The sequence below is a fragment of the Nonomuraea sp. NPDC048892 genome (assembly GCF_040649735.1).
GTDB classification, from domain to species: Bacteria; Actinomycetota; Actinomycetes; order Streptosporangiales; family Streptosporangiaceae; genus Nonomuraea; species Nonomuraea maheshkhaliensis.
Genome location: NZ_JBEZFZ010000007.1, coordinates 341,127 through 397,455, shown reverse-complemented (window position 1 = coordinate 397,455; position 56,329 = coordinate 341,127). Strand labels below are relative to the sequence as shown.

General features: G+C 72.2%; 54 protein-coding genes, 1 pseudogene and 1 riboswitch (1 of these 56 running past the window's edge). Of the genes and pseudogenes, 19 read left to right on the top strand and 36 right to left on the bottom strand.

From position 1 onward, the window contains the following. The 15 genes from AB0C28_RS25915 to pyrR all read right to left on the bottom strand — a co-directional run. Nucleotides 1-2,175, bottom strand: the 5' portion of a protein-coding gene (locus AB0C28_RS25915) for a primosome assembly protein PriA (RefSeq protein WP_358078127.1). 162 nt of this gene lie to the left of the window's left edge; the window shows 2,175 of its 2,337 coding nt (coding positions 1-2,175); it begins with the start codon at nt 2,173-2,175; its stop codon lies beyond the left edge, outside the window. A 564-nt stretch (nt 2,176-2,739) separates the two neighbouring features. Then, nucleotides 2,740-3,927, bottom strand: coding sequence for a methionine adenosyltransferase (gene metK / locus AB0C28_RS25910; protein ID WP_358077983.1), 1,188 nt, complete (start codon nt 3,925-3,927; stop codon nt 2,740-2,742). A gap of 128 nt (nt 3,928-4,055) precedes the next feature. Next, entirely contained in the window at nt 4,056-4,298 is a 243-nt protein-coding gene (locus AB0C28_RS25905) for a hypothetical protein (RefSeq protein ID WP_357852155.1), read from the bottom strand. A gap of 248 nt (nt 4,299-4,546) precedes the next feature. Further along, entirely contained in the window at nt 4,547-5,914 is a 1,368-nt protein-coding gene (coaBC, locus tag AB0C28_RS25900) for a bifunctional phosphopantothenoylcysteine decarboxylase/phosphopantothenate--cysteine ligase CoaBC (protein ID WP_358077980.1), read from the bottom strand. Between the two features lie 8 nt (nt 5,915-5,922). Then, nucleotides 5,923-6,192: a DNA-directed RNA polymerase subunit omega gene (rpoZ, locus tag AB0C28_RS25895; RefSeq protein ID WP_043638590.1), complete on the bottom strand. Its 270-nt coding sequence runs from the start codon at nt 6,190-6,192 to the stop codon at nt 5,923-5,925. Nucleotides 6,193-6,196: 4 nt separating this feature from the next. After that, nucleotides 6,197-6,784 (bottom strand): guanylate kinase, encoded by a 588-nt coding sequence (gmk, locus tag AB0C28_RS25890; RefSeq protein WP_357852490.1) that lies wholly within the window; start codon nt 6,782-6,784, stop codon nt 6,197-6,199. Nucleotides 6,785-6,905: 121 nt separating this feature from the next. Continuing rightward, nucleotides 6,906-7,229, bottom strand: coding sequence for an integration host factor, actinobacterial type (mihF, locus tag AB0C28_RS25885; protein ID WP_020541698.1), 324 nt, complete (start codon nt 7,227-7,229; stop codon nt 6,906-6,908). A 555-nt stretch (nt 7,230-7,784) separates the two neighbouring features. Beyond that, complete coding sequence (pyrF, locus tag AB0C28_RS25880) at nt 7,785-8,477, bottom strand: orotidine-5'-phosphate decarboxylase (protein WP_358077977.1); 693 nt, start codon at nt 8,475-8,477, stop codon at nt 7,785-7,787. Between the two features lie 66 nt (nt 8,478-8,543). Then, nucleotides 8,544-9,521 carry a dihydroorotate dehydrogenase gene (locus AB0C28_RS25875; RefSeq protein ID WP_106244887.1) on the bottom strand — a complete coding sequence of 326 codons (978 nt, stop codon included), beginning with the start codon at nt 9,519-9,521 and terminating at the stop codon, nt 8,544-8,546. Further along, a complete protein-coding gene (locus AB0C28_RS25870) occupies nt 9,511-10,362 on the bottom strand; it encodes a dihydroorotate dehydrogenase electron transfer subunit (RefSeq protein WP_245956052.1) in 852 nt (283 codons plus the stop codon). Before AB0C28_RS25870 ends, AB0C28_RS25875 begins: the two co-directional genes overlap by 11 nt. Nucleotides 10,363-10,400: 38 nt before the next feature. Beyond that, complete coding sequence (gene carB, locus AB0C28_RS25865; RefSeq protein WP_357852145.1) at nt 10,401-13,688, bottom strand: carbamoyl-phosphate synthase large subunit; 3,288 nt, start codon at nt 13,686-13,688, stop codon at nt 10,401-10,403. Between the two features lie 3 nt (nt 13,689-13,691). Beyond that, on the bottom strand, nt 13,692-14,840 hold the full coding sequence (gene carA, locus AB0C28_RS25860; protein ID WP_358077974.1) for a glutamine-hydrolyzing carbamoyl-phosphate synthase small subunit: 1,149 nt from the start codon (nt 14,838-14,840) through the stop codon (nt 13,692-13,694). Next, complete coding sequence (locus AB0C28_RS25855) at nt 14,837-16,129, bottom strand: dihydroorotase (protein ID WP_357852139.1); 1,293 nt, start codon at nt 16,127-16,129, stop codon at nt 14,837-14,839. The genes carA and AB0C28_RS25855 overlap by 4 nt, the downstream gene beginning before the upstream one ends. Beyond that, the gene (locus AB0C28_RS25850) at nt 16,126-17,043 is read right to left on the bottom strand and encodes an aspartate carbamoyltransferase catalytic subunit (protein ID WP_357852136.1); all 918 of its coding nucleotides are present in this window, start codon (nt 17,041-17,043) and stop codon (nt 16,126-16,128) included. The genes AB0C28_RS25855 and AB0C28_RS25850 overlap by 4 nt, the downstream gene beginning before the upstream one ends. Next, complete coding sequence (gene pyrR / locus AB0C28_RS25845; protein ID WP_357852133.1) at nt 17,040-17,669, bottom strand: bifunctional pyr operon transcriptional regulator/uracil phosphoribosyltransferase PyrR; 630 nt, start codon at nt 17,667-17,669, stop codon at nt 17,040-17,042. Before pyrR ends, AB0C28_RS25850 begins: the two co-directional genes overlap by 4 nt. Before the next feature lie 283 nt (nt 17,670-17,952). Between pyrR and AB0C28_RS25840 the strand changes: the two genes are divergently transcribed. The 6 genes from AB0C28_RS25840 (at nt 17,953) to AB0C28_RS25815 (ending at nt 24,309) form a co-directional block, all read left to right on the top strand. Further along, the gene (locus AB0C28_RS25840; protein ID WP_357852130.1) at nt 17,953-19,197 is read left to right on the top strand and encodes an arginine deiminase; all 1,245 of its coding nucleotides are present in this window, start codon (nt 17,953-17,955) and stop codon (nt 19,195-19,197) included. A 74-nt stretch (nt 19,198-19,271) separates the two neighbouring features. Further along, a complete protein-coding gene (gene argF / locus AB0C28_RS25835; protein ID WP_357852127.1) occupies nt 19,272-20,279 on the top strand; it encodes an ornithine carbamoyltransferase in 1,008 nt (335 codons plus the stop codon). Next, nucleotides 20,280-21,215, top strand: coding sequence for a carbamate kinase (arcC, locus tag AB0C28_RS25830; RefSeq protein ID WP_357852124.1), 936 nt, complete (start codon nt 20,280-20,282; stop codon nt 21,213-21,215). A gap of 9 nt (nt 21,216-21,224) precedes the next feature. Further along, nucleotides 21,225-22,646, top strand: a complete 1,422-nt coding sequence (locus AB0C28_RS25825) for an amino acid permease (RefSeq protein WP_358077971.1) — start codon at nt 21,225-21,227, stop codon at nt 22,644-22,646. Further along, nucleotides 22,647-23,513 (top strand): universal stress protein, encoded by an 867-nt coding sequence (locus AB0C28_RS25820; RefSeq protein WP_357852118.1) that lies wholly within the window; start codon nt 22,647-22,649, stop codon nt 23,511-23,513. A 301-nt stretch (nt 23,514-23,814) separates the two neighbouring features. After that, nucleotides 23,815-24,309, top strand: a complete 495-nt coding sequence (locus AB0C28_RS25815; protein ID WP_026214021.1) for a transcriptional regulator — start codon at nt 23,815-23,817, stop codon at nt 24,307-24,309. A gap of 919 nt (nt 24,310-25,228) precedes the next feature. Here AB0C28_RS25815 and AB0C28_RS25810 read toward each other — a convergent pair. From AB0C28_RS25810 to AB0C28_RS25800, 3 genes are all read right to left on the bottom strand, one after another. After that, nucleotides 25,229-25,675 carry an SAV_6107 family HEPN domain-containing protein gene (locus AB0C28_RS25810; protein ID WP_357852115.1) on the bottom strand — a complete coding sequence of 149 codons (447 nt, stop codon included), beginning with the start codon at nt 25,673-25,675 and terminating at the stop codon, nt 25,229-25,231. Nucleotides 25,676-26,196: 521 nt separating this feature from the next. Then, complete coding sequence (locus AB0C28_RS25805) at nt 26,197-26,388, bottom strand: ferredoxin (RefSeq protein WP_357852112.1); 192 nt, start codon at nt 26,386-26,388, stop codon at nt 26,197-26,199. 6 nt (nt 26,389-26,394) lie between these two features. Further along, nucleotides 26,395-27,588 (bottom strand): cytochrome P450, encoded by a 1,194-nt coding sequence (locus tag AB0C28_RS25800; protein WP_358077968.1) that lies wholly within the window; start codon nt 27,586-27,588, stop codon nt 26,395-26,397. A 96-nt stretch (nt 27,589-27,684) separates the two neighbouring features. On the opposite strand from AB0C28_RS25800, the gene AB0C28_RS25795 reads away from it, so the two are divergent. Beyond that, complete coding sequence (locus tag AB0C28_RS25795) at nt 27,685-28,287, top strand: helix-turn-helix domain-containing protein (RefSeq protein ID WP_357852106.1); 603 nt, start codon at nt 27,685-27,687, stop codon at nt 28,285-28,287. Nucleotides 28,288-28,407: 120 nt separating this feature from the next. After that, entirely contained in the window at nt 28,408-28,941 is a 534-nt protein-coding gene (locus tag AB0C28_RS25790; RefSeq protein WP_358077965.1) for a hypothetical protein, read from the top strand. Here AB0C28_RS25790 and AB0C28_RS25785 read toward each other — a convergent pair. Further along, nucleotides 28,916-29,827, bottom strand: coding sequence for an NmrA family NAD(P)-binding protein (locus tag AB0C28_RS25785; RefSeq protein ID WP_358077962.1), 912 nt, complete (start codon nt 29,825-29,827; stop codon nt 28,916-28,918). The two genes, AB0C28_RS25790 and AB0C28_RS25785, sit on opposite strands and share 26 nt — an antisense overlap. A gap of 82 nt (nt 29,828-29,909) precedes the next feature. Here AB0C28_RS25785 and AB0C28_RS25780 point away from each other — a divergent pair, with 82 nt between their 5' ends. Continuing rightward, nucleotides 29,910-30,311, top strand: a complete 402-nt coding sequence (locus AB0C28_RS25780; RefSeq protein ID WP_357852097.1) for a helix-turn-helix domain-containing protein — start codon at nt 29,910-29,912, stop codon at nt 30,309-30,311. 117 nt (nt 30,312-30,428) lie between these two features. Here AB0C28_RS25780 and AB0C28_RS25775 read toward each other — a convergent pair whose 3' ends face one another. Beyond that, complete coding sequence (locus AB0C28_RS25775; RefSeq protein WP_357852094.1) at nt 30,429-31,283, bottom strand: L,D-transpeptidase family protein; 855 nt, start codon at nt 31,281-31,283, stop codon at nt 30,429-30,431. Nucleotides 31,284-31,356: 73 nt separating this feature from the next. Between AB0C28_RS25775 and AB0C28_RS25770 the strand changes: the two genes are divergently transcribed. From AB0C28_RS25770 to AB0C28_RS25760, 3 genes are all read left to right on the top strand, one after another. Then, the gene (locus tag AB0C28_RS25770) at nt 31,357-31,833 is read left to right on the top strand and encodes a YbaK/EbsC family protein (RefSeq protein ID WP_346107679.1); all 477 of its coding nucleotides are present in this window, start codon (nt 31,357-31,359) and stop codon (nt 31,831-31,833) included. A gap of 10 nt (nt 31,834-31,843) precedes the next feature. After that, on the top strand, nt 31,844-32,416 hold the full coding sequence (locus AB0C28_RS25765) for a GNAT family N-acetyltransferase (RefSeq protein WP_358077960.1): 573 nt from the start codon (nt 31,844-31,846) through the stop codon (nt 32,414-32,416). Between the two features lie 282 nt (nt 32,417-32,698). After that, on the top strand, nt 32,699-34,429 hold the full coding sequence (locus AB0C28_RS25760) for a hypothetical protein (RefSeq protein ID WP_358077958.1): 1,731 nt from the start codon (nt 32,699-32,701) through the stop codon (nt 34,427-34,429). A gap of 57 nt (nt 34,430-34,486) precedes the next feature. Here AB0C28_RS25760 and metF read toward each other — a convergent pair whose 3' ends face one another. Next, nucleotides 34,487-35,353 carry a methylenetetrahydrofolate reductase [NAD(P)H] gene (metF, locus tag AB0C28_RS25755; protein ID WP_357852085.1) on the bottom strand — a complete coding sequence of 289 codons (867 nt, stop codon included), beginning with the start codon at nt 35,351-35,353 and terminating at the stop codon, nt 34,487-34,489. A gap of 148 nt (nt 35,354-35,501) precedes the next feature. Here metF and AB0C28_RS25750 point away from each other — a divergent pair, with 148 nt between their 5' ends. Further along, entirely contained in the window at nt 35,502-36,569 is a 1,068-nt protein-coding gene (locus tag AB0C28_RS25750; RefSeq protein ID WP_357852082.1) for a polyprenyl synthetase family protein, read from the top strand. Between the two features lie 131 nt (nt 36,570-36,700). On the opposite strand, the gene thiE is transcribed toward AB0C28_RS25750, so the two are convergent. Genes thiE through AB0C28_RS25735 form a run of 3 tightly spaced genes read right to left on the bottom strand, consistent with a single transcriptional unit; the run spans nt 36,701 to nt 38,885 of the window. Further along, nucleotides 36,701-37,339: a thiamine phosphate synthase gene (gene thiE, locus AB0C28_RS25745; RefSeq protein WP_357852079.1), complete on the bottom strand. Its 639-nt coding sequence runs from the start codon at nt 37,337-37,339 to the stop codon at nt 36,701-36,703. Further along, complete coding sequence (locus tag AB0C28_RS25740) at nt 37,317-37,691, bottom strand: Rv2175c family DNA-binding protein (RefSeq protein ID WP_346107668.1); 375 nt, start codon at nt 37,689-37,691, stop codon at nt 37,317-37,319. The genes thiE and AB0C28_RS25740 overlap by 23 nt, the downstream gene beginning before the upstream one ends. 30 nt (nt 37,692-37,721) lie before the next feature. Then, on the bottom strand, nt 37,722-38,885 hold the full coding sequence (locus tag AB0C28_RS25735) for an FAD-dependent oxidoreductase (protein WP_357852075.1): 1,164 nt from the start codon (nt 38,883-38,885) through the stop codon (nt 37,722-37,724). Nucleotides 38,886-38,943: 58 nt separating this feature from the next. Further along, nucleotides 38,944-39,062: riboswitch (TPP riboswitch) on the top strand. Between AB0C28_RS25735 and AB0C28_RS25730 the strand changes: the two genes are divergently transcribed. The 4 genes from AB0C28_RS25730 (at nt 39,031) to pknB (ending at nt 43,564) form a co-directional block, all read left to right on the top strand. After that, entirely contained in the window at nt 39,031-40,389 is a 1,359-nt protein-coding gene (locus AB0C28_RS25730; RefSeq protein WP_358077955.1) for an FAD-dependent oxidoreductase, read from the top strand. (Overlaps the previous riboswitch by 32 nt.) After that, nucleotides 40,386-40,586: a sulfur carrier protein ThiS gene (gene thiS, locus AB0C28_RS25725; RefSeq protein ID WP_346107663.1), complete on the top strand. Its 201-nt coding sequence runs from the start codon at nt 40,386-40,388 to the stop codon at nt 40,584-40,586. The genes AB0C28_RS25730 and thiS overlap by 4 nt, the downstream gene beginning before the upstream one ends. Continuing rightward, a complete protein-coding gene (locus AB0C28_RS25720) occupies nt 40,579-41,334 on the top strand; it encodes a thiazole synthase (protein WP_357852069.1) in 756 nt (251 codons plus the stop codon). The genes thiS and AB0C28_RS25720 overlap by 8 nt, the downstream gene beginning before the upstream one ends. Before the next feature lie 298 nt (nt 41,335-41,632). Next, entirely contained in the window at nt 41,633-43,564 is a 1,932-nt protein-coding gene (gene pknB, locus AB0C28_RS25715; protein WP_357852066.1) for a Stk1 family PASTA domain-containing Ser/Thr kinase, read from the top strand. 34 nt (nt 43,565-43,598) lie between these two features. Here pknB and alc read toward each other — a convergent pair whose 3' ends face one another. From alc to AB0C28_RS25700, 3 genes are read right to left on the bottom strand one after another with little or no spacing between them, the layout of a single operon-like run. Beyond that, complete coding sequence (gene alc / locus AB0C28_RS25710) at nt 43,599-44,543, bottom strand: allantoicase (RefSeq protein ID WP_357852064.1); 945 nt, start codon at nt 44,541-44,543, stop codon at nt 43,599-43,601. Continuing rightward, nucleotides 44,540-45,853 (bottom strand): allantoinase AllB, encoded by a 1,314-nt coding sequence (gene allB, locus AB0C28_RS25705; RefSeq protein WP_357852061.1) that lies wholly within the window; start codon nt 45,851-45,853, stop codon nt 44,540-44,542. Before allB ends, alc begins: the two co-directional genes overlap by 4 nt. Nucleotides 45,854-45,856: 3 nt before the next feature. After that, the gene (locus AB0C28_RS25700) at nt 45,857-47,005 is read right to left on the bottom strand and encodes a glycerate kinase (protein ID WP_357852058.1); all 1,149 of its coding nucleotides are present in this window, start codon (nt 47,003-47,005) and stop codon (nt 45,857-45,859) included. Between the two features lie 246 nt (nt 47,006-47,251). Between AB0C28_RS25700 and AB0C28_RS25695 the strand changes: the two genes are divergently transcribed. Further along, entirely contained in the window at nt 47,252-48,406 is a 1,155-nt protein-coding gene (locus tag AB0C28_RS25695) for a winged helix DNA-binding domain-containing protein (protein WP_358077952.1), read from the top strand. A gap of 109 nt (nt 48,407-48,515) precedes the next feature. On the opposite strand, the gene AB0C28_RS25690 is transcribed toward AB0C28_RS25695, so the two are convergent. From AB0C28_RS25690 to uraD, 7 genes are all read right to left on the bottom strand, one after another. Next, nucleotides 48,516-48,728, bottom strand: coding sequence for an EF-hand domain-containing protein (locus AB0C28_RS25690; protein WP_357852052.1), 213 nt, complete (start codon nt 48,726-48,728; stop codon nt 48,516-48,518). 38 nt (nt 48,729-48,766) lie between these two features. Continuing rightward, on the bottom strand, nt 48,767-50,110 hold the full coding sequence (locus tag AB0C28_RS25685) for an 8-oxoguanine deaminase (protein WP_357852486.1): 1,344 nt from the start codon (nt 50,108-50,110) through the stop codon (nt 48,767-48,769). 83 nt (nt 50,111-50,193) lie between these two features. Further along, nucleotides 50,194-50,667, bottom strand: a complete 474-nt coding sequence (locus tag AB0C28_RS25680; protein WP_357852049.1) for a (2Fe-2S)-binding protein — start codon at nt 50,665-50,667, stop codon at nt 50,194-50,196. Continuing rightward, nucleotides 50,667-51,527: an FAD binding domain-containing protein gene (locus AB0C28_RS25675; RefSeq protein ID WP_358077949.1), complete on the bottom strand. Its 861-nt coding sequence runs from the start codon at nt 51,525-51,527 to the stop codon at nt 50,667-50,669. The genes AB0C28_RS25680 and AB0C28_RS25675 overlap by 1 nt, the downstream gene beginning before the upstream one ends. 8 nt (nt 51,528-51,535) lie before the next feature. After that, nucleotides 51,536-52,417, bottom strand: a complete 882-nt coding sequence (gene pucL / locus AB0C28_RS25670; RefSeq protein WP_358077946.1) for a factor-independent urate hydroxylase — start codon at nt 52,415-52,417, stop codon at nt 51,536-51,538. A 1-nt stretch (nt 52,418) separates the two neighbouring features. Beyond that, nucleotides 52,419-52,718 carry a hydroxyisourate hydrolase gene (gene uraH, locus AB0C28_RS25665; protein WP_358077943.1) on the bottom strand — a complete coding sequence of 100 codons (300 nt, stop codon included), beginning with the start codon at nt 52,716-52,718 and terminating at the stop codon, nt 52,419-52,421. Beyond that, complete coding sequence (gene uraD, locus AB0C28_RS25660) at nt 52,715-53,215, bottom strand: 2-oxo-4-hydroxy-4-carboxy-5-ureidoimidazoline decarboxylase (RefSeq protein ID WP_358077940.1); 501 nt, start codon at nt 53,213-53,215, stop codon at nt 52,715-52,717. The genes uraH and uraD overlap by 4 nt, the downstream gene beginning before the upstream one ends. A gap of 147 nt (nt 53,216-53,362) precedes the next feature. On the opposite strand from uraD, the gene AB0C28_RS25655 reads away from it, so the two are divergent. After that, nucleotides 53,363-54,202, top strand: coding sequence for a deoxyribonuclease IV (locus tag AB0C28_RS25655; protein ID WP_357852033.1), 840 nt, complete (start codon nt 53,363-53,365; stop codon nt 54,200-54,202). A gap of 376 nt (nt 54,203-54,578) precedes the next feature. On the opposite strand, the gene AB0C28_RS25650 is transcribed toward AB0C28_RS25655, so the two are convergent. Beyond that, a complete protein-coding gene (locus AB0C28_RS25650; protein WP_358077937.1) occupies nt 54,579-56,054 on the bottom strand; it encodes a cation acetate symporter in 1,476 nt (491 codons plus the stop codon). Continuing rightward, a pseudogene (locus AB0C28_RS25645) lies at nt 56,051-56,329 on the bottom strand (hypothetical protein); the annotation flags it as partial. The gene AB0C28_RS25650 and the pseudogene AB0C28_RS25645, both read right to left, overlap by 4 nt.

Sequence of the window (56,329 nt, the reverse complement as noted above, 5' to 3'; positions counted from 1 at the left end):
GGGGCCGAGCACCTGGGCGTCGGGCGGCAGGCGTACCTCGTCGAGCATCTGCCTGACCGCGCTGGCCACGCCGGTGAGCGTGGCCATCCGCACCGCCGGCGGGAAGCCCAGCTCGGCACGGTCGCCGAGCTCGCGCTCGGCGTGGGTGACCGGATCCCACCGCAGCAGCGCCTGTACGGCGGGCAGCGCGGCGTCGCCGAGCACCACCAGCTCGGCGGCGGGGCGCAGGAGGGCCGCGGCGTTCATCCACCTTCGTACGGTCTCCTCCCCCGCCCGCAGGTCGGCCCGCCCGAGCAGCGCCCACCCGTCGAGCAGCACGGCCGCCGCGTAACCGCCGTCCGCCACCGGCTCGGCGCCGGGGGTGGAGACGACCAGCGCGCGGGTGCCCGGCACGGTGGCCAGCACGCCGTCACGGCCGGACGTGCGCACCGGCACGGACGGGAAGGCCCGGCCGAGCTCCTCCGCCGTGCGCCTGGCCCCCGTGACCACCGCACGCAGCCGCGGGCTGCCGCAGGAGGCGCAGCGCCAGTCCGCGTCCACCCGGCCGCACCAGCGGCAGTACGGCGCCGCGTGGCCGCCCCTGAGCGCGAGCGGGCCGTGGCACAGCGGCCCCGCCTCGGCCAGCGGCACCTCCGCCTGGGGCGCGGCCGTCCTGGTGGGCGGCAGGGCGCAGCGGGCCGGGGTACGGCAGTGCTGGCAGGCCAGGGAGGGCAGATAGCCGCGCCTGGGCACCTGGACGAGCACGGGGCCGCGCTCCAGCCCGTGACGCAGGGCCCGCCAGGCGATGCTCGGCAGCCGGGCCTGCCTGGCCGCCTGGTCCTTGGCCAGCTCGGCGTCCTCGCCGGTCGGGTGCACGCGCGGGGCCAGGCTCCTGATCGTCGTACGGGCGGCCACGATCGGCCTGGCCCAGCCGCCGGCCACGAGCTGGGTGGCCTCGGCGGTACGGGCGTAGCCGCCGATCAGCATCCCCGCACCCGTCCTGTGGGCACGCAGCCCGAGCACCTCGCGGGCGTGCGGGTAGGGGGCCAGGCGCTCGGCGTGCAGGTCGTCTCCGTCGTCCCAGATGGCGACCAGGCCGAGCCCGGCGACGGGGGCGAACATGGCGGCCCTGGTGCCGACGACGGCGCGCACCTGGCCTCTCAGGACCTTCAGCCACCGCCGGTACCGTTCCGCCGGACCCAGGTCGGCCGTCAGCGCCACATGCCTGCCCGGGCCGAGCAGGCGGGCGAACTCGGCGTCGGCCAGCGCCACGTCCTTGCCGTCTGGGACTACGACGACCGCTCCCCTGCCGCCGTCGAGCGTGGCCCGCACGGCCTCGGCCACGGGACCCGCCCAGCCCTTCGCGCCGGGCAGCGCCGACCAGACGGCTCGGGGCGTGCGGCCGTCACGCAGCGCGTCGAGGAACGAGGCCCCGGCCGGGTACGCGTCCCAGGCACTCGGCCCGGCCCCCACCGGCGCGTTCGGGATGGCCGCCGGCTCGGGGATCGACGATTCCGGCGTCGTCGCGGGCTCCGGCTGGCCGGGCGATCCCGGCTCCTCGGAGGCCGTCTTGGGGGGCTGGACCGCCTTGGGAGCCTCTCGGGGGACCTCCATCGCGGGCCGAGCCTCCTTGAGGGCCTCTCTGGCGCCCTCCTTGGCGGGCCGAGCCTCCTCGGGCGCCTTTCCTGCGGCCTCCTCGGCGGCTTTTCCGGCGGCCTCCTCGGTGGGCTGAGCCTCCTTGGGAGCCTCTCCGGCTGCCTCCTCGGCGGGCTGCGTCTCCTTGGGGAGTTCCTTGGGGGCCTCCGCCTCGGCCTTGGCGTGGCGGGGTGGGACGGCCAGGCGGAGGACGTCGGTCAGGGTGCCCGCGTACCGGTCGGCGACCGCCCTGGCCAGCCCTGCGATCTCGGGGGTGAGCACCCGCTCGGGCGACACCACCCGTTCCAGCGGGGTGAGCTTGCCCTCGTGATCGCTCGCCGCCACTCGTTCCAGCAGGAACCCGTCCACGAGCTTGCCCGCGAACCGCACCCGCACGCGCACGCCCGGCTGGGCCGTCTCATGCAGTGAGGCGGGGATCAGGTAGTCGAAGAGCCGGTCGAGGTGCGGCAGCGGGCTGTCCACGGCGACCCGCGCCACGGGGTTGTCCGGAGCCGGGACGGGCGCCCCCTTGGTGTCCTTCGCCGACGTCACGGGCCGCACGGCTTCGAGCGGCAGGAGGGCGTCGTCGGAGGAGTGGGTCACGCATAACGTCTACCAGACCTCCACGCCCCGAATCGCCCACGCCCCATCGGCCACCCGACCGCCCAGCGGCAAGCCAACCCGGCACCACGGGCACGCACCTCGGACGCGCCGACCCAGCACGATGACGACACCCCGGCACCGACCGGCATCGGCCCCGGCGCGGCGTGGCAGGACACATCGACTCCACAGCACGACACCCACACGGGCACGTCCACCACCCACGCGCTGACCCCGCCCCGCGCGACGACCCCGGGCCGCACAACCGCGCCAATCCACCGGAACACACAAGGCCGAGCGGGCATGACGCCCGTCGAGTGCGTCAGTCCCTACGGACGTCACCACGCCGGTCCGCACGGCGGGCCAGGTCATGGGGACGTGCGCCGACGACCGGTGCCACCCCTGAGGGCGGCGCCGGTCGTCGGCGAGAAGCCTGGAGCGCCCGCAGCGCAAGTCAGGCCGGGCTGCGGCGGTCAGCCCGCAGCGCAAGTCAGCCCGCAGCGCAAAGTCACGCCGCGGTGGGTGTCAGAGGCCGGCGGCGGTGCGCAGGGCCTCGGCGCGGTCGGTGGACTCCCAGGAGAAGCCCTCACGGCCGAAGTGGCCGTAGGCGGCGGTCTCCGAGTAGATCGGCCGCAGCAGGTCGAGGTCGCGGATGATCGCGGCCGGACGCAGGTCGAACACCTGCAGCACCGCGGCCTGGATCTTCTCCACTTCGATCTTCTCGGTGCCGAAGCACTCGACGAACAGACCCACCGGCTGCGCCTTGCCGATCGCGTACGCCACCTGCACCTCGCACCGGTCGGCGAGCCCGGCCGCGACGACGTTCTTGGCGACCCAGCGCATGGCGTAGGCGGCCGAGCGGTCGACCTTGGACGGGTCCTTGCCGGAGAAGGCGCCGCCACCGTGGCGGGCCATGCCGCCGTAGGTGTCGATGATGATCTTGCGGCCGGTGAGGCCGGCGTCGCCCATCGGCCCGCCGATCTCGAAGCGCCCGGTCGGGTTGACCAGCAGCCGGTAGCCCTCGGTGTCGATCTCGACGTCCTTGAGCACGGGGTCGACCACGTGCTCCTTGATGTCGGGCGTCAGCATCTCCTTGAGGTCGATCTCGGCGGCGTGCTGCGTGGAGACGACCACGGTGTCGAGGCGGACCGGCGTGTCGCCGTCGTACTCGATGGTGACCTGGGTCTTGCCGTCGGGGCGCAGGTAGGGGACCGTGCCGGACTTGCGCACCGCGGACAGGCGCTGGGCCAGCCGGTGGGCGAGCGTGATCGGCAGCGGCATCAGCTCGGGGGTCTCGCGGCAGGCGTAGCCGAACATGAGGCCCTGGTCGCCGGCGCCCTGGCGGTCGAGCTCGTCGTCGTCGCCGCCCACGCGGTGCTCGTAGGCGTCGTCGACGCCCTGGGCGATGTCGGGCGACTGCGCGCCGATGGACACCGACACACCGCAGGAGGCGCCGTCGAAGCCCTTGTGCGAGGCGTCGTAGCCGATCTCGAGGATCTTCTCCCTGATGACGCCGGGGATGTCGACGTAGGTCTCGGTCGTGACCTCGCCTGCGACGTGGACCTGGCCGGTAGTGATCAGAGTCTCGACGGCGACACGGCTCTTGGGGTCGTCCTTCAGCATGGTGTCGAGAATCGCGTCACTGATCTGGTCAGCGATCTTGTCCGGGTGGCCCTCGGTGACCGACTCGGAGGTGAACAGGCGACGTGACAACTCAGTGGCTCCTCATGCAGCGGCTGCTGACGTATGTAAGGCCCGGGGCGCATGAGCATGCCTGGGCCTCGCCGAAGTCTAGCCCTACCCGGCGCCAGGTCGCGAAACCGTCCACCATCTGACCGCCGTCACAGTTCGGGCAGCGGATCGGGCGGGAGGGTCTCCGGCGCGAACATCTCCGCGTCGGCGGCCGACACCACGGCGGCGTACTCCTCGTCGAACTCGAACACCATCGACCCCAGCTCGATCACGTGGCCGGGCAGGATGGGCCCGAGCCTGGTGTCGCGCGGGAACTCCGCGAACACCGACACGGGCCGATCGGAGCGCAGTGTCCTGGTGGCCAGGACGGATATGGCGGAACTGGTGACCACGATGAGGAAATTCCCCGTTCCCTCCGCGCCTGAGCAGAAGGCAGGGAAGACGTAGTGAATCTCCCCTTGGTCTCCGAGCAGCGTCCTACAACGATCCCTGACAGCGGAACCAACCGGCATTCCATCCCCCTTCGACCTAAGTATCCGCAGGCGTCTGGGGGTGTTGCAACAGGTGATCGAGTAATTGGTTATGAACGCTTTGTACGACAGATGGGCGTCGTGTCCAGTATGCGGGGTTTGGGGGTGTTTCAGGGGAGACGAGCGGCCACGAGGTCCCAGACCACGTCGGCCAGGTCCTCCTTGGGCCCGAACGGCACCTCGACCGCCTCGCCGCCCGCCACCAGCACGGTGGCCGCGTTGCCGGCGGTGCCGAAGGCCAGCCCCTCCCCCACCTGGTTGACGACCAGGAGGTCACATCCCTTGCGGGCGAGCTTGGCCTGCCCGTTGGCGAGCACGTCGTGCGTCTCGGCCGCGAACCCGACGATGACCCGCGGCAGCACCGCGCCCGGGCGCTCGGACCCGTTCCCGGCCGCCGTCGCCACGTCCTGACGCCCACGCGTGCCGCCTCCGACCGGCACCGCGCCCCCGCGTTCCCGCGGCTCCGCACCCACCGCGAGGCCCCCGTCCGCGAGGCCCCCGTCCGCGAGCCCCCCGTCCGCGAGGCCGCCGTCCGCCAGCGCGGCGCGGCGGCGCTCGCCGAGCTCGGCGAGGATGTCGGGGTTCTTGACCAGCCGGATCGCCTCGGGCTCGCCTTCGGTCTTCTTGATCTTGGCGTCGTGGCGCGTCTCGGGACGGAAGTCGGCGACCGCGGCGGCCATGACCACCACGTCGGCATCGGCGGAGGCGGCCAGCACGGCCTCGCGCAGCTGCGCCGTGGACTCGACCCGCACCATCGCGGCCCCCGCGGGGTCGGGGAGCGTGACGTTGGCCGCGACCAGCGTCACCTCGGCACCCCTGGCGGCGGCGGTCCTGGCGAGGGCGTAACCCTGCAGCCCGGTGGAGCGGTTGCCGATGAAGCGGACGGGGTCGATGGCCTCGCGGGTGCCGCCCGCGGAGACGACGACCTTGCGCCCGGCCAGGTCACGGGGCCGGCCGCGGAGCACGCGCAGGCACACCTGGAAGATCTCGGCCGGGTCGGGCAGCCGCCCTGGCCCGGTATCGGCGCCGGTGAGCCGGCCGACCGCCGGGTCGATCACGACGGCCCCGCGCGAGCGGAGCGTCGCGACGTTGGCGCGGGTGGCGGCGTGCTGCCACATCTCGGTGTGCATCGCGGGCGCGAAGACGACCGGGCACGTGGCCGTGAGCAGCGTGTTGGTCAGCAGGTCGCCGGCCAGCCCGTGGGCGGCCCTGGCCAGCACGTCGGCCGTCGCCGGCGCCACCACGACGAGGTCGGCCCCCTTGCCGATCCGCACGTGGGGCACCTCGTGGACGTCGTCCCACACCTCCGCCGACACGGGGTTGCCCGACAGGGCGGCCCAGGTGGGCGCGCCCACGAACTTCAAGGCTTCGCGGGTCGGGACGACCCGCACCTCGTGGCCGGACTCGGTGAACAGGCGTAGCAGCTCACACGCCTTGTACGCGGCGATGCCGCCGCTGACGCCCAGGACGACCTTCATCGAAGGGGTCAGACCGCGCCTTCGATGGGCTCGGCGTTGAGCAGGCCCTCGGAGACCTCGCGCAGCGCGATGGACAGCGGCTTCTCCTGAGCGTGTGTCTCGACCAGCGGCCCGACGTATTCGAGCAGGCCCTCGCCGAGCTGGGAGTAGTAGGCGTTGATCTGGCGGGCGCGCTTGGCACCCATGATCACCAGGGAGTATTTGCTGTCGACGATGTCGAGCAGCGCGTCGATCGGCGGGTTGGTGATGCCCTCCGCGGCCGGGGTGGTGCCTGCCACGATGTCAGACCTCTCGGTTGGTGGTTGTCGTGACCCCCTGAGGGTCAGTCATCAAGGCTATCAGGCGATGACACACGTCTTGGACGCTCGTGTTGACCAAGGTGAGGTCGAACTCGTTCTCGGCGGCCATCTCGACCCGCCCGGCCTCCAGCCGGCGCGCGATGACGTCTTCGGGCTCGGTGCCGCGTCCGCGCAGCCGCTTCTCCAGCTCTTCCCAGCTGGGCGGGGCCAGGAAGACCAGCAGCGCCTCAGGCATGCTGGCCCGCACCTGGCGGGCGCCTTCGAGGTCGATCTCCAGCAGGGTCGGTACGCCGTCGGCGAGTTTCTTCAGCACCGGCTCGCGCGGCGTGCCGTAGCGGTTGCCGGCGAACTCCGCCCACTCCAGCAGTTCGCCGCTCTCGACCAGCCGGTCGAACTCCTCGCCGTCGACGAAGAAGTAGTGGACCCCGTTGACCTCGCCGGGCCGGGGCCTCCTGGTGGTCACCGAGACCGACAGCCACACCTCGGGGTGTGCCCGCCGGAGCTCGGCGACTACCGTGGACTTACCGACGCCCGACGGTCCGGACAGGACCGTCAGGCGCTTGTCTCTCAGGGGTGGGAAGCCGACCTCCGTTCCGGGTCCGACCGCCTCGTGGGCACTGACATCGCCGGACCAGGACCTGTCGGTCACTTCCTACCCCCCGTTGAACCCGCGCTTTCCTGTGGAACAGAGATTAGCTCTCGTTGCCACCGAACTCGCGCTCGAGGGAGGCCCTCTGGTTCGCACCGAGACCCCGCACGCGGCGGGACTCGGCGATGGCAAGCCGCTCCATGAGCTGCTTGGCGCGGACCTTGCCCACGCCGGGGAGCGATTCCAACAAAGCCGACACCTTCATCTTGCCGATGACGTCGTCGGTCTGCCCATCCTTGAGCACCTCAGCCAGAGAAACCGCGCCATGCTTGAGCCGGTTCTTGACCTCGGCACGCTCTTTACGGGCCTTGGCAGCCTTCTCCAGGGCTGCGGCGCGCTGCTCAGGGGTCAGGGGAGGAAGAGCCACGCCGGGTCACCTCGAATTTCTGTCGATGTACTCGGACGGGAAGGGAAACTAGCTGGTCATCGCCCCCTAAGCAACGTCAAGAGCGGTTTCTCTCCCCACAAAATCCACTTCATCACTCTCCGTAAGCGTAAAATCACCTTCTGCTGATCAAATCGCCCTCACATCCGCCTTCACGCGTCGGCTCGCGCCGATGTCGCGAAACGCAACGATGATCGCCTTTCCGACACCGGCCGATGTCCGAAACCCGGCCCGCACCAGGGCCGAAACCAGATCGTCCAAGGGTGCGCGGCGGCCTGCACGGATGCATTATGATCTTGTGAGCGGCGCGTCGCGGGCGTGTCGCACGCGGCGCCGCGTCACGGTGCCCGCGCGCGACCGTACGCCACCACACCGTGTCGCGGCGTTCACCGTGCGTCCGGCCACCCGCCTCGGCGCACTGGGACGTTCACCGCACGGCCGGCCGCTCGCCACGCCCCCCTCGTGGCGACGCGCACCGGAGTCGGCGGATCGCCAGGAGGCGCCGCGTCAGACAGGCGGCGTCAGACAGGCGGCGTGTCAGGAGGCGCGGCGCAGGGAGGCGGCGATGGCGGCGGCGGCCGCGCCCGGGTCCGGCGAGCCCGTGATCGGCCGTCCGATGACGAGCAGGTCCGCCCCGTCGGCCAGGGCCTGCTCCGGCGTGGCCACGCGCATCTGGTCCTGCGTGGCGGCCCCGACGGGGCGCACGCCGGGCGTGATGAGCGTGATCCCGTTCCCGACCTCCGCCCGTACGGCGGAGACCTCGTTGGGCGAGCACACCAGGGCCGTCGCGCCCGCCTCGACCGACAGCGCTGCCAATCGGCGTACGGCGTCCTCGGCGGGGCCGGTCAGCCCGATGCGCTCCAGGTCGCCCTCCGTCAGCGAGGTCAGGATGGTCACGGCGGCGATCTGGGTGTGCGGGGCGAACTCGACGGCGGCCCTGATCATGGCGGGCCCGCCGGCGGCGTGCACCGTAAGGATCGAAGGCCGCAGCCGGGCCACGGCACGCGCGGCGCCGGCCACGGTGTTGGGGATGTCGTGCAGCTTGAGGTCGAGGAACACGCGCACGCCGCTGGCCCCCCGCACGGAGGCGATCACGTCGGGGCCGTAGCGCAGGTAGAGCTCCAGGCCCACCTTGACCGTGCTGACGTGGGGGGTGACCAGGGAGGCCCAGCGGGCGGCGGTCTCCAGGTCGGGGGCGTCGAGAGCGACGGCGATGGGTGCGGTGGTCAAGACGTGCTCTCCTGGCGTTCGGTGATCAATGCGTGCTCCCTGATGAGAGGCCCCGGCGTGCGGGGGTCAAGGCGTGCTCTCCTCGGTGTCGACCAGCAGGTGCCGGGGCGCGCTGCCCGGCGGGCGGTGCGCCAGGCCGACGGCGTCGGCCAGCCGCTGGAAGCCGCGGGCCCGCAGCAGGTCCTCAAGCTCACGCTCGATGCGCAGGCAGGCGTAGGGGTCGTGGAACAGCGCGGTGCCGACTCCGACCGCGCAGGCGCCGGCCAGGACCAGCTGGAAGGCGTCCCTGCCGCTCATCACGCCGCCGATGCCGATCAGCGGCACCCCGGGCAGGGCGGCGTGCACCTGCCACACGCACCGTACGGCCAGCGGCAGGATGGCCGGCCCCGACAGCCCGCCGGTGACGGCGGCGAGCGAGGGCCGCAGCGCCTCGGTGTCGATGGCCATGCCGAGCGGGTTGTTGATCATGGACAGGGCGTCGGCCCCGGCGTCCACGCAGGCGCGGGCGACGGAGACGATGTCGGCCACGTCGGGCGCGAGCTTGGCGACGACGGGCACGTCGTAGCGCATGATGGAGCGTACGGAGGCGATGACCTCGGCGGCGGCGCTGCCCTCGCGGGCGAAGACACGCCCGCGGTCCTCCATGTTGGGGCAGGAGAGGTTGACCTCCAGCGCGGTCACCCCGGGCGCGTCGGCGAGCCTGCGGGCCAGCTCGGAGTATTCGGCGACGGTGCCGCCGCCGATGGAGACGATGGTCTTGATGCCGCGCTGGGCCAGCCAGGGCAGCTCGCGTTCGAGGAACGCGTCGATGCCAGGGCCCTGCAGCCCGACGGCGTTGAGCATGCCGGAGGGCGTCTCGGCCATGCGCGGCGTGGGCCGGCCCGCGCGCGGCGCCATGGTGATCGAGCGGGTGGTCAGGGCGCCGAGCCGGTGCAGGTCGAAGAACTGGGCCAGCTCGCGCCCCGAGGAGGCGCAGCCGGCGGCCGTGGTGATGGGGTTCGCCAGCTCCACGTGCGCCAGAAAAGTCCGCATATCAACTGACATGTCGTGCACCGCCTCCGGGGGCGCCGAGCGCGTCGAACGGGATCGTTCCCACGTCCTCGAAGCGCACCCGCTCCCCCCGGAACACCGGCCCCTCCGCGCACGCCCTGACCATCCTGGTCGCCCCGTCGTCCCCGATGACGGGCAGCACGCACGTCATGCACACCCCGATGCCGCAGGCCATCGACTCCTCGACGGCCACCTGCACCGGGATGTCGAACTCCATCGCCACCGCCGTCACCGCCCGCAGCGTCGCCATGGGCGCGCAGGCGTAGACGGCGTCGGCCCGGGTGTCGGCGATCACCGCGGGCAGCGCGTCGGTGACCGTGCCGCGCAGCCCCAGCGAGCCGTCCTCGGTGGTCAGCGTGGTCGTCTCGGCCATCCTCCTGGCCCGCATCGCGCCGAACACCCGCTCGGCCCCGCTCCCGCCGAGCACGAAGTCGACCCGGCAGCCCCGCTCCAGCAGCGCGTCGGCCAGCGGGAAGAGCACGGCGGAGCCGTACTCGGAGCCGACCAGCACGCAGTGGACGGGGTCGCGCGGCAGCGGGAAGGGACGCCCGAGCGGCCCGACCAGGTCGAGCGTGTCACGGGCGCGCCGGTCGGCCAGCCAGGCCGTGCCGGGGCCGCGGGTGGTGAAGACGAGTTCGACCGTGCCGCCGTAGTCGGCCTTCACGTCGTGGATGGACAGCGCGCGGCGCGTCACCATCGACGTGTGGGCCCCTCCGACGGCCACGGAGACGAAGTGACCGGGACGGTAACGCTCGGCGATGCCGGGCGCCACCACCGTCAGCGCATGGTAGGCGTCGACCCGGCGCGTCGTCAGCACCGTGCCCGTCACCTGCACCGGTGTGCCGGCCAGTCGTCTTCACCTCCCGTGCGGGGTCAGCCCCGAAGTGCCTGAGCGTGCTCTTGCAGGGACCGTACGCCGATGTCGCCGCGCACGATCGCCTGGATGCCGGCCGCCGCGGCGGCGAGCCCCGAGACCGTGGTGATGCACGGGATGCCCCGCAGCACCGCGGCCGTGCGGATGTCGTAGCCGTCGAGGCGCGGCCCCGACTGCCCGGGACTGCCGAAGGGCGTGTTGACGATCAGGTCGACCTCGCCGTCCAGAATGGCCTGCACGCTCGTCGGCTCACCTCCTGGACCCGTCCCCTCGCTGTGCTTTCGCACGATCTTGGCATGGACGCCGTTGCGGCGCAGCACCTCGGCGGTGCCCTCGGTGGCGAGGATCTCGAACCCGAGATCCGCCAGTGCCTTCACAGGGAAGATCATCGCACGCTTGTCCCTGTTGGCCACGGATACGAACGCGCGTCCCTTGATCGGAAGCCGGCCGTAGGCGGCCGCCTGGGACTTGGCGAACGCGATCCCGAAGAACTCGTCGATGCCCATGACCTCGCCGGTCGAGCGCATCTCGGGCCCGAGCACGGTGTCGACGCCGCGGAACCGGTTGAACGGCAGCACGGCCTCCTTGACCGCGATGGAGGCGTCGAGCGGCAGCGTGCCCCCGTCGCCGTCGGCGGGCAGCATGCCCTCCTCGCGCAGGGAGGCGATCGACGCGCCGAGCATCACCCGGGCCGCCGCCTTGGCCAGCGGCACTGCCGTGGCCTTGGACACGAACGGCACCGTACGGCTGGCGCGCGGGTTGGCCTCCAGGACGTACAGGACGCCCGCCGACATGGCGTACTGGACGTTGAGCAGCCCGCGCACGCCCACCCCGGCGGCGATGGCCTCGGTGGCGGCGCGGATGGCCTTGATGTCGGCGCTGCCGAGCGTGATGGGCGGCAGGGCACAGGCGGAGTCGCCGGAGTGGATGCCGGCCTCCTCGATGTGCTCCATGACGCCGCCCAGGTAGAGCTCGGTGCCGTCGTAGAGGGCGTCCACGTCGATCTCGATGGCCTCGTCGAGGAACTTGTCGACCAGCACCGGGTGGCCGCCCTCCTGGGCCGCCATGTAGGTGGTGAGCGTCTCCTCGTCGTACACGATGGCCATGCCGGCCCCGCCGAGCACGTAGGAGGGGCGGACGAGCACGGGGTAGCCGATCTCGGCGGCGATCTCGCGGGCCTCGCCGACGGTCACGGCGGTGCCGTGCTTGGGGGCGGGCAGGCCCGCCTCGGCCAGCACCCGCCCGAACGCGCCGCGCTCCTCGGCCAGGTGGATCGACTCGGGCGAGGTGCCGACGACGGGCACGCCCGCGTCCTTCAGCGCCTGCGCCAGGCCCAGCGGCGTCTGCCCGCCGAGCTGCACGATCACGCCGGCGACCGGGCCTGTCTGCTGCTCGGCGTGCACGACCTCCAGGACGTCCTCCAGCGTGAGCGGCTCGAAGTAGAGCCGGTCGGAGGTGTCGTAGTCGGTCGAGACGGTCTCGGGGTTGCAGTTGACCATGACGGTCTCGAACCCGGCCCGCGACAGCTCGAACGAGGCGTGCACGCAGGCGTAGTCGAACTCGATGCCCTGCCCGATGCGGTTGGGCCCGGAGCCGAGGATGATGACCTTCTGCCGGTCGCCGCCGGGGACCTCGTTCTCCTCGTCGTAGGTGGAGTAGAGATAGGGCGTCTTGGCGGCGAACTCGGCCGCGCACGTGTCGACGGTGTTGTAGACGGGACGCAGCCCGAGCGCGTGCCGCAGGTCGCGCACCCTGGCCTCGTCGATGCCGCGCAGCTCGCCGATCTGCACGTCGCTGAACCCGAGGTGCTTGGCCCGCTCCAGCACCTCGGCGGTCAGCTCGTCGGCCGCGGCCACGGCCCCGGCCTCCTCGTCGAGCAGGAAGAGCTGGTCGATGAACCACGGGTCGACGCTGGTGGCCGCGAACAGCTCATCGGGCGTGGCGCCGGCCCTGATGGCCTGCTGCATCGTGCGCAGCCGCCCGTCGTGCGGGGTCCTGCACGCCTCCAGCAGCTCGTCCTTGGGCGCCACGTCGCCGGTCCAGGAGAAGGAGGAGTCCTTCTTCTCCATCGAGCGCAGCGCCTTCTGCAGCGCCTCGGGGAAGGAGCGGCCGATGGCCATGGCCTCGCCGACGGACTTCATGTGCGTGGTGAGCGTCTGGTCGGCGCCCCTGAACTTCTCGAACGCGAAGCGGGGCACCTTCACCACGATGTAGTCGAGCGTCGGCTCGAAGGAGGCCGGCGTCTCCTTGGTGATGTCGTTGGGGATCTCGTCGAGGGTGTAGCCGATGGCCAGCTTGGCCGCGATCTTCGCGATCGGGAAGCCGGTGGCCTTGGAGGCCAGCGCGGAGGAGCGGGACACGCGCGGGTTCATCTCGATGACGATCATGCGGCCGGTGCGCGGGTCCACCGCGAACTGGATGTTGCAGCCGCCGGTGTCGACGCCGACCTCGCGGATGACGGCGATGGCGACGTCGCGCATGTTCTGGTATTCGCGGTCGGTCAGGGTCAGCGCGGGCGCGACGGTGACGCTGTCGCCGGTGTGGACGCCCATCGGGTCGATGTTCTCGATGGAGCAGACGATGACGACGTTGTCGGCCTTGTCGCGCATGACCTCCAGCTCATATTCCTTCCAGCCGAGGATCGACTCCTCCAGGAGCACCTCGGTGGTCGGGGAGGCGTCGAGCCCGGCGCCCGCGATGCGCCGCAGGCCCTCCTCGTCGTAGGCGAACCCGGAGCCGGCCCCGCCCATGGTGAACGAGGGCCGCACGACCACGGGGTAGCCCAGCCCGGCCGCGGCGGCCAGGCACTCGTCCATGGTGTGGCAGATGACGGACTTGGCCGACTCGGCGTTGAGCCCGTGCTCGCGGGCGACCTTGGCGACGATCTCCTTGAACAGCTCGCGGTTCTCGCCCGCCTGGATGGCGTCGAAGTCGGCGCCGATGAGCTCGACCTCGTACTTGTCCAGCACGCCCGACTCGTGCAGGGCCACGGCGGTGTTGAGCGCGGTCTGGCCGCCCAGCGTGGGCAGCAGCGCGTCGGGGCGCTCCTTGGCGATGATCTTCTCGACGAACTCGGGGGTGATCGGCTCGACGTACGTGGCGTCGGCGAACTCGGGGTCCGTCATGATCGTCGCCGGGTTGCTGTTGACCAGGACGACGCGGAAGCCCTCGTCGCGCAGCACGCGGCACGCCTGGGTGCCGGAGTAGTCGAACTCGCACGCCTGCCCGATCACGATCGGCCCCGAGCCGATGACCAGGACGGACCTGATGTCCTCACGCTTGGGCACGGCTCAAGACCTCACAGAACTGGTCGGAATCGGATGCGCCGCGGCCTCGCCCCGGGCGGAGGCCATCACCGCGCAGAACTCGTCGAAGAGGTAGGCGGCGTCGTGGGGGCCGGCGGCGGCCTCGGGGTGGTATTGGACGCTGAAAGCCCGCCCGCTGAGCAGGCGCAGCCCCTCCACGCAGCGGTCGTTGAGGTTGACGTGGCTGACCTCGGCCGGCCCGTACGGGGTCTCGAACGGCCCGTCGAGCGGCGCCTCCACCGCGAACCCGTGGTTGTGCGCCGAGATCTCCACCTTGCCGGTCCGCACGTCCTGGACGGGCTGGTTGACACCCCGGTGGCCGTAGCGAAGCTTGTACGTCGAAAGCCCGAGCGCCCGCCCGAACAGCTGGTTGCCGAAGCAGATGCCGAAGAACGGCACCCCGGCCTCCAGCACCTTCCGCAGGGCGGTGACGTCGGCCGTGGCCGGGTCGCCCGGCCCGTTGGACAGGAACACGCCGTCGGGCGAGACGGCCATGATCTGCTCGAACGTGGCGCCGGCGGGCAGCACGTGCACCTCGCAGCCGCGCTCGGCCATCCGGTGCGGCGTCATGCCCTTGATGCCCAGATCGACGGCGGCGACGGTGAAGCGCCTCTCGCCGACGGCGGGGACCACGTAGGTCTCCTCGGTGGCGACCTCGCCGGCCAGGTCGGCGCCCTCCATGCGGGGCGACTCGCGGACCAGCTCGACCAGCTCCTCGACCGGCGCCGAGGGCGCGCTGAAGATGCCGGCCCGCATGGCGCCGCGCTCGCGCAGGTGGCGGGTGAGCGCGCGGGTGCCGGGGATCGCGATGCCGACGACGCCCTGCTCCTTGAGGTAGTCGTCGAGCGAACGGTTGGCGCGCCAGTTGGAGACGACGCGGGACGGCTCGCGCACGACGTAGCCGGCCACCCAGACGCGGCCCGACTCGGGGTCCTCGTCGTTGACGCCGGTGTTGCCGATGTGCGGGGCCGTCATGGCGACGATCTGCCGGTGGTAGGAGGGGTCGGTCAGGGTCTCCTGGTAGCCGGTCATGCCGGTGTTGAAGACCATCTCGCCGAACGTCTCGCCTTCGGCTCCGTACGGGGTTCCGTGGAAGACGCGGCCGTCTTCCAGGACGAGCAGCGCTGTGTTCAAACCAGCTTCCCTTCGAGAACGGTCGGCCTGCCGCGCAGGAACGTGGCCACCACCCGGCCGGGCAGCGTCATCCCCTCGTAGGGGGTGTTCCTGCTCTTGGAGGCAAAGGCTGCGGGGTCGACCTTCGTGCGTACGGACGGGTCGTAGACGGTGAGGTTGGCGGGCGCGCCCACCTCGATCGGGCGGCCGTGGCCGCCGAGCCGGCCGATGCGGGCGGGAGCCGCGGACATGCGGTCGGCGACGCCCGCCCAGTCGAGCAGGCCCGTCTCGACCATGGCCTCCTGGACCACGCTGAGCGCGGTCTCCAGGCCGACCATGCCCATGGCCGCGGCCGACCACTCGGTCTCCTTGTCCTCGACCGGGTGGGGCGCGTGGTCGGTGGCCACGACGTCGATCGTGCCGTCGGCCAGCGCGGCGCGCAGCGCCTCGACGTCGGCGCGGGTGCGCAGCGGCGGGTTGACCTTGTAGATCGGGTTGTACGCGCCCACCGGCGACTCCTCGACGAGGTCGTCGGTGAGCAGCAGGTGGTGCGGGGTGACCTCGGCCGTGACGTTCCAGCCCTTGGACTTGGCCCAGCGCAGGATCTCGACGGAACCGGCCGTGGAGACGTGGCAGACGTGCAGCCGGGAGCCGACGTGGGCGGCCAGGAGGCAGTCGCGGGCGATGATCGCCTCTTCGGCCACGGCGGGCCAGCCGGTCAGGCCGAGCCGGCCGGACACGACGCCCTCGTTCATCTGGGCGCCGGAGGTGAGCCTGGGCTCCTGGGCGTGCTGGGCGATGACCCCGTCGAACGCCTTGACGTATTCGAGGGCGCGGCGCATGAGCACGGCGTCGTCCACGCACTTGCCGTCGTCGGAGAAGACCCGCACGCGGGCGGCGGAGTCGGCCATCGCGCCCAGCTCGGCCAGCTGACTGCCCTCCAGGCCGACGGTGACGGCGCCGACCGGGTGCACGTCGCAGTGGGCGAACTCGCGGCCGAGCCGCCACACCTGCTCCACCACGCCGGCGGTGTCGGCGACGGGCGAGGTGTTGGCCATGGCGTGCACGGCGGTGTAGCCGCCGCGGGCGGCGGACTGGGTGCCGGTCTGGACGGTCTCGGCGTCCTCGCGGCCGGGCTCGCGCAGGTGGGTGTGCAGATCCACGAGGCCGGGCAGCACGATCGCGCCCTGGGCGTCCACGGTGTCGCCTGCCGTTCCGGCCGCGCCCGGCCCGATCTCGGCGATGACACCGCCGTCGATCCGGATGTCGACGGGCTCCCCGCCGAGGATCCTGACGTTCGCTATGTTCACGCGTTCTCTCCCCCGAGCAGCAGGTACAGGACGGCCATGCGGATGGTCACGCCGTTGGCGACCTGCTCGACGATCGTGGATCGGGCCGAGTCGGCCACCTCGGCCGCGATCTCCATGCCCCGGTTCATCGGCCCGGGGTGCATGACGATCGCGTCGTCGGGCATCTTGGCGAACCGGTCGCGGTCGAGGCCGTAGCGGCGGGAGTATTCGCGGGCGCTGGGGAAGTACGCGGCGTTCATCCGCTCCTTCTGCACCCGCAGCATCATCACCACGTCGGACTTGGGCAGCACGGCGTCGAAGTCGTAGGAGACCTCGCACGGCCAGGTGCCGATCGAGACCGGCAGCAGCGTGGGCGGCGCGACGAGGGTGACCTGGGCTCCGAGCGTGTGCAGCAGCAGCACGTTGGAGCGGGCGACGCGGCTGTGCAGCACGTCGCCGACGATGGTGACGTTGCGCCCTTCCAGGTTGCCCAGGCGGCGGCGCATGGAGAAGGCGTCGAGCAGCGCCTGCGTGGGGTGCTCGTGGGTGCCGTCGCCGGCGTTGACGACGCTGCCGTGCACCCAGTTGGCCAGGCGGTGCGGCGCGCCGGAGGCGCTGTGGCGGATGACGACCGCGTCGGCGCCCATGGCCTCCAGGGTGAGCGCGGTGTCCTTGAGCGACTCGCCCTTGGAGACGCTCGACCCCTTGGCGGAGAAGTTGATCACGTCGGCGGACATCCGCTTGGCCGCCGCCTCGAACGAGATCCTGGTGCGGGTGGAGTCCTCGAAGAACAGGTTGACCACCGTGCGCCCGCGCAGCGTCGGCAGTTTCTTGATGGAACGTTCCGAGACCCTCGCCAGCTCCTCGGCGGTGTCGAGGATGAGCAGGGCGTCGTCCTTGGCCAGGTCGCCGGCCGAGATGAGGTGCCGCTTCACTTGGTGTCCCCCTTCATGAGCAGGACGGCGTCGCGGCCGTCGATCTCGTTCAGGTAGACCTTGACCTTCTCGCTCTTGGCGGTGGGGAGGTTCTTCCCGACGTAGTCGGCGCGGATGGGCAGCTCACGGTGGCCGCGGTCGACCAGGGTGGCGAGCTGCACGGCGGTGGGGCGGCCGAGGTCGTTGAGCGCGTCGAGCGCGGCTCGCACGGTGCGGCCGGAGTAGAGGACGTCGTCGACGAGCACGACGACCCTGCCGTCGATGCCGTCGGGCGGCAACTCGGTGGGGCCGAGCGGGCGGACGGGGCCGCGCCGCAGGTCGTCGCGGTACATGGTGATGTCGATCGAGCCGATGGGGATCTTGCGGCCTTCGAACTGCTCGATGCGGTCGCCGAGCCGGCGGGCCAGCGTCGCGCCGCGCGTGGGGATGCCGAGCAGGACCACGTCGTCGGCGCCCTTGGTGCGTTCGAGGATCTCGTGCGCGATCCGGGTCAGCGCCCGGTGGATGTCGGGTGCCTCCAGCACGGCCCTTGAGTCGTGCCCGGGCTGTGGTGCGGAGGACGTCGCGCTGGAATCGGGTCCCCTGGAATCGGGCCCACTGGAATCGGGCCCTCTGGAATCGGACATGGCGAATCTCACCACCTTTCCCGCCTCACGGGACGGGTCTTAAAAGGGTGTCGGTCGGGACACACAGTACCAGGGGCTACCAGCCACGATGCGTGACCCCCGCCGCGCCCGCACGGGGAGCGAGCGTCCGGTCGCCGGTTCAGCCGATGGCCTCGACCAGGTAATTTCCCGGGCCGCCACGCTGGCGTCCTGGTGTCGGCGCGGCGCCGGCGGGGCAGGTCAGACGCGCGCGAGGCGGGGGCTGGCGCGTGATTTACGCCCTTTTGAGGGGGATAGAGCAGGGATGACCTTCCATGTCGAGTCCGAGGTAGGACGGCTGCGCCAGGTCCTGGTGCACAAGCCCGACCTCGCGCTGAAACGGCTGACCCCCACCAGCAAGGACGCCTTCCTCTTCGACGACGTGCTCTGGGTGCAGCGGGCGGTCGAGGAGCACGAGGAGTTCCAGCAGGTGCTCACCGACCGGGGCGTGGTCGTCCATGAGCTGGCCGACCTGCTCAGGGAGACGGTGGAGATCCCCGAGGCCCGCAAGCACATCCTGGACGCGGTCATCGACGAGCGCTGGCTGGGCCCCGTCGCCATCGACGACATCCGCAACACCCTCGACGGGCTCGACTCCGCCACCCTTCAGCTCTACCTGACCGGCGGCATCACCAAGCGCGAGCTGGTCGCGATGGGCTGCGAGCCCAAAGCCGTGACCTTCCACGCCACGGGCGACGACGACTTCATCCTGCCGCCGCTGCCCAACCACCTGTTCACCCGCGACACGTCCTGCTGGATCTACGACGGCGTGTCGATCAACGCGATGAAGAAGAAGGCCCGCATGCGCGAGACGGTCAACATGGAGGCCGTCTACATGTACCACCCGACGTTCGCCGGCGGCTTCAACCGGCCCGGCCAGGGCGGCTACCACTGCTGGATGCCCGGCCAGTCGGTGGCCCCCGCCACCATGGAGGGCGGCGACGTGCTGGTCATCGGCCGCGGCGCGGTGCTGATCGGGATGAGCGAGCGCACCCAGCCGCAGGCGGTCGAGATGCTGGCGCAGCGGCTGTTCAGGGCCGGCTCCGCGCACACGATCGTGGCGCTCGACATGCCGAAGGCGCGCGCGTTCATGCATCTCGACACCGTGATGACGATGCTGGACGTGGGGGTGTTCACCAAGTACGCGGGCCTCGGCATGCTGCCCGCGTACACCATCGAGCCCGGCGACACCCCCAAGGAGCTGAAGGTCACCGACCACCCGCCCGAGGACATGCACAAGGCCATCGCGCACGCGCTCGACCTGCCGGACATCACGGTCCTGACACCCACCCAGGACGTGTACGCGGCCGAGCGGGAGCAGTGGGACGACGGCTGCAACGGCCTCGCGCTCGAACCCGGCGTGGTCGTGGCCTACGAGCGCAACACCACCACCAACAACCATCTGCGTGACAACGGCATCGAGGTGATCACGATCAGGGGCAGCGAGCTCGGCCGGGGCCGCGGGGGGCCGCGGTGCATGAGCTGCCCGCTCGAACGTGACGCCGTCTAGGGGGATCTGGTCCAGATGAGCACCGTCCAGATGAGCACCGTCCAGATGAGCACAGCCCGGGTGAGCGCCGCACGATGACGGCCGTCGACCTGCGCGACCGCAGTTTCCTGAAAGAGCTCGACTTCACGCCGGACGAGCTCGGCTTCCTGCTGCGCCTGTCGTCCGAGCTGAAGGCGGCCAAGCACGCCGGCGCCGAGCGGCCGCGGCTGCGCGGCAGGAACATCGCGCTGATCTTCGAGAAGACCTCCACCCGCACCCGCTGCGCCTTCGAGGTGGCCGCCCACGACCAGGGGGCGCACACCACCTACCTCGATCCGGCCGGCACCCAGCTCGGGCACAAGGAGTCGGTGGCCGACACCGCGCGGGTGCTGGGCCGCATGTACGACGGCATCGAGTACCGCGGCAGCAGGCAGGCCCACGCCGAGGAGCTGGCGGCGCTGTCGGGGGTGCCGGTGTGGAACGGGCTGACCGACGAGTGGCATCCCACGCAGACGCTGGCCGACGTGCTCACCATGCGCGAGCACGCCGGCCGGCCGCTGCGCGAGGTGTCCTTCGCCTACCTCGGCGACGCGCGCAACAACATGGGGCACTCGCTGCTGGTGACGGGCGCCATGTTCGGCATGGACACCCGCGTCGTGGCCCCCAGGGCGCTGTGGCCCGACCAGGAGTCCGTGCTCGGGCCGGCCGAGCGGGTGGCGGCCGGCACCGGCGCCACGATCACCGTGACCGACGACGTGAACAAGGGCGTCAAAGGGGCCGACTTCCTCTACACCGACGTGTGGGTGTCGATGGGCGAGCCCGCCGAGGTGTGGGACGAGCGGATCAAGCTGCTGCTGCCGTACCAGGTGAACGAGGCCGTGGTGAAGGCCACCGGCAACCCCTCGGTGAAGTTCATGCACTGCCTGCCCGCCTTCCACGACCGCGGCACCGAGGTCGGGCGGGAGATCTACGACAGGACCGGGCTGGACGCGCTGGAGGTGACGGACGAGGTGTTCGAGTCACCGCGTTCGATCGTCTTCGACCAGGCCGCGAACCGGCTGCACACCATCAAGGCCATCATGGTCGCGACCTTGGGAGACTGAATGCGGGTCATCGTGGCTCTGGGCGGCAACGCCGTCCTGCGGCGCGGCCAGCGGCCGGACGCCGACACGCAGGTCGCCAACGTGCGCACGGCCGTCAGGACGCTCGCCCGGCTCGCGGCCGAGCACGAGCTGGTCATCACCCACGGCAACGGTCCCCAGGTCGGCATGCTGGCCGCGCAGTCGGCCGCCGACCCCGGCCTGACCAGGCCCTACCCGTTCGACGCGCTGGGCGCGCAGACCCAGGGCCTGCTCGGCTACTGGATCCAGCAGGCCCTGCAGAACGCGCTGCCGGGCCGCCAGGTGCTCGCCATGGTCACGCAGACGCTCGTCTCGGCCGTCGACCCCGCGTTCGAGCGGCCGGCCAAGTTCGTCGGCCAGGTCTACGAGCGGGAGGAGGCCGAGAAGCTGGCCGCCGAGCGCGGCTGGACGGTCGCCCAGGACGGCCGCCACTGGCGCCGCGTCGTCCCCTCCCCCGCCCCGCAGCGCGTGGTCGAGACCCGGCTGATTCGCCGGATGACGGGCGAGGGCGTGATCGTGGTGTGCGCGGGCGGCGGCGGCATCCCCGTCGTGCGCGACGAGCGCGGGCGGCTGACGGGCGTGGAGGCCGTGATCGACAAGGACCTCACCACCTCGATGCTGGCCGAGGCGCTCGACTGCGACGCGTTCCTGAGCCTGACCGACGTGCCGCGCGTCATGCGCGGCTTCGGCACGCCCGAGCAGAGCGAGATCGGCCACACCACCCCGCACGAGCTGCGGGCGCTCGACTTCCCCGCGGGGTCGATGGGGCCGAAGGTGGAGGCGGTCTGCCGGTTCGTCGAGACGACCGGCGACATGGCCGCCATCGGGCGACTGGACGAGGCCGAGCGCATACTCGACGGCTCCGCGGGAACCATCGTCACACCCAACGGCAGGTGGCCGCTGACGAGCACGCTGTAGGGAGCGTCCATGACACTGGCCGGGCGTCTCTTGCGTACCAAGCCGACCGAGCGCATCGTCGCCGAGGGCGGTCACGGCGAGGGCGGAGAGCTGCGGCGCACGATGACGTTGTGGCAGCTGACGCTGTTCAGCGTCGGCGCGACGCTGGGCACGGGCATCTTCGTGATCCTCGGGCAGGCGGTGCCCAAGGCGGGTCCCGCGGTGGTGCTGGCGTTCGCGCTGGCGGCGATCACGGCGCTGTTCTCGGCGCTGTCGTACGCCGAGCTGGCCGGCACGATCCCGGTGTCCGGCTCGTCCTACTCGTACGCGTACGCGACGCTGGGCGAGCTCGTGGCCTGGATCTGCGGCTGGTGCCTGATGCTGGAGTACGCCGTCTCCGTGGCGGCGGTGGCCGTCGGCTGGGGCGAATACCTCAACTCCTTCCTGCACGCCCTGTTCGGCTTCGAGCTGCCGGACGCGATCACCCGCTCCCCCGGCCAGGACGGCGGCGTGGTCAACGTCACCGCGATCGTCATCGTGCTGCTGGCCACCTGGCTGCTGCTGTACGGGGCCTCAGAGAGCGCCAAGGCCAACGCGTTCTTCGTGCTCATCAAGATCGCGGTGCTGCTGTTCTTCTGCGCGGTGACGTTCACCGCCTTCCAGTCCGGCAACCTCGCGCCCTTCGCGCCCATGGGCGTGGCCGGCATCACCGCGGCGGCCTCCCAGGTGTTCTTCTCCTACATCGGCTTCGACGCCGCCTCCACCGCCGGCGAGGAGGCCAAGAACCCCAGGCGTGACCTGCCGCTGGCGATCATCCTGTCGCTGGTCATCGTGACCGCCGTCTACGTCCTGGTCGCCCTGGCCGCGGTCGGGGCGATGCCGTGGACCGAGTTCGACGAGGAGGGCACCGAGGCGAGCCTGTCGTACGTCGCCAACCTCGCCGTGGGCGCCACCTGGCCCGGCCTGATCGTCTCCTTCGGCGCGGTCGTCGCCATCGCCAGCGTCGTGCTCACCGTCATCTACGGCCAGACCCGCATCCTGTTCGCGATGTCGCGCGACGGGCTCATCCCCCGGATCTTCCAGCGGGTCAACCCGCGCCGGCAGGTGCCGGTCGCCAACACGCTCATCGTGGCCGCGTTCATCTCCGTGCTGGCCGGGCTGGTTCCGCTCGGTCAGCTCGCCGAGGCGACCAGCATCGGCACGCTGTTCGCCTTCGCCATCGTCAACGTCGGCGTGCTCGTCCTGCGTTACCGCAGCCCCGAGCTGCCGCGCAGCTTCCGCACGCCGCTGTTCCCGGCCACGCCGGTGCTGGGGGCGATCCTGTGCGTCGTGGTCATGGCGGGGCTGGCCGGGGTCACCTGGCTGGCCTTCGCGCTGTGGATGCTCGTCGGCCTGATCTGCTACTTCCTGTACGGCTATCGCCATTCACGGCTGAATGCCGAGGTGGACTGAATGAAGCTGGACAACGTCCTGGCCGGATACGTCGCGAACCCGCGGGGACGCGACGGGCTGGCACTGGCCGTCCTGCTCAGGGACCGGGCGCGGGCGCGGCTGACGGTGGCGAACGTGCTCCCGCCCGCCACCTCCGCGCCGGGGCCCGCCAGGGCCGAGGAGAGCGCGTGGCGGGCCTACCTGCACGAGCAGGCCGCCGTCACCCTCGCCCAGGCCCGCGAGCTGGCCGGCGACGACGCCGAGTACGTCACGCACACCCATCGGGGCAGCGGACGCGGACTGGTGGAGCTGGCACGCAGGCGCGGCGCGGACGTCGTGGTGATCGGCTCGGCGCCGGGGCGCGGCAGGGGGCTCATCTCGGTGGGCAGCACCGCCGACCAGCTCCTGCACAGCTCCTCCGTTCCCGTCCTGCTCGCACCGCGCGGCTACGGCGACGATCCGCCGGCCGCCTTCGACCGGCTCACCGTGGCCTACCGGCGCGGCCCCGGCTGCGACGTGGCGGTCAAGGACGCGGCCAGGGCGGCCGCGGCGCTCGACGTGCCGCTGCGGCTGATCACGCTGGTGGTCAGCAGCGGCAGGCGGGTGAGGATCGAGGAAGAGATGCTCGCCCGTCTGCGCGACCAGGCCGCGGCCGACCTGCGCGCCGCGGCCAGAGGGCAGCGGCGGCGCTCGCCCGTGGAGGTCGAAGTGCTGGAGGGCCGCAACGTGGCCCAGGCACTCGCCGCGACCTCGTGGCTGCCCGGCGAGATGATCATATGCGCTTCCAGCGACACCGGGCCACTCAGGCGGGTGTTCCTCGGGGACACCTCGATCAAGATCGTCAGGGCCTCGACCTGCCCTGTCATGGTGCTCACCAGACAGCCTTGACCGCCGCGAAAATGTCGTCAAACCCTGACGAAGCAGCGTTACCAGTGGGGCATGAGGGGCGTTTGCGGCGTTCCCTACCGGACCGGATTCGGCATCTTTTTTCCAATCAGCTTGACCTTCGGCGTCCACCCCTTTACCGTCACTGTGCGTAACCACACCGCGCGGCGTTCTGGGGTAAACCCAGGGCCATGGCTACCGATGGTGCCGAGCCTGGCATCAGACCCCCCGGTGGCCGGGGCATACGCCGCAAGGGAGCACAATCTACTGAGAGCGATACATACGAGAGCCGGGGGGCCACACGATGCCGTCTGAGTACGCAAAGTCGCTGGGTGCACGACTCCGCGCCATCCGCACCCAGCAGGGGCTGTCCCTGCATGGAGTCGAGGAGAAGTCGCGTGGCAGGTGGAAAGCCGTAGTCGTTGGCTCTTATGAGCGCGGCGACCGAGCGGTGACCGTGCAGAAGCTTGCCGAGCTTGCCGACTTCTACGGGGTGCCCGTCTCCGAGCTGCTGCCGGGCGGAGCCGCCCCCAGCCCGCTCGGGCCGACACCCAAGCTTGTGATCGACCTGGAGCGCCTGGCGACTCTGCCCAAGGAGAAGGCCGGCGCCCTTGCCCGTTACGCCGCGACGATCCAGAGCCAGCGCGGCGACTACAACGGCAAGGTGTTGTCGATCCGCCAGGAGGACCTGCGCTCCCTGGCCGTGATCTACGACAAGTCGCCGAGCGAGCTGACCGAGGAGCTGATCAGCTGGGGCGTCCTCGACGCCGAGGCCCGCCGGGCCGTGGAGTCCTTCTGAGACGTCCTTGAGGTCGTCCGGCCTCGGGCCCGCTGGTCCTCCAGCCCGAGGCCTGCCACTTTGAGACAGTCAGCTTGAGGCCCCGGCGGTTCCGTTCCACGCCGGGGCCGCCGGTTCAGACCCTCGGTCCACGGACGCCCGTCCGGAAGCCACCCGCTTCACCCTGGGGCCCGCCGCACATCGGCGGGCCCTTCGGCATCCCCTGCCGGGCGCACTACACGGAGCACCACGGTCCGAAGCCGGACCATGAGCACGGCAGGGGCTCAAGCAGGCCGCTGCGACGCGCAGGCCACCGATCTTCGGCCCACCCACCCATGCGCGGGCTTCACGCCGTCCAGGGGCGTCGTGCGCTCACGCGCGTGCGGGTACGGGTGTTGTGCCGCTCCGCGCCTCCGGAAGCCATCCCCCCGGAAGCCATCCCCCCGGTAGACAGCCAGCCGGTAGGCAGCCAGTCGGCGGGCCGCGATGGGGTTGCCGCAAATGGCCCTGGTGGAGGTGCCGGACCGGCGTGCTCGGCAGCGATGCCGAAAGGCTCGGAGGCGCGTCGGCCGGGCGTGAGCGTGCCGGAGGTCGGCCCGCTCGAACGGACCACACCCGGAAGGCATCGCACCGGAAAGCAGCCCAGGCGCCGACAGCGCCGGTGATTGCCTTGGTGGCGGTGCCGGAAGGCGCGCTCGGCGTAGCGGCACCGAAAGGCGCGCGAGCCGGGTGTGTGGATGCCCCAGGGAGCGACCCGGTCCAGACGGGTCGTGCCCGGGGACACCCCGCCGGAAGGCGGCCCGGCCGGAGGTGGGTGCGTCCGCGCGCGGTCAGCCCGTCGGCTGCGCGGCCGCCGGGAGATGCCGCCACCGGCCGGGACGGCCACCGCTCGCCAGGGCGAGCGCCGGACCTCTTGCCGGGGCGGAGGGTAAGACGCCGGTCAGCCGGCCAGGGGGACGTTCACCGGGAGCTGGGGCTGCCCTGGAATGCCCAGGAGGTCTTCGACCGCTGAGACGAAGGTCTCGGCCTCGGCCAGGATCTCGTCCGCGTCGGCGGCGCTGATGCGGCGCACCATGCCCGCCTCCGCCGCCGCGCGCTTGTCGGCGGTGGTGGCGAAGTAGGCGGCCCACTCGGCCAGGTGCGGCTCCGCCTCCGGCAGCAGCTCCCACGCGCTGCGCAGGCGGCGCCGGCGCCCCTCCATGGGGCGGGGCCGGGCGGCCAGGATCGCCGCCGCAGCTCGGAGAGCCGCCAGGTGGGCGGCCACATATCGGGATGCCGGGGTGCGAGCGCCGGTCGCATCCGCCAGGCAGGAACGTGAATCGGTCAGGTGTGCCCGAACCGCAGCCGACAACCGGGGCCCGGGCGTTTCTCTAGGCCGTGGTGCCATCTTGCGCGCCTCCTTGGAGTCGTGGGCGGCGTCCGGCGTCTCCGCCGGTGATGCCAACAATCGCAGACGCCACCGACATTTCCGCCGGGCTGGCCGGACGAGGAGCTTCCCCTCACCCCGTCCGGCCAGGACACGCCCGCTCGTCTCCGCCGACGACGAGGACGCGCCCTTCGCCCGTGGAGCCTGGCCGCGGGGATCGCTTGGGGAAGCGAACGGCCCGCGACCAGGTCCTGGTGACGTTGAGCCGCGAGCCTCACCGTCACTAGGTCGAACATAATTTCGATCACGCTTGGTGTCAACCGATTCCACGAACACAGGTTCGATGACCATGAAGAGAAAGTGCCCACCGGTGACCGCTGACCGTCGCGTTCGCTCGACCGTACGGGCATTCGCGCCACCGTACGGGCTCGCGCCACCGTACGCATTCGCGGCACCGTACGGGCATAAGAGAGCCGCCGTCGCGGGACAGGGCGCGGCGGCGGCGGATGGGCGTCAGGAGGGCGTCAAGGGGACGCCGGCCCTCACTCGACCGAGATGGCCCCGGACGGGCACAGGGTCACGGCACGGCGTACGGCGTCCTCCAGATCCTGCGGCGGCGCCTCCTGAAGGAGCACGACCGTGCCCTCCTCCTCACTCTGATCGAACACCGCCGGCACCGTCAGCGCGCACATGCCCGCCCCGATGCACACCGATTCGTCTGCCTTGATCTTCATCTTGACCTACCAAGTGACAGGGAGGCGGTGCACTCCGTAGATGGACATGTCCGAGCGCATCGGCACCTCCTCGGGTGTTACCGCCAAGCGTAGGCCAGGCAGGCGGCGCAGCAGCGCGGGGAAGGCGATGCGCATCTCGGCGCGGGCGAGCTGCTGGCCGAGGCACTGGTGGATGCCGTGGCCGAAGGTGAGGTGCCCGCCGGCGGGGCGGGTGAGGTCGAGTTCGTCGCCGCCGGCGAAGCGGGAGGGGTCGCGGTTGGCGGTGGGCAGGTGGAGGGTGACCGTCTGCCCGGCCTCGATCGTGACGCCCTCGATCTCCACGTCCCGCAGCGCCGTACGGATGGGGCCGAGGTGGATGATCGTGAGGAACCGCAGCAGTTCCTCCACGCCGTTGTCCACCGCCGACGGGTCGTCGCGCATCGCGGCGAGCTGGCCGGGGTTCGTGAGCAGCGCGTACGTCCCCAGCCCGAGCATGTTGGCGGTCGTCTCGTGCCCGGCGATCAGCAGCAGGAGTGCGACGCCGGTGAGCTCCTCGTCGTTCAGCTCGCCGGTCTCGACGAGCCCGCTGATGAGGTCGTCGGCCGGCTGGGCGCGCTTGCGCTGGATCAGCCCGTACATGAACGCGGAGATCCGCCCCAGGGCCGCCAGGGCGTCGTCCGCCTCGGTCTCCAGGCTGGCCAGGAGCTTGGTGTCCTGCTGGAAGCTCGAGCGGTCCTCGTACGGCACCCCGAGCAGTTCGCAGATCACCAGTGACGGGATCGGCAGCGCGAACTCCTGCACGAGATCCACCGGGCCGCCCGCGGCCGCCATCGCGTCGAGGCGCGCGTCGACGATCTCCGCGATGCGCGGTTCGAGGAGCTTCATCCGGCGCACCGTGAACTGCCCGGTCAGCAGCTTGCGGAAGCGCGTGTGCTCGGGCTCGTCCATGCGCAGGAAGAACCCGGGCGGCAGCTTGGCCTTGCCCTTGTCCGACAGGTTCATCCTGGCGGCCTTGATCGGCGGATGCTGCTTCTCGGTCAGGTTGCTGAAGTGAGGGCTCGCCAGCACCGCGCGGGCGGCCGCGTAGCCGGTCACCAGCCAGCCCTGGTGGCCGTTGGCGTACGTCATGCGGTGCAGGGCGCCGTGTTGTCGCAGCTCTGTGAGCTTTTCCGGCGGGTCGAGCGGACGCCGGCGGGTGGTGGGCATGGTCAGTTCGGACATGATCGGGCTCCTTTCCTATCTCCCTTCCTAGAAAACCTCAACGGATGCAAAATTTCAATGGATGCAACACTTCAATCCATGCAGTACAGTTCCGGCATGGCGGGTCTACGGGAGCGCAAGAAGCAGCGCACGCGGCAGGCGCTGATCGAGGCGGCGTTCCGGCTGTTCGACGAGAAGGGCTTCGAGGAGACGACCCTCGCGGAGATCGCGGCTCAGGCCGAAGTCTCGACGCGCACGTTCTTCAGCTACTTCGCCAGCAAGGACGACCTGATCTTCCATGACACCGACCAGCGCCTGGAGATGGCCGTCGGCGTCATCGCCGGGCGGGCGCCGGGAGAGACGCTGGTCGGCGTGCTGCACCGGCTCGTCGACACCAGCGTCGAGAACACGCTGAACCAGACGCTCGGCAAGAAGGAGGCGGCGGTGCGCACGCGCCTCATCCTGACGGAGCCGTCGCTGCAGGCCCGGGGGCTGCACCTGCTGTTCGACACCCAGCTGCGGCTGGCCAGGGCGCTGCACGAGTCCTTCGCCGGGGAGCTGACCATGGCGGAGTCGGCGGCGGCGATCGGGGCGCTGATCGGGGCGGTGAAACTGGCAGTCGTGGCCGATCTCCGGCCTGACCGCACGTTCGACGAGATCCTCGACACCGCCCGGCGGGCGGTGGAGATCGCGGTCTCCGGCCTGGGCTCCCTCTCCTGATCCCCGTTCCCGCTCGGCGCTCCTCTCCCCTCGGCGGGCGGCCGAGCCGGTGGTGGTGGGTCGCTCGGATCAAGGTCTTTTGAGAGGCTGTCCCCCTGAGCCGAGCGGAGAGGAGCGCCGATGGCGGTCAGCCGGGGGCGGGTGGCCGGTCTCGTTCTGCTGGCCATGGGGCCGGTCCTGGTCGCGGCGTACGCGGGCGCGGGACACGTGGCCGTCCGGGCGGGGGTGCGGGCGCAGGTGACGGGGCCTGGGTGGCAGGGCGGCCGGATCGACGCCGCCGGCATGACCTCGCTCGGGGTGGACGCCTGGCGGCTGACCTGGTGGACCGCCGCGTTCGCCGGTCTGGTGGCGCTGTCGTACGTGGTCATCGGCGCGCTGCTGCGGCGCGGGCGCAGGGGCCGCACACCCTTACTGGTGCTGTCGGGCCTGCTGATCGTCCCCTACGCCCTGAGCTTCGTCGTGGCGCTGGTCAACCCCGTCGCGCTGCTGGCCAGGCCGTACCAGTCGCCCGACTTCGCCGCCGGCCTGCCCCCGTGGCAGCCGGCGACGGCCTACCTTCTGCTCGCCGCGGGCCTCGCGCAGGGCGCGGGGCTGGTGCTGGCGGCCGCCGAGGGCAGGCGCACCGCCCTCAGCCGGCCGCAGCCTCAGCGCTGAGCCCCTCAGCGGCCTGGTTCACGGCCGCCGCGATCAGGTCGCGTACGGGGCGCGGCGACTCCACGAACGCCGGCAGGTCGCTCCCCCGGGCCTCCAGCAGCCCGGCGACGACGTTGGCGTACGTGGAGATCGTGTGCCCCGCCTGGTACGGCTCCATCCCCGCGAGCGCCGGCCGCACCGCCCCCAGCGGCACCGCCGCGTACGTCACCGGCCGTCCCAGCGCCTCGGCGACGATCGCGGCCAGGTCGTGCCCGCCGACCGCGTCCAGCCCCTCCAGCTCGTACGTACGCCCGGCGTGCCGCCGCTCCCCGCCCGCGACCACGTCCCGCCACGCCTCGGCCGCCACCCGCACCGCCACGGCGGCCAGGTCCTCCCTGGCCACCACCGACACCCGGCCCGTGCCGAGCGGCGCCGCGAACACCCCGCTCTCCACCGCGTCCGGCAGGCCCGCGAGCGCCAGGCCCGCCGCGATCTCGGCGTACAGGCCGTTGCGCAGCACGGTGACGTCGAACGGCGCCCCGGCCAGCCGCGCCTCGGTCCACCGGTGCGCCAGGGCGATCGTGAGCCGATCGCCGGACCCGGCCAGGCTGGTGTAGATCACGTGCTCGACGCCCGCGTCCGCGGCCGCCCCGACCACCGCGCCGTGCCGGGCGAGCACGACGTCGTCCTCGGCGTACCCGGCGGACACGAACACCAGCACCTTCGCGCCCGCGAACGCCTCCTCCAGCGTCTCCGGTCGGTCGAAGTCGGCGTGGCGCACCCGTTCCCCGTCGCCGGAGCTGCTGGCCCCGGCCACCTCCATGCCCTCCCCGATACCCTCCACGGCCCGAAGGCCGGCCAGGATCGAACCGCCCAGCGCTCCGGACACACCCGTAACGACGATCATGAAACACCCCTAATGTGGTCATCGCAGGTCGACGACCCCCAGGATGGGGGCGTTCCGGCGCTCGCCGTAAGGAGGCACTCTCATGTCGGTCGCGCACACCGGGGTAACCCTCCAGCCCACGGGCCCGTGCGGAGACGACGACTGCGGGATCAGGGACGTCCTCGACCGCATCGGCGACAAGTGGACGGTGCTGGTGCTCGTGGAGCTGGCCAAGGGGGTGCGCCGGTTCAGGGAGCTGGAGCGCGCGGTGCCGGGGATCTCTCAGCGCATGCTGACGCTGACGACGCGGCGGCTGTGCCGGGACGGGCTGGTCGAGCGCACGGCGTACGCGACGATCCCGCCGCAGGTCGAATACCGGCTGACGCCGATGGGCGCCAGTCTGGCGGAGGCCGTGGCGCGGCTGGCCGACTGGTCGCGCGAGCACAAGGACGCCATGGAGGACGCCCGCGGGCGCTGGGACGCCACGCACGCGGACGAGCCCTGAGCACCGCCGGCGAGAAACCCCGGCGTGAGGGCCGCAGCCCTTCAGGCGCGCGGAACGGCCCGGCGCGGGGTCGCAGCCCTCAGGGACGTGCGGCTGCCCCGTGCCGGGCCGTCAGCTTCAGGCGCGCCTGAAGCGGCCCTTGACGTGCACCGGCACGCCTTTGCCGAGCATCCCCGGCAGGACCTGGGCCACGTTCATCGGCATGCGCACGCACCCGTGAGAGGCCGGGTAGAGCGGCACCGACAGCGCCCCGTGGAAGGCGATGCCGCCGTTGAAGAAGATCGGGTTGTAGAGCTGGCCGAGGTAGGACTTGTGCCAGCCGCTGGCGCGCCACGTCGTGCGGTAGTTGCCGGTCGGGGTGGTGGCCGAGCCGCAGAAGCGCTGCTTCCTGCCCTGCCAGGCGGCGGTCTCGCAGTAGGGGACGCCGCTGCCCGAGGAGACGTGGGTGATCAGCTTCACCTCGCCGCCGACGTACAGGACCATGATCTGCTTGGTCAGGTTGACCTCGGCGCGGGTCGGCTTGCCGTTGGGGACCAGGACCTTCGGCGCCTTGGGCGCCTCAAGGGCCTCCCACGTGCGCCGGGCGACGGTGCTGCTCGGCCTGATGCCGTTGACCTTCTGGAACGCCCACACGGCCGCCAGCGTGGTGCCGCCGTACTGGCCGTCGGCCTTGCCCGGCCGGTAGCCGAGCTCGGTCAGGCGCTTCTGCAGCCAGGTGACGGACTTGCCCTTGGCGCCCAGTTTGAGGGTCTTGCGCGGGGCGGTGACGGCCGGCGTCACGGGGGCCGCGCCGGCGGCCTGGGCGTTCGGTACGACGGCGGCCGCCAGGGCGGAGGCGCCGGGTGAGAGGCCCGGCCGATCGCCTTCCGCTCCCGTCGCGCAACCCGTGAGGACGACCGCACCGGCGGTCAGGAGAGCAGCCACCCCGGGCAGCCGTCGAGCCACCACCGTCACCACCTCATCATCGGTCAAGAACGGATCAGAGGACCCTACACCACCCACCATGAATGGGTAATCAGGGCGCCAACCTGTTTAGAGTGTCGTCATGTCTGAGAAGTTGCCCGCGAACGCCCTCATCGTCGAGTCCGCCCTGCGCGAAAGAGGAGCCGGCGGCGAGATCGTGGTCCTGCCCGAGAAGGCCCCCACGGCCGCGACCGCCGCCGCGCAGGTCGGCTGTGAGGTCGGTGCCATCGCCAACAGCCTGATCTTCGACGCGGACGGCGCGCCGCTGCTCGTCCTGACCAGCGGCGCGCACCGGGTGGACGTCGAGCTGATCGCGCGTACGGCGGGCGTGGCGAAGGTGCGCAGGGCGACGCCCGAGTTCGTCAGGGAGGCCACCGGCCAGCCGATCGGCGGCGTGGCCCCGGTCGGGCATCCGGCGCCCGTGCGCACGCTGGTGGACACCTGGCTGAGCAAGCACGAGGTGGTCTGGGCCGCGGGCGGGCATCCGCACACGGTGTTCCCGACGACGTTCGACGAGCTCGTGCGCATCACCGGGGGTACGCCGGTGGACGTCGAGTAGTGTGCGACGGGTGATCGAGTTTCGCGGAGCCGGTCCGGCCGAGTTCACCGAGCGGCTGGAGACAGTGATCGACATTTACGCGGCCGCGATGAAGCCGCCGGTGGACCAGATAGCCGGCCGCAAGACCATCATGCGAAACCACGGGACATATCCCCATTTTCAGTGTTATTTCGCGGAATTGCGTGATTCATCCCCCGATGGGGCGACCACTGAACCCAGAATCGTCGGTTTCGCGTACGGATTCCGCGGCGCCCCCGGCCAGTGGTGGCACGACGTCGTCTGGCGCGGCCTGGCCGACCGGCTGGGCCAGGAGGCGGCCGACGCCTGGATGGGCTACGCGTTCGAGCTGGCCGAGATCCACGTGCACCCCGAGTGGCACAACAAGGGCATCGGCCGTGCCATGATCACCACGCTGTGCGCGGGCCGCCGCGAGCGCTCGGCCATCCTGTCCACCCACGACCAGCCCACGGCCGCCCGCCACCTCTACGCCGGCATGGGCTTCACCGACCTGCTGACCCGCTTCGTCTTCCCCGGCGGGCACGAGGAGTACGCGATCGCCGGCCGCCCGCTCCCGCTCACCTGAGGTCGCTTACGTGACCCGTGGTTTACCAGGCATGACGCGGGGCAGAAACTAGTCACGGAAAGTGATCGACCCTTTACCGATTGTCCGGTGTCCCCTGCCCGTCACCCGCCCGGTCCCCCTGCGGGCGGGTGGCGGGCCCGTACCTCCGGGGGCCGCGGTGACACCCGGGCCGCGCTTTCGGCGGTTGCGGCGACATCCGGGCCCGCGTGTCGGTGGTGATCTCTATCATGCTGCCCCAGAGATCGTCCGTGCCGATGGGGGCCCGCTATGAAGCGTCACTTCGTGAAGATCGTCGATGGCCCGTTCGCCGGATTCGACGCCGAGCTCGTCTCCGCGGACGGTCCGAGACTGACGGCCCGCGTGTCGGTCTTCGGCCGGGAGACGACGATCGACCTCCACCGCGATCAGGTCGAACGTCCCGAGGAGATGCCCGAGCTGTGGCGCGAGGAGGAGGACGACGAGCAGGTCCGCGCCGGCCTGCGGAAGCGGACGGCGGAGCAGTACGACGACCTCGCCCACATCGAGAAGTTCGGCTTCTTCCTCGATCACGCCGATCTCCCCGAGCACGATCCGGCCCAGGAGTGGGACGCCTACCTCGGGTGGTGCACCGAGATCGACGCCCGGGCAGTGCGGCGGAAGGCGGCGGCGCTGGCGGCGTTCGACCAGGAGATCGCTCCCCTGCCGGCCGCCGAGGCGCGCGGCCGGATGGCGGCCGACCCCGGCCGCTGGCTGCCCGCCGAGGCCGCCATGAAAGAGCGCCGGTCCCGCTATCCGGGCCTCGACGGCCCCACTCCCGAGGAACGACTCCAGGCGGCGATCTTCGGCGGACCCGATCCGGCGCCGTCTGTGTGGGAACGGGCCCATCATCGGCGGGCCGCCGCGCGTTCCGCCGCCGAGCTGCGCGACTACGCGGCATGGAAGGCGGCGAACCGGTCGCCGGCCGAGGACGAGCGGCTGAGGTCGGCCGCCGCGGCCCAGGTCGAGCGCGAACGCGCCGCGATCGAGGCCCGCGTCGCCCGCGACTGGGGATTCCGGCTGCCTGACTCGATCTTCCGGTTCCGGACCTTCCTGCTGTCCCTGTGCCCGGCCGGGAATCAGGCTTTCCACGACCTGGACCTGTCCCCGTTCGGAATCATGGACCTCTTCGACGATCCGGAACGCCGGTCCCGGGACGGCATCGACGTGCGCGTGCACGGCCGCTACTACCGCGACCCGCCCGAGTTCCTCACGTTCATGCACGGCGGCACCGACGGGCTGCACTTCGGGCTCTGGTACGACGACGGCCGCACCTGCACCGGCGTCGCCTCCTACTACAACAACGACGGCGGCGGCGTGGGCCTGCCGACCCGTACCCCTCTTGAGGCCGTCCGCGACACGCTCGAATGGCGATGGCGCGACCTGTCGTCCGAGGACGGCGAGCCGGCCGATCCCCTGGACCCCGACGTGGTCGTACGACGGCACCGGCTGCGGCTGCTGCGCGAGGTCCTGACGACCTTCGAGACCGGCGACCGCGACGAACAGGGCGAGGACTATCACGACGCCAGCGGCCACTCCCCCGAGCTACTGGAGCACGGAGACCCCGACCGGCTGGAGACCCTGGACGGCGGCGGCGCGCTCGTCGAAGGCGACACCCTGATCGAGGGCGGCAGGGCGATCGAGCCCGGCACAGCGATCACAGACGACACCATGATCGAGCGTGGCCGACAGCGACCGTGGGACGATTACGACTTCTGCACGGCCCTGGTGAAGGAGCTGACCGGCGACCCGGCCGTCCGAGCGGCCCACGTCACGGAGGCGCTGCGCCGCTGCGCCGCAGGGTTCCCCGCCGACGCGCTCGCCCTCGGCCGCGACCTGCACTGGATCAGCGCTGGCGACCCGGAACGCGAGGCCCAGGCGAACGAACTGCTCACCACGGCCTACCGCGCCCTGGGCCGCGACAATCTCGCGGCGATCGCCGAAGCCCATCACCGTCACCGCGATCTGCCCCAGGTGCACGTCCTGGAAGGGACCTGACGTCGCCCACCGACCGCGAGCGACCCTCCCCGAGCGACCGCGCTCAAGCGGTCGGGATCAGGCGGACAGGGGGATGCGCTCCAGGCGCTGGAACACCTCGCGCGACGCGCTCGACCGGTTGAACGTGATGAAGTGGATCCCCGGCGCGCCCTCGTCGAGCAGCCGCTGGCACAGCTCCGCCCCGTGGTCGATGCCGAGCCGCCGCACCGCCGCCGGATCGTCCTTGACCGCCTCGAACCTGGCCGCCACGTCCGGCGGGAACGGCGCCCCCGACAGCTGCTCGGAGCGGGCGATCGTGCTCATCTGGGTGACCGGCATGATGCACGGGATGATCGGCGTGTCACAGCCCCGGGCCGCCACCCGGTCACGCAGCCGCAGGTAGTCGTCGGCCTGGAAGAACATCTGCGTGATCGCGTAGTCGGCCCCGGCCCGGCACTTGCGTACGAAGTATTCGGTGTCGGACTCGATGGAGGGCGAACGCGGATGCTTGTAGGGGAAGGCGGCCACGCCGACGCAGAAGTCGCCCGCCTGGCGGATCAGGCGGACGAGCTCCTCGGCGTAGAGCACGCCCTCGGGATGCTGCACCCACTCGGCCGTCGGGTCGCCGGGGGGATCGCCGCGCACGGCCAGGATGTTGCGCACTCCGGCGTCGGCGAAGCGCCCTACGAGGTGGCGCAGCTCGCGGATGGAGTGGTCGACCGCGGTGAAGTGGGCGACGGGCGTGAGCGTGGTGTCGTGGGCGATCCGCTCGACGATGTCGACCGTGCGGTCACGGGTGGAGCCGCCGGCGCCGTACGTCACGGAGACGAACGTGGGCCGCAGCGACTCCAGCTCCCTGATCGCCCGCCACAACTGTTTGGCGCCCTCGTCGGTCTTCGGCGGGAAGAACTCGAAGGAGAACGACCGGCCACCGGCGGCGAGCATGTCGCGGACGGTGGGAACACGATCGGGCCTTACAGAGGGTCGACCAAGAGCCATGCCCACAAGATTAGCGCCACATCTCGCAGACCTGCCGGTCAGACAGACACCCTGGAGATCCGCACCCTCGCTCCCGGCCACTAGTCTCATGGGCATGACCACTGACGCGGCCGGCCTGGAGATCCTGCGCGCGCAGGTCGAGCGCGCTCTCGGAGAGTTCGTCGAACGGCAGCTGCCCGACGGCGGCGACCCCGAGTTCGCGCCGCTGCGCGAGGCGGCCGACAAACTGCTGTCCGGCGGCAAGCGGCTGCGGCCGGCGTTCTGCTACTGGGGGTGGCGCGGCGCCGGCGGCACCGACGTGCCCGGCATCTTCACCGCCGCCGCCTCGCTGGAGCTGCTGCAGGCCAGCGCGCTGGTGCACGACGACGTGATGGACAAGAGCGATCTGCGCCGGGGCATGCCGTCCGCGCACCGCCGCTTCCAGGCCATGCACGAGAAGTCGGGCTGGCACGGCTCGGCGGAGCAGTTCGGCGAGGGCGCGGCGATCCTGCTGGGCAACCTGCTGCTGATCTGGTCGGGCGAGATGTGGCGGGCCAGCGGGCTGCCGCGCGAGTCGCTGGAGGCGGCCCAGCCCGTCCACGACCACATGCGCACCGAGCTGATGTGCGGCCAGTATCTCGACCTGCTGGAGCAGGCGCACGGGGAGAACTCGTTCGAGTCGGCGCTGCGGGTGGCGCTCTACAAGAGCGGCAAATACTCGGTGGAGCAGCCGCTCAGGCTCGGGCTGGCGCTGGCCGGGCGGGAGCTGGCGCCGTGGATGGACGAGCTGTGCGCCGGGTTCGGGCGGCAGGTCGGGATCGCGTTCCAGCTGCGCGACGACATCCTCGGGGTCTTCGGCGACCCGGCGCAGACGGGCAAGCCCGCCGGCGACGACCTGCGGGAGGGCAAGCGGACGATGCTGGTGGCCCGCACCCTGGCCGCGGCCTCGCCCGCCGAGGCCGGCACCGTGCGCCGGCTGCTCGGCGATCCCGCGCTGGACGAGGGCGGGGTCGAGACGCTGCGGCAGATCATCGACGACACCGGGGCACTGCGGGAGTGCGAGGACCTGATCGGCGACTACCTGGGCGAGGCGCTGGCGGCGCTCGACTCGGCCCCGGTCACGCCGCAGGCGCGCGCCGCACTGACCGACCTGGCCATCGCCGCCACCAGCCGCAAGACCTGACCCGCCGCCGACCGGCCGACGGTCATCCGCCGGCTCGCCGGCCACCGATCACCGGCCAGCCCGCCGTCCGGCCGCTCACCCGCCGAACGGCCGACGGCCGGCGCTTCAGCCGGCCGGGGGTGTTCGGCTGCTCAGCCGGCCGACAGGCGTTTGGCGAACTCGGCAGCCGCCGCGCCGGGGTCGTCGGCCTCGGTGATCGCGCGGACGACCACCACCCGGCTCACCCCGTACGACATCACCTCGTCCAGGTTGGCGAGATCGATGCCGCCGATCCCGAACCACGGCCGCGAGGTGCCCAGCGCCGCCGCGTGCCGCAGCAGCGACGGGCCGGGAGCCGGGCGGCCGGGCTTGGTCGGGGTGGGCCAGACGGGCCCGCAGCAGAAGTAGTCGACGCCCTCCTCCACAGCCGCGGCGGAAGCCTCGGCGGCGGAGTGGGTGGACCGTCCGATGACGATGTCGTCGCCGAGTATCTCTCGCGCGACCGTCACAGGAAGGTCGTCCTGCCCCAGATGGAGCACGTCGGGGCGGGCGGCGTACGCGACGTCCGCCCGGTCGTTGACGGCCAGAAGTTTGCCGTGCCGGTCGCAGGCGTCGCGGAAGACCTCGAGGAGCGCGAGTTCTTCGCGTGCCTCAAGACCCTTCTCCCGCAGCTGGATGATGTCCACGCCGCCGGCCAGCACCGTGTCGAGGAACTCCGCCAGATCGCCGCGGTCGCGGCGGCCGTCTGTGCAGAGATAGAGGCGCGCGTCAGAAAGCGAGGGCTTGGGCACGCCGCTTGACCTCGGTATGACGGCCGGCCCTGATCGCCTCGACGGGCGATCCTGGCAGCGACTCGTCGGGGGTGAAGAGCCAGCGCAGCGACTCCACGTCGTCGTAGCCGGCATCCTGCAACACCGTCAGGGTGCCGGGCAGGCCCTTCATCACGTCCTTCCCATCGAGGAACACCGCGGGCACCTGTGGCCCGCCGCCGCCCCGGCGCACGCCGAGGAGCTTGTGGTCCTTCAGGAGCTGCTTGGCCCGGCCGATCGAAAGGTCGAGGCGCCTGGCCACTTCGGGGAGCGTGAGCCACTCGTCGATGAGCTGCTCGGTCTCCCGGTCGATCTGTGCAACAGAAAGCGTCACGAAACCACAACTACCACATGCCGTGCTTGCTCAAACAACACAATCCCGTAGAGAGACTTGTGGATCTACCAGGCGTTCCGTGTCCAGACGGTGACCGGCGTCGATGATCCGCCGCCCCTGTACGAGGTCGCGCGGCCGGTCCACGGCCAGTACGGCGGCCAGAGTGTCGTCCTCGGTGAGCCAGACGGCCGACCATTTGCCTTCTGGCTCGCCCCGGTAGACGAGCCGCTCGCCGGCCGGATGGTGTCCGGCGTACTGGATCATGTGGCCGAACTGCTCGGACCAGAAGTAGGGCACCGGGTCGTAGACCGCCTCCTCCCCCAGCAGCGTCGCGGCGGCGACCTCGGGGGCGTTGAGCGCGGTGTCCCAGTGTTCGACCCTGAGCCTGGTGCCCCAGCGGCGCGACCACCAGGCGGCGCAGTCGCCCACGGCGACGGTGCCGGGCAGCGAGGCGCGCAGGTGCTCGTCGGTGACGACGCCGTTGTGCAGGTCGATGTCGGCATCGGCCAGCCATCCGACGGCGGGTCGTACGCCGATGCCGGTGACGACCACGTGGGCCTCGATGAACTCACCGCCCACCAGCCGCACACCGCCCTCGTCCACGGAGTCGACCATGGCCCCGAGGCGCAGGTCGATGCCGTCGTACCAGGGCACGGTGCGCGCGCCGATCTCGGCGCCGACGGCGGTGCTCAGCGGGGCCCGCGCGCTCTCGACGACCGTCACCTCGCAGCCGGCGCGGCGGGCCGCGGTGGCCACCTCGGCGCCGATCCAGCCGGCGCCGATGATCGCCACGCGGGCGCCGGGGACGAGCACGGCGCGCAGCTCGTGGGCGTCGTCGAGGGTGCGCAGCACGTGCTGGAGGCCGTCGCCCGGCAGCCTGATCGGCTCGGCGCCGGTGGCGATGACCAGGCCGTCGTAGCCGATCTCGCCCTCGGTGGTCTCCACGACGCCGGCGCGCAGCGACTTGGCGCTGACGCCCGGCCAGAAGTCGACCTCCAGGGCGTCGAGGTCGGTGTCGACGAAGCTCGTGTCGGCCTCGCCCTTCAGCACGGCCTTCGACAGGGGCGGCCGGTCGTAGGGCCGATGGCGCTCCTCGCCCATCAGCGTGATCCGGCCGGTGAATCCGCGCCCTCGCAGGGCCTCGACCGTACGCAGGCCGGCCAGGCCCGCTCCCACCACCACGACATGGTTCACGTTCAAGACCATAACGGGGGCGGTGCACGGCCGCCGCACCGAGGCCGTAGGCTGTGGAGGTAAGACGCGCGGGAGTCCGGCCGTTTCACCGGGCTGAGAGGAAGGCTGTGACGGGCCTTCGACCGCAAGACACCTGATCCGGATCATGCCGGCGAAGGGAGCGCAGGTGGATGTGATCGTGGGCGGCGGGGTCGTCGGCCTCTCCGTGGCGTGGCGGCTGGCCCGTGAGGGGCGCCAGGTCACCGTGGTCGATCCGGCGCCCGGGCGGGGTGCCTCCTATGCCGCGGCGGGGATGCTGGCCCCGGTCAGCGAGGTGACCTACACCGAGGCGCCGCTGCTGCGGCTCGGGGTGGCGTCGCTGCGCCGCTGGCCCGCCTTCGCCGCCGAACTCACCGAGGACGCCGGGCTCGCGGGCCCGGGTACGAACGTCGGCGCGGCCCCGGGCGCGGCTGCCGAACTCGCCGGTCCGAGGCTGGGCGCGGGTGCCGGGCTCGCCGGTGACGGCGCGGCCGGAGGAGATGCGCTCGCGCTGGATCTGCGGTCCGACGGGACGCTTGACGTCGCGTTCGGGGCCGACGACCTGGCGGCGCTGGACGAGCTGGCGGCGTTCATGGACAAGCTCGGGCTGCCGGTCGAGCGGCTCACCGGGCGCGAATGCCGCCGCCTGGAGCCGATGCTGGCCCCGTCCGTGCGTGGCGGGCTGCTGGCGCCCGGCGACGCCTGGGTGGATCCGCGCCGGGTGACCGCGGCCCTGCTGGCCGCGCTGGAGCGGCTTGGCGCCGAGGTGGTGCGCGCCCGCGTCACCGAGCTGCTGCGCGAAGGCGGCCGGGTCACGGGGGTACGCCTCGCGACGCCGGAGCCGTACGGGACCGGGCCTGGCGGCGGAGCCGGGGATGGCGGCGGGCACGGTGAAGTCAGACCGGGCGCCAAGGCGGAGACCCGTGCGGGCGCCAGGACGGGCGCCAGGAAGGAGACCGGCGCGGAGACCCGGGCCGAGATCAGGGCCGAGCGGGTCGTCCTGACCGCCGGCGCGTGGAGCGGCGAGCTGGCCGAGGTGCCGGTGCGGCCGGTCAAGGGGCAGATCATGCGGCTGCGCTCGCCGCAGCCGCTGCTGACCCGGTGCGTACGCGGCACCGTGCACGGCTCGTCGGTCTACCTGGTCCCCCGGGGCGACGGTGAGCTGGTGGTCGGCGCCACCCAGGAGGAGCTGGGCTTCGACACCAGGGTGACCGCCGGCGGGCTCTACGAGCTGCTGCGCGACGCCAGGGAGCTGGTTCCCGGCGTCACCGAGCTGGAGGTCGCCGACGTGGTGGCGGGGCTGCGGCCGGGCACCCCGGACAACCTGCCGGTCATCGGCCCCAGCGGGACGCCGGGGCTGACGTTCGCGACCGGGCACCACCGGGGCGGCGTGCTGCTCGCCCCGCTCACGACGGCCATCCTGCTGGGCGAGGAGGGCGAGCTGGCGGCGCTGTGCTCGCCGGAGAGATTTCAGGGAATTTCATGATTGTTACCATCAACGGGTCCGCGCACGAGGTGGCCGACGGCATGACCGTGGCGCAGGCCGTACAGACATTGACCACGGCCACCACCGGAGTGGCCGTGGCCGTGAACGACGAGGTGGTCACCCGCAGCGCCTGGGAGACGACGGCGCTCGGCGACAGTGACCGCGTGGAGGTCCTGACGGCGGTGCAAGGTGGATGATCTGATCATCGCCGGGGAGAAGTTCTCCTCCCGGCTCATCATGGGAACCGGCGGCGCGCCCTCGCTGGAGGTGCTGGACCAGGCGCTCGCGGCGTCGGGCACCGAGCTGACCACGGTGGCGATGCGCCGGCTCGACCCGGGCTCGCGCGGCACCGTGCTCGACGTGCTGCGCCGGCGCGACATCAAGGTGCTGCCCAACACGGCGGGCTGCTTCACCGCGGGCGAGGCCGTGCTGACCGCCCGGCTGGCCAGGGAGGCACTCGGCACGAACTGGGTCAAGCTGGAGGTCATCGCCGACGAGCGAACCCTGCTGCCCGACCCGATCGAGACGTTCGACGCGGCCGAGCGGCTGGTGGCCGACGGGTTCGTGGTGCTGCCGTACATCGGGGACGATCCGGCGCTGGCGCGGCGGCTCGAGCAGGCCGGGTGCGCGGCGGTGATGCCGCTGGGCGCGCCGATCGGCTCGGGGCTCGGCATCCGCAACCCGCACAGCATCGAGCTGATCGTGGAGGCCGCGTCCGTGCCGGTGATCCTCGACGCGGGCATCGGCACGGCCAGTGACGCCGCGCTGGCGATGGAGCTGGGCTGTGACGCGGTGCTCCTGGCCACGGCCGTGACCAGGGCGCAGCGGCCCGACCTCATGGCGGCGGCCATGAAGGGCGCCGTCGCGGCCGGGCGGCTGGCCCGCCAGGCGGGCCGCATCCCCCGCCGCCGCTACGCCGAGGCCTCCTCCCCGACGTCCCCGTAACCCAGCCGGCCCGGCCGACGGAACGGGCCCGCCGCAACCCGCCCGATCCCCTCCCCTCTCGTACGCGACGCGCCTGGCCGGATCCGAGTCCACCACCCGCCCGGCCAGGACCGCGACACGCCGGGGGCGCAGTCGCGGGATGTCACGGAGGGTGCCGGGACAAGCACCGAGAGAGCCGCGTTTCAGGGGTGTGAGGGGGCCGGGACGGGTTCGGCGGGGCGTCGTGACGAGAACGTCTCCGCATCGGTTTCGGGCGGTGGGGCCCTGCCAGTGGCAAAACGCCCGTAAACTCAGCGGGGTGGATACGACGACTGCGGACCCCCTGGTCGGGCGGCTCCTCGATGGGCGCTACCGCATCGAGAGCCGAATCGCCCGGGGCGGTATGGCGACCGTCTACCTCGCGCTGGACATCCGGCTCGACCGGACGGTGGCGCTGAAGGTCATGCACCGCTCGCTCGCCGAGGACCCGGCATTCGTCAGAAGGTTCATCGGCGAGGCGAAGTCGGTCGCCAGCCTCTCCCATCCCAATGTGGTGCACGTCTTCGACCAGGGCACCGACAACGACGTCGTCTACCTGTCGATGGAATACGTCCCCGGCCGCACGCTGCGCGACATCCTGCGCGACCGCGGCAGGCTGCCCGCCCGCGAGGCGCTGGAGCTGATGATCCCGGTGCTGGCCGCGCTCGGCGCCGCCCACCAGGCCGGGCTCGTGCACCGCGACGTCAAACCGGAAAACGTCCTCATGACCGACGACGGCCGGGTCAAGGTCGTCGACTTCGGCCTGGCCAGGGCGATCGAGGCGACCAACCAGACCCGTACCGGCGTGATGATCGGCACGATCGGCTACATGGCGCCCGAGCAGGTCACCACGGGCGCGGCCGACGTGCGCAGCGACGTCTACGCCGCGGGCATCATGCTGTTCGAGCTGGTCACGGGGCAGCAGCCGTACGACGGCGAGACGCCGATGTCGGTGGCCTACCGGCACGTGCACGACACGGTGCCCGCGCCGTCCTCGGTGGCGCCCGAGGTGCCGCCGCTGGTCGACACGCTGGTGGCGCACGCGACCGCGCGCGAGCCGCAAGACCGCCCCGCCGACGCGACGGCCATGCTGGTCGCCGCGGTGGACGCGCACCGGATGTTGCCGCGCACGACGACCCCGCCGGGCACCGGCCCGATGATGCCGGGCACCAACCCGACGACGGTGTACGCCCATCCGGCGGGCGGCCCGGTCTCGGGCGCGCGTTCGATGCCGCAGCCCGCGCCGGCGCACACGATGATCCAGCCGCGGACGTCGGCTGAGGAGCCGCGGCGGCGCGGGTTCCGGCCCAACTGGTTCCTGGTGGCGCTGGCCGCCGTGATGGTGGTGGCGGTCGGGCTGACGGGCTGGTATTTCGCCCAGCCCGAGCTCGTCACCGTGCCCGACCTGATCGGCAAGAACGTGGCGGAGGCCGAGAAGACCATCGCCGGCCGCGGGCTGCAGATGCGCCAGGCCGACGGGAAGCACGACGAGAAGGTCGCCGAGGGCCTGGTGCTCAGCAGCGACCCGGCGGCCGACGCCGAGCTGGAGAAGGGCTCGACGGTCACGCTGGTGCTCTCGCTCGGCCCCGAGCGGATCGTCGTGCCCGACGTGTCGGGCCGGTCGAGCAACGAGGCCAGGGCCGCCATAGCGAAGGCGGGGCTGACCGTCGGCGCCGTCAAGCGCCTGCCCAACCAGCAGGTCGAGCGCGACAAGGTGATCCGCACCTCACCGCAGGTGGGCGAGAAGGTCAGGAAGAGCGCCAAGATCAACATCTTCGTCAGCGCCGGGCTCGTCATGCCCGACGTCGGCGGCATGCCGAAGGACGAGGCGGCCGGCTTCCTCGGCGGGCAGGGCTTCCAGGTGCAGGTCAACGAGGTCGACGACGACGCCGAGCCGTGCACCGTCATCGCCCAGTCGCCCAAGGCCAAGTCCGAGGTCGACAAGGGCGTACCCGTGATGATCACGGTGGCGCGCTGCCAGACCGACTGGTGGCAGTGGTTCCGCGGCGACAACGAGGCCCGCGACGACCAGCAGTTCAGCGTCGTGCCCGGCGTGATCGGCAAGAACATCAACGACGCCAAGCCCGAGCTGGAGGCGCTGGGGTTCAAGGTGCGGGTCAACCGGCTGAGCAACGGCGGCGTGGTGCAGTTCCAGCGGCCGCTGCCCAACAGCGAGCGGCCGCCGGGCAGCGTGGTCTTCCTCTGGCAGTGACCTCCTGTCCCTGAAACGGGGACAGGAGCCGGGCTCAGGTGAGGTGGCCGTGCAGGCGGACCCGGGCCAGGCCGCCGTCCGGGTAGATGTCCACCCGTACGCTCGTCACCGGCTCCCGGTGGTCCAGGCGGAAGCGGTGCGGCGTGTCGGGCCGCAGCGGGGTCCTGGGCAGCAGCGGCACCTCGCGCTCCCCGTCCAGCCCCGTCAGCGAGACCGCGGCGGGCGCGTTGAACAGCAGGTTGGTGGTGTCGATCTCGGCCAGCCTGACGAGCCCGCGCCCGGCCAGCCGGATGACGATCCAGTCGTTGCCGTCGTCGCGCCGCCTGGCGGTCTCCCAGCCCTCCGCCTGGTGCCGGGCCAGGCCGGGGGCGATGACGTTGTTCGGGGAGGAGTAGAAGTCGTCGGAGCAGGCGGTGACCAGGCCGCCGTTGGCGAGCGCGGCCAGATCGAGCCCGAGACCCTCGTAGACGGACAGGTCGGGGCGGACCTCGCCGTGCACGCGCAGCCTGGACACGCCTCCGTCGGGGTGGATGTTGAGCCGCACGTGGGTGTAGCGGTGCTCGTCGGCGACCTCGAAGTGGTGCTCCGCGTCTCCCTTGAGCTCCGATCGGGGCACGATCTCCGTCCACGGGGCCCGCGCCAGCTCCTCCGGCGACGGGTAGCCCTCGACGGCCGCCGCCTCCACGGACGCGTACGGCGGATAGTTGCCCTTGAACCAGGCCGTGTCGATCACCACGCCCCTGATCACGCCGGGCAGGCCGAGCCGCACCAGGGCCCAGTCGTGCCCGGGTGAGCGGCGCCGGCGGGTCTCCCAGCCGTCGTACACCTGCCCCTTGCCGCCGAACGTCTCCGGGCTGAACGCCGGACGCTCCGGCCTGATCAGGCTCTCCTTCTCGGCGAAGGACTCGTCGCTGGCCGCCACGACCGAGCCGCCGAGCGGGCGCAGGGCGAGGTCGGGCAGGCGGGTGAACGGGGTCATCGGCGCGCTCCCATCAGCAGTCGTCCGTGCGGCCGGCCGTCCACCGGCCGGCCGCGCAGCCAGGTGGTCAGGACGGCGCCCTTGAGCGTGCGGCCGTGGTAGGGGGTGACGGGATTCTTGTGGTGCAACCGGGCGGCGTCCACCAGCAGGTCGGCGGCGGGGTCGAAGGCCACCAGGTCGGCATCGTTGCCCACCTTTATCCCGCCTTTTCCGGGCACGCCGGCCAGCGCGGCGGGGTTGGCGGACATCCAGCGGACCACGTCCCCGAGCCCGTGCCCTCGGCGCGCGGCCTCCGTCCAGATCGCCGGCAGCCCGATCTGCAGCGAGGCGATGCCGCCCCAGGCGGCGGCGAAGTCGGGCACCTTGAGATCGGCCGTCGAGGGCGAGTGGTCCGACACCACGCAGCTCAGCACCCCGCGCGCCAGCCCGTCCCACAGCAGGTCGCGGTTGGCCTCGGAGCGGATCGGCGGGCAGCACTTGTACGTGGTCTCGCCCTCCGGCACCTGCTCGGCCGTCAGCGTCAGGTAGTGGGGGCAGGTCTCGGCCGACACCGCCACTCCCCTGGCCTGGGCCGCCTCCAGGACCTCCAGGCAGTCGGCGCTGGAGACGTGCAGGATGTGCACCCGGGCGCCGCATTCCTCCGCCACCCGGACGACCTGCTCGACGGCGCTGCGTTCGGAGGCCCCCGGCCGTGAGTCCAGGAACTCCCGGTAGCCCGGCCCGCCCGGCTCGGCCAGCAGCGCCGGGTCCTCGGCGTGCACCACGGTCAGCCCGCCGAACCCGGCCACCTCCTCCAGGGCGAGCCGCAGCTCGGCGACCGTCAGGTGCGGGAACTCCTCGACCCCCGAGGGCGACAGGAAGCACTTGAACCCGTACACGCCGCGCCGGTGCAGCGGCGCGAGGTCCTTGACGTTGCCCGGCACGGCCCCGCCCCAGAAGCCGACGTCCACGTGGCACCGGCCGCCGGCGGCGCGCAGCTTGGCGTCGAGGGCCGGCTCGTCGATCGTGGGCGGCAGGGAGTTGAGCGGCATGTCCACGATCGTGGTGACGCCTCCGGCGGCGGCTGCCCTGGTCGCGGAGTCGAATCCCTCCCAGTGGGTCCGCCCGGGCTCGTTGACGTGCACGTGCGTGTCCACCAGGCCGGGCAGCAGGGCCACGTCGCGCAGGTCCACGTCCTCGGGGGCGTCGAGCGGCGCGGCGTAGTCGTACAGGGCGACGATCTTCTCGTCCCGTACGGCGACCGCCGCCGCCCGCTCACCCTCGGGCGTGACGGTCCTGCGGGATCTGACGACGAGGTCGAACGAGGTCATCCATCACCTTCCGAGGCGGTCTGCGGCGATCCGGGCGGCGAGGCGTTCGAGCAGCGGGCCCGCCTCGGCCATGCAGCGAGCCACGTCGGGCTCCAGGTCCGTCAGGGCGTAGGCCGCCTCGATGCCCGCGGCCTTCAGCTCCTCGTCACTGAGCGTACGGCGGCCGCAGACGGCCACCACGGGCACCCCGGCCTCGGCGGCGGCGCGCGCCACGCCGACCGGCGCCTTGCCGCGCAGCGACTGCTCGTCCAGCGAGCCTTCGCCGGTGACGACCAGCCGGGCGCCGCGCACCACCTCGCCGAAGCCGAGCAGGTCGAGCAGGTAGCCGATGCCGGGCCGCAGCTCGGCGTGCAGGAACGCCATCGCCGCGAACCCGACGCCGCCGGCCGCGCCCGCGCCCGGCGCGCCCGCCACGCCCATGGCGCGCGGGGGGCCGTCGTGCTCGACCGCGCCCATGAGCCCGTGGGTGGCGGTGGCGATGGCCGCCAGGCGCGACAGCGCCGACTCCAGCGTCCTGACGTCGTCCTCCGTGGCGCCCTTCTGGGGGCCGTAGACGGCGGCGGCGCCGTGCGGGCCGAGCAGCGGGTTGTCCACGTCGCTCGCCACCACGAACTCCACGCCCGCGAGGTCGAGGAAGCCGGACAGGTCGATGCGGGCCAGATCCTTCAGCGCGGCCCCGCCGCGCGGCAGGTCGCGGCCCTCGTCGTCGAGCAGGCGGGCGCCCAGGGCCTGGGCCATGCCCGCGCCGCCGTCGGTGCAGGCGCTGCCGCCCAGGCCGAGCACCACCCGCTTGGCGCCGCGGCGCACGGCGTCGGCGATCAGCTCGCCCGTGCCGTAGCTGGTGGCCGTCAGTGGCTCGTGCCCGCCGGGCAGGCGGCGCAGCCCGGACGCCTCCGCCAGCTCGACCACGGCGGTGCCGGTGGGCTGCCAGGCGTACGAGGCGGGGATCCGCTCCCCGGTCGGCCCCGTGACCTCGATCGTGATCCGGCCGAAGCCGCCCGCGACGGCGGCGTCCACCGTCCCGTCACCACCGTCGGCGACGGGCAGCTCCACCGTGGGCACGCCGAGACCCGCCGACACCCGGGAGGCCACTTCGGCCGCCGTCAGCGTCCCCTTGAACTTGTCGGGGGCGACCAGTACGTGCTGAACCACTACGAACTCCCACCTGATGATGAACAATGTCCTGACACGCCTTCCTGCCCGGTGCGAGCGGGCAGGAAGGCGTGACTCATCATCCTGACACTGGGGTCCCACCGGATTCCATGCCGGTCCCCCGTCACGATCAGCTCTACCGCGCGATGCTCCAGGCCCCGTGCTCCTACTCTGCGCTTTCGGATGAGAGGCCCCTCCCGGCGGTGAGTGAGGTGGATTAGGCTCGGCGCGGATTGAGGGGGTTTTGTGAGGGTTTCTACGCGGGAGCGGCGGGCGCGGCTGGCCTTGCGGCATCGGCTGGCCGTCAAAGTGGGTACGCCCGAGGAGGCGGCGGACGCCGTGGTGGCGTTGCACGGCACCGATCCGGCCACCGTGTTCCTGTCGGCCGGCGCCCGGCTGCTGGCGCCCGGGCCCGAGCCGGTCGAGCGGGCCCTGTACGCCGAGCACACGCTGGTGCGGATGACCGGGATGCGGCGCACGGTGTTCGTGGTGCCGGCGGAGCTGGTGCCGGTCGTGCACCACTCCACGATGCCGGCGATCGCCCGCAGGGAGCGCGCCTCGCTCATGAAGGCGTTCGGGCCGGGCGGCTGGGACGAGGCCTGGTTCAAGGACGTCGAGGCGTCCGTGCTGCGGATCCTGGCCGAGGCGGGCGACCGGACGGCGGCCGAGCTGGGCGCGCTGGAGCCGCGGCTGCGGGAGCAGGTCAGGGTGGCCGTGGGCAAGCCGTACGAGGGCGTGATCAGCGTGGGCTCGCGGCTGCTGCCCCTGATGGCGATGGACGGCCTGCTGGTACGCCGGGCGCGCGTGTCCGGCACCTGGGTCAGCGGCACGCACTTCTGGGCCCTGGCCCCCGAGCTGGCGGAGCGGGCCGCGGACGAGGCGCGGGCGGCGCTGGTGGCGCGGTGGCTGGCCGCGTTCGGGCCCGGCACGGAGGCGGACCTCAAGTGGTGGACCGGGTGGACGCTGAAGGACGTGCGCGGGGCGCTGGCCGCCGTCGGGGCGGTGGCGGTGGAGTTGGAGGGTGGCGGCACCGGCTACCTGCTGCCCGATGACGATCTGACCGGTGGGGAGCCGGAGCCGTGGGCGGCGCTGCTGCCGGCGCTCGATCCGACGCCGATGGGGTGGCAGGAACGCGACTGGTACCTGCCGGGCGAGCACCGCGCCGAGCTGTTCGACCGCAGCGGGAACGTGGGCCCGACCGTGTGGTGGGACGGCCGGGTGGTGGGCGGCTGGGCGCAGCGCAAGGACGGCGAGATCGTGTGGCGGCTGCTGGAGGACGTGGGCGCGGACGCGAAGGCGGCGATCGAGGCGGAGGCCGGAGTTCTGGCGTCCTGGGTCGGCGAGGTCAGGGTGACGCCCCGGTTCAGGACTCCGATGGAGCGCGCCCTGTCCGCATCCTGAGCCCCCGCACGCCCGGTACGGCCCCTGGTCCCCGCGCCCTGTCCGCCTCCGAGGCCGGTACGACCCCTGATGCCGGCGAGCCGTCCGTCTCCTGGGCCGCCACGCGCCGTCAGGACATGGTGCGGACGAACTCCTCGAAGGAGTAGCGGCCGTCCTGGTCGGAGTCGGCCTCCTGGCTCATCGCCCCGAGCGCCTCCGCCGGGAGGTCGGGGAAGTGCCGCTTCAGCTCGGCCTCGCTGATGTAGCCGTCGCCGTCGGTGTCGATCGCGGCGAAGGTGCTCTTGAGCTGCGCCAGCCGCTCGTCGGGGAGTTGCTCCGACACGGGACCGCCTTTCCTCCACGTTTAGGACATTTCCCACCCTACTGGGCGCCCTCCGCCAGCTTGGCCAGCCGCCCGCGGGCCTCGGCGCCGGCCCGGCCGGCCGCGTCCTGGGCCACGGTCCTCAGCTCGCCGCCGGCCACCACCGTCCTGCCGCCGACCAGCAGCAGGTCCAGTGGCGGCGGAGGCCCGAAGACCAGCGCGCAGACCGGGTCGGCGACGGCGGCGGTGAACGGCCCGTCCACCCGCCACAGCGCGATGTCGGCCAGCTTGCCGGGCTCCAGCGTGCCCAGCTCGTCCTCGCGGCCGAGGTTGCGTGCGCCGCCCAGCGTGGCCAGCTCCAGGGCCTGCCTGGCGGTCAGGGCCCGCGGCCCGTACCTCGCCCGCTGGATCAGCAGCGCCTGCCGCATCTCGCCCACGAGCGGGGTCAGCTCGGAGGAGGCGGCGCCGTCGACGCCCAGGCCCACGTTCGCGCCGCGCCGCAGCAGCTCGGACACGCGGGCGATGCCCGCGCCGAGCCGCCCGTTGGAGGAGGGGCAGTGCGCGACGCCGGTGCCGGTCTCCGCCAGTTTGCCCAGGTCGTCGTCGCTCAGGTGCACGGCGTGCGCGAACCACACGTCGGGCCCCAGCCAGCCCAGCCGCTCCATGTAGTCCACCGGGCGTACCCCGAACTGCTCCAGGCAGTGCTCCTCCTCGTCGAGGGTCTCGGCGAGGTGCGTGTGCAGCCGTACGCCCCTGTCCCTGGCCAGGGCGGCGGACTCGGTCATCAGCTCGGCGCTGGCCGAGAACGGCGAGCAGGGCGCGACCACCACGCGCAACATCGAGGAGGGCGAGGGGTCGTGGTAGGCGTCCACGGCCGCGGCGGTGGCGGCGAGGATGTCGTCCAGCTCCTCCACCACGGAGTCCGGTGGCAGCCCGCCCTTCGACTCGCCCCTGTCCATGGAGCCGCGCGCCGGATGGAAGCGCAGGCCCACCTCGCGGGCGGCCTCGATCTCGGCCGCGAGCAGGTCGCCCCGGCCCTTGGGGAAGACGTAGTGGTGGTCGCTCGCGGTGGTGCAGCCCGACAGCGCCAGCCAGCTCAGCCCGGCCGTGGCCGCGCCCCTGACCACCTCGGCGTCGAGGGCGGCCCACACCGGGTAGAGCGCCGTCAGCCACTCGAACAGCGTGGCCTCCTGGACGAGACCCTGCGAGGCCCACTGGTAGAGGTGGTGGTGGGTGTTGACCAGGCCGGGGGTGGCCAGGCAGCCGCCGCCGTCGATCCTGGTCGCGCCGGGGACCTCGGGCGCGGGCCCGGGGCCGAGGCTCGCGATGCGATCCCCCTCGATCCTGATGTGTCCGGACGGGATCTCGGGGCCGGCGACGGGGGCGATGTGCACGTTCTCGATGATCAAGGATCGAGCGGGCCCAGCGTCGGGGGGAACGGCGCCGGTGCGTACGGCCTCGGTCGGTACGGCATCGGGGGGAACGTTCACGAGGCGGCGCCCTTCCGCGCGGCGGCGAGCCGTACCGCGTCGAGGATCTTCTCATAACCGGTGCACCGGCACAGGTTGCCCGCCAGCGCCTCCCTGATCTCGGCGTCCGACGGCTCGGGCACCCGTTCCAGCAGGTCGTGCGCCTGCACCAGCAGCCCCGGCGTGCAGAAGCCGCACTGCACGGCCCCGCACTCCACGAACGCCTCCTGCACCGGATCGAGCCGGTCGCCCTCGGCCAGGCCCTCGACCGTACGCACCTGCCGGCCCTCGGCCTGCCCGGCGGCGACCAGGCAGGCGCAGACGGGCACGCCGTCGAGGTAGACGGTGCAGGAGCCGCACTCGCCCTGCTCGCAGGCGTTCTTGGAGCCGGGCAGGCCGAGGCGCTCGCGCAGCACGTACAGGAGGCTCTCGCCCTCCCAGACGTTCTGCGCGCTCTGCTCGCGGCCGTTGACGGTGAACGTGACGCGCATCAGGCGGCCCTCTTCCCCAGGTGGTCGTTCCAGGCCCAGGTGAGCGTGCGGCGGGCCATGACGCCGATCGCGTGCACCCGGTAGGCGGCGGTGCCGCGCACGTCGTCGATCGGTGCGGCGGCCCGCGCGCACAGGTCGCCGAAGCGGCGCAGCAGCGCGGGGTCGAGCGGAGCGTCCCAGTCGAGCTCCGCGGCCAGCAGCTCCTCGGCCTCGACCGCCCGGCGCGGCGTGGGCGCGGCCGAGCCGAGGCCCGTGCCGACGCGCCGCTCGCCGGGGTGCAGCGCGAGCGCGAACGAGCACACCGCGATCACCATGGCGTTGCGGGTGCCGACCTTGGAGAAGTATTGGGGCCCTGTGGCGGGCGGCACGTGCACGGCCCTGATCAGCTCGTCCGGCTCCAGCGCGCTGCGCTTGACGCCCAGGTAGAACTCGGCGGCCGGGATCATCCGCACGCCGCGCTCGCGCGACTCCACCTCGACCACGGCCCCCGCCGCCAGCAGCGGCGGATGGCTGTCGCCTGCGGGTGAGGCCGCGCCCAGGTTGCCGCCGACGGAGCCGCGGTTGCGGATCTGCGGCGAGCCGACCGTGCGCGCGGCCTGGGCCAGGCCGGGCAGCGTCGCGCCGAGCTCCTCGATCACGGCCGTGTACGGCACCCCGGCCCCCACCCGGCACAGACCGTCCGCCATCGACCATTCGCGCAGTTCGGCCACCTGGTTGAGGTCGAGCAGCGCCGGCGGCCTGCGGACGTCGAAGTTCAGCTCGACCATCACGTCCGTGCCGCCCTGGATGGGCACGGCGTCCGGCTGGTCCGCCTTGGCGGCCAGCGCCTCGTCCCACGTCGTGGGGCGCAAGAAATCCATGTCTCTGCCTACTCCCAGGCGAATCCGGCGTCGGGCGCGTCCTCCCGCAGCACGCCGCCCTCGATGAGGCCGTAGGGGCGGTCGGCGGCGAAGAAGACCTCGTTGTCGTTGTCCAGGCCGAACGGGGACAGATCGACCGGGAAGTGGTGCTTGTTCGGCATGGCGAGCCTGATCTCGCAGATCTCGGGGCAGGCCGTGAGCGCGCGCTCCCCCATGGCGTACAGGGTCTGCTGGAGCGAGAGGCTGTGGGTGCCGGCGAACGCGTCGAGCAGGCAGCGCCGCACCTCCGTGTACGCCTTGGCGTAATCGGAGGCTGAGTCGGAGCCGGAACCGGAGGCGTCCGCGTGGCGCCACTGGGCGGCGACGGCGGTGGCCAGGATGCGGTCGGTGGTGGGCTCCAGCGTGGTGTACTCGTCCACGATGTAGCCGTGGAACTCCGACCCGGTCGAGTTCAGCACCACGAGGTCCTTCAGCCCGGACACCACCGTGCTGCGGCCGTCCTCGTCGTGGTGGACCACGCAGGTGCGCACCTCGCCGCCGTCGCGCACGAACGAGTGGGGCCCCGTACGGTTCCAGCCGTACTCCTCGATCTCCACCCTGGCGTGGTGGATCGGGCGCTGCGAGGCGACGAAGTGCCTGGCCAGCAGCAGGGCGAACTCCTCGATCTGGCCGACGCCGTGGCGCCTGGCGAAGGCGTAGACGGTGTTCTTCTGCGAGTCGGTCGGCAGCACGGTGGCGTTGTCGCCGGTCAGGTGGACGGCCTCCATGTCGCCCGACAGCGAGGTGCTGACGCTGATGTCCTTGACGTGGTGGACGGGGCCCTGCCTGACCACGTGGACGAGCCTGGTCTCCGCCTTGCCGTAGCGGTTGGCGCCGAGCTTGACGGTCAATCTAGCTCCCTCGGTAGGTGGAGTAGGCGTACGGGCTGAGCAGCAGCGGCACGTGGTAGTGCTGGGCGGGGTCGGTCACGGTGAAGGTGACGACCACCTCGGGGTAGAACGTCTCCTTGAGGTAGGCGCCGGTGTCGAAGACGACGCGATGCACCCCGGCCGCCGGATCCCAGCCCTTGAGCCGGCCGTCGGCGTCGGTGCGGCCCTCGGCGACGACCCGGCCGTCGTGCTCCAGGCGTACGCGCAGGCCGGCGGCGGGCCGGCCGGTGACCGCGTCGAGCACGTGGGTGGAGAAGCTCATGCCCCCTCCTCGATGAGCCTGCCCAGCCGCAGCCGGGTGATGGCGGCCAGCTCGCCGCGTACGACGTCGCGCTCGCGCGCCTCGTCGTTGCCGAGCCGCTGCTTGAGCTTGTCGAGCATCTGGGTTCCCGTCAGCCCGGTTGCGCAGACGAGGTAGACATGCCCGAAACGCTCCTCGTAAACGCGGTTGCCCTCGGCGAGGGCCGCGCGCAGCTCCTCCTCGACGCCGGACTGCTCCCGCCGCGACCAGGACGCCTCCCGCCCGCTCCCGGCCGGCCGCTCGCCGATCCTGGGATGCGCGCTCAGCGCCTCCAGCACGTCGTCCCAGCTCAGCTCCAGCACGGCGGCGCGGGCGGTGTCGATGAGCCGGTCGAGGCTCTCGTACGGCCGCCGGGCGGCCACCTCGCCGGCGAAGGCGCGTGAGGCGCAGCAGCTCAGCAGCCCGGCCTCCGCCTCGGCCGGTGATCGCGCGTTGAACGCGGCGAGCGTTTCTGACATGTCAGAAGTACACACATGCGCTACGTGCCCGGTCCATCCGTGAGAACTCCAACCGGCGGCCCCCACGTGGGGCGGTTTTCGTGTCATGCTCCAATCGCCGGGCGCCCGCCACCGCATCGGCTCGCGGGTCCTAAACTGAGGGTCATCATGACCGTGAAATCCCTGATCGGCGGACACGTCTCCGTCGCCGGCGGCCTGGCGACGGGCGGCCTGAAATACATGGCCGAGATCGGCGCCGAGATGATCCAGGTGTTCGTCACCAACCCGCGCGGGTGGGCGCTCACCGAGGGCAAGCCGGCCGAGGACGCCAAGCTGGCCGAGTCCGGCGTCGAGACCTTCATCCACGTGCCCTACCTGGTCAACTTCGGCTCGCCCAGCCCCGAGACGCTGGCCAACTCCATCGCGATCGTGCGCCACACGCTGCGGCGCGGGGTGGAGACCGGCGCCAAGGGGGTCGTGGTGCACACCGGCTCGGCGGTGACGCAGTCGCGCGACGACGCGCTGCGGCAGTTGCACGACAACCTGCTGCCCCTGCTGGAGGACATCCCGGAGGGCGGGCCCGATCTGCTGCTGGAGCCGATGGCGGGCCAGGGCGCGATGTTGTGCGCCACCGTCCAGGACCTTGAGCCCTACCTGGCCGCGCTCGACTGGCATCCGCGGGCGTGCGTCTGCCTCGACACCTGCCACGCCTTCGCCGCCGGCCACGATCTGGCCGCCGAGGGCGGGGTGAAGGAGACGATGGACGCGCTGCACGCCATCGCGCCGGGGCGGCTCAAGCTCATCCACGCCAACGACTCCAAGGACGTGTGCGGGGCGAAGAAGGACCGCCACGAGAACATCGGGGCCGGTCACATCGGCGCCGAGCCGTTCGGCGACCTCATGCGGCATCCGGCGGCGGCCGGGATCTCGCTCTGCATCGAGACGCCGGGCAAGGCGCCGAAGCACGCCGAGGACATCACGCTGCTGAAGAAGCTGCGCGACGGCTGACCTCGCACCGGGCGCCCGATGGGCGGGCCGGCGCCCATGAAAGACCATGAAAGGGGCGCCCGCCCGAGCGATCCGGCCGCCCCCGCGTGCCGGATCGCGAGGCCCGGTTCGACAGCCTCGCGGGCGCCCCTTCACGGAACCGGCGTGGCGGGCCCAACCCCCCGGTCAAGGGCCCGACAGCCGCGGCGACCTGCGCGTCGCCGGTGAATTCCGCGCATCGGGCCGATCGTGAGCCGTGCGGCCCGTGTCTCCCGATGCGCCGGAAGAGCTCTCCGATGCCGAAACACTACGGTTGCGATCTTGCGGGAGAAACCCTGTTCACGTACAGCTCGCCGAACGGTCCGTAGTCAGCGATGTACGGAGAGTGCTACCGCGATCAGCGGTCGTCCCGAGACGACGAGCGGTAGGTCAGGGGGCCTGCGAGATGCTCGGGCAGATGCATCCTGGCCATCATCCGGCCCACGTCCCTGGGCGTCCTGGCCGGCGCGGCCAGGGAGATCAGCACCATCGCGGCGAAGGCGACCGGCACGGCCACCGGCGCGGGGCAGGAGGTCAGCGGGCCCATGCGCACGCCCGCCTGCTCCCCGATCACCAGCACCGCCGTCGAGCCGCCCCCGAGAAGGATACCGGCCGCCGCGCCCGCGTCCGTCAGCCGCCGCCACCAGATCCCGAGCACGAGCAGCGGGCAGAACGTGGCCGCCGAGAGGCTGAGGCCGAGCAGCACGAGCGCCACCGACGCCCCGGGGGCGGTGACCGCCGTGAGCCCGAGCGCGGCCGCCAGGACCGCCACCACGGCCACGCGGAACGAGCGCGCCCCGGCCCTGGACGCGCGGGCCGACAGCGCGCCGCCCACGGCCGCCAGGACGCCCGCCGCGGTGGCCAGGAAGGCCGCGAACGCCCCCGCGGCCAGCAGGCCCGTCAGCACCTCCCCCACGGCCCCTGGGAACAGCCTGGCGGGCAGCAGCAGCACGATCTCGTCCGCGGCGGCGCCGCGCAGCCGCGCGTGCCCCATGAGCCCGTACAGCGGCGGTACGACGCAGAAGGCCGCCAGCATGGCCTGCGTGGCCACCATGGAGCGGCGCGCGGCGTGGCCGTCCCTGTCGGTGTGCACCCGCATGATCACGTGCGGCAGCCCCATCGTGCCCAGCGCGCACGCCAGCAGCACGGCCAGCACCCCCGGCAGCGAGGGGTCGCCCGCGCCCGCCAGCCCGGCGCCCCCGCCCCGGTACGCGCCCTCGAACCAGGCCACGGCCCCCTCTTCCGCCAGCCACCAGCAGACGATCCCGACCCCGAGGAAGACCACCAGCTTGAGCCAGAACTGTGCGGCCTGCACGCTCGTCACGCTGCCCAGCCCGCCGCCGACGGCCACCGCCAGCGCCGCCGCCGCGACGGCCGCCCAGCCCAGCCACGGCGGCAGCCCGGTCAGCAGCCGTACCACGACCCCGGCGGCGTGCAGCTGGGCGACCATGAACGCCAGCCCGACGACGAGGACGCAGCAGGTGGTCAACCGGCGCAACCGGGCCGAGCGCAGCCGCCACTCGGCGAATCCGGGCAGCGTGTACGTCCCCGAGCGCCGCAGCGGCGCGACCACGAGCGCCAGGATGACGACGAACCCCGCTGCCGCCCCCATCGGGTACCACAACATGGGCGAGCCGTGGGTGGCGATGAGCCCGGCCGTGCCCAGGCAGGCCGCCGCCGAGGTGAACTCGGAGCTGATCGCGGCCCCGTTCCACCAGGGTGGCACTCCCTTGGCGGCGACGTGGACGCCGGACACGCGGCGGGGCCGCGCGGCGCCCGCCGCGACGCCCAGGACCAGGACGAAGGCGATCCCGGTCAGCACGGCGACGTTCATCTCTCCAGCCGCTCCGCCCGCCTGAGCTGCAGCACGGCGAGGCCCACCCAGAGCCCCTGCACCGCCAGCGACAGGACGACCCAGGCGCGGGGGTCGGGCACCCACATCGCCAGCACCGGGGGCCCGGCCAGCAGGGCGGCGACGGCTCCCACGGTGCGCAGCGCCTGCCGTAACTGCCGCCCGACGAGTTCGGCCACGGGATCGCCCGGCTCGCCGTCGCGCGCGGAATCGGGCGCACGGCCGGGCCCGATATGGGGCCCGATATGGGGCCCGGC

What these genes read in the sequence shown, in the direction of transcription:
- coaBC (WP_358077980.1), bottom strand. Translation starts at nt 5,914, where the DNA reads ATGAAGGTCGTCCTGGGCGTCAGCGGCGGCATCGCCGCGTACAAGGCG.
- AB0C28_RS25875 (WP_106244887.1), bottom strand. Translation starts at nt 9,521, where the DNA reads ATGTCAGTTGATATGCGGACTTTTCTGGCGCACGTGGAGCTGGCGAAC.
- pyrR (WP_357852133.1), bottom strand. Translation starts at nt 17,669, where the DNA reads ATGTCCGATTCCAGAGGGCCCGATTCCAGTGGGCCCGATTCCAGGGGA.
- AB0C28_RS25840 (WP_357852130.1), top strand. Translation starts at nt 17,953, where the DNA reads ATGACCTTCCATGTCGAGTCCGAGGTAGGACGGCTGCGCCAGGTCCTG.
- argF (WP_357852127.1), top strand. Translation starts at nt 19,272, where the DNA reads ATGACGGCCGTCGACCTGCGCGACCGCAGTTTCCTGAAAGAGCTCGAC.
- arcC (WP_357852124.1), top strand. Translation starts at nt 20,280, where the DNA reads ATGCGGGTCATCGTGGCTCTGGGCGGCAACGCCGTCCTGCGGCGCGGC.
- AB0C28_RS25825 (WP_358077971.1), top strand. Translation starts at nt 21,225, where the DNA reads ATGACACTGGCCGGGCGTCTCTTGCGTACCAAGCCGACCGAGCGCATC.
- AB0C28_RS25820 (WP_357852118.1), top strand. Translation starts at nt 22,647, where the DNA reads ATGAAGCTGGACAACGTCCTGGCCGGATACGTCGCGAACCCGCGGGGA.
- AB0C28_RS25815 (WP_026214021.1), top strand. Translation starts at nt 23,815, where the DNA reads ATGCCGTCTGAGTACGCAAAGTCGCTGGGTGCACGACTCCGCGCCATC.
- AB0C28_RS25810 (WP_357852115.1), bottom strand. Translation starts at nt 25,675, where the DNA reads ATGGCACCACGGCCTAGAGAAACGCCCGGGCCCCGGTTGTCGGCTGCG.
- AB0C28_RS25805 (WP_357852112.1), bottom strand. Translation starts at nt 26,388, where the DNA reads ATGAAGATCAAGGCAGACGAATCGGTGTGCATCGGGGCGGGCATGTGC.
- AB0C28_RS25800 (WP_358077968.1), bottom strand. Translation starts at nt 27,588, where the DNA reads ATGTCCGAACTGACCATGCCCACCACCCGCCGGCGTCCGCTCGACCCG.
- AB0C28_RS25795 (WP_357852106.1), top strand. Translation starts at nt 27,685, where the DNA reads ATGGCGGGTCTACGGGAGCGCAAGAAGCAGCGCACGCGGCAGGCGCTG.
- AB0C28_RS25790 (WP_358077965.1), top strand. Translation starts at nt 28,408, where the DNA reads ATGGCGGTCAGCCGGGGGCGGGTGGCCGGTCTCGTTCTGCTGGCCATG.
- AB0C28_RS25785 (WP_358077962.1), bottom strand. Translation starts at nt 29,827, where the DNA reads ATGATCGTCGTTACGGGTGTGTCCGGAGCGCTGGGCGGTTCGATCCTG.
- AB0C28_RS25780 (WP_357852097.1), top strand. Translation starts at nt 29,910, where the DNA reads ATGTCGGTCGCGCACACCGGGGTAACCCTCCAGCCCACGGGCCCGTGC.
- AB0C28_RS25770 (WP_346107679.1), top strand. Translation starts at nt 31,357, where the DNA reads ATGTCTGAGAAGTTGCCCGCGAACGCCCTCATCGTCGAGTCCGCCCTG.
- metF (WP_357852085.1), bottom strand. Translation starts at nt 35,353, where the DNA reads ATGCTCGCCGCCGGTGGCCGGTCGTTCTCCTTCGAGTTCTTCCCGCCG.
- AB0C28_RS25750 (WP_357852082.1), top strand. Translation starts at nt 35,502, where the DNA reads ATGACCACTGACGCGGCCGGCCTGGAGATCCTGCGCGCGCAGGTCGAG.
- AB0C28_RS25730 (WP_358077955.1), top strand. Translation starts at nt 39,031, where the DNA reads ATGCCGGCGAAGGGAGCGCAGGTGGATGTGATCGTGGGCGGCGGGGTC.
- thiS (WP_346107663.1), top strand. Translation starts at nt 40,386, where the DNA reads ATGATTGTTACCATCAACGGGTCCGCGCACGAGGTGGCCGACGGCATG.
- alc (WP_357852064.1), bottom strand. Translation starts at nt 44,543, where the DNA reads ATGACCCCGTTCACCCGCCTGCCCGACCTCGCCCTGCGCCCGCTCGGC.
- allB (WP_357852061.1), bottom strand. Translation starts at nt 45,853, where the DNA reads ATGACCTCGTTCGACCTCGTCGTCAGATCCCGCAGGACCGTCACGCCC.
- AB0C28_RS25680 (WP_357852049.1), bottom strand. Translation starts at nt 50,667, where the DNA reads ATGCGCGTCACGTTCACCGTCAACGGCCGCGAGCAGAGCGCGCAGAAC.
- AB0C28_RS25675 (WP_358077949.1), bottom strand. Translation starts at nt 51,527, where the DNA reads ATGGATTTCTTGCGCCCCACGACGTGGGACGAGGCGCTGGCCGCCAAG.
- uraH (WP_358077943.1), bottom strand. Translation starts at nt 52,718, where the DNA reads ATGAGCTTCTCCACCCACGTGCTCGACGCGGTCACCGGCCGGCCCGCC.
- uraD (WP_358077940.1), bottom strand. Translation starts at nt 53,215, where the DNA reads ATGTCAGAAACGCTCGCCGCGTTCAACGCGCGATCACCGGCCGAGGCG.
- AB0C28_RS25655 (WP_357852033.1), top strand. Translation starts at nt 53,363, where the DNA reads ATGACCGTGAAATCCCTGATCGGCGGACACGTCTCCGTCGCCGGCGGC.
- AB0C28_RS25650 (WP_358077937.1), bottom strand. Translation starts at nt 56,054, where the DNA reads ATGAACGTCGCCGTGCTGACCGGGATCGCCTTCGTCCTGGTCCTGGGC.